Consider the following 56959-nt stretch of genomic DNA (forward strand, 5'->3'; position numbering starts at 1 on the left):
CGCTGGGCGGCGCCGACGTCAAGGTGGCGTCCGTCGCCACCGCCTTCCCCGCGGGCCGCGCCGCCCTCGGCGTGAAGCTCGCGGACACCCGGGACGCGGTCGCCGCCGGGGCCGACGAGATCGACATGGTCATCGACCGCGGCGCCTTCCTCGCCGGCCGCTACCTGAAGGTGTTCGAGGAGATCGTCGCCGTCAAGGAGGCCGCGGGCCCGGCCCGGCTGAAGGTCATCTTCGAGACCGGCGAGCTGTCCACGTACGACAACATCCGCCGCGCCTCCTGGCTCGGCATGCTCGCCGGCGCGGACTTCATCAAGACCTCGACCGGGAAGGTCGCGGTCAACGCCACCCCGGCGAACACCCTGCTGATGCTGGAGGCCGTGCGCGACTTCCGGGTGCAGACCGGCGTGCAGGTGGGGGTGAAGCCCGCGGGCGGCATCCGCACCAGCAAGGACGCGTTGAAGTTCCTCGTGCTGGTGAACGAGACCGCCGGCCCGGACTGGCTGGACCCGCACTGGTTCCGCTTCGGCGCCTCCAGCCTGCTCAACGACCTGCTGATGCAGCGCCAGAAGCTGGCGACCGGCCGCTACTCCGGCCCCGACTACGTAACGGTGGACTGAGCACGATGACGAATCCATTTGAGTACGCCCCCGCGCCCGAGTCGCGCGCGGTCGTCGACATCGCGCCCTCGTACGGCCTCTTCATCGACGGAGAGTTCACCGACGGCTCCGGCGAGGAGCGCCACAAGACCCTCGCGCCCGCGACGGAGGAGGTCCTCGCGGAGTACGTGCAGGCGACCGAGGCCGACGTGGACCGCGCGGTGCGCGCCGCCGGCAAGGCGTTCGAGAAGTGGTCGGCGCTGCCCGGCGCCGAGCGCGCCAAGTACCTGTTCCGGATCGCCCGGATCATCCAGGAGCGCAGCCGCGAGCTGGCCGTCCTGGAGACCCTGGACAACGGCAAGCCGATCCGGGAGACCCGGGACGTGGACCTGCCGCTGGTCGCCGCGCACTTCTTCTACTACGCCGGCTGGGCCGACAAGTTGGACCACGCGGGCTTCGGCCCGGACCCGAAGCCGCTGGGCGTCGCCGGGCAGGTCATCCCGTGGAACTTCCCGCTGCTGATGCTGGCGTGGAAGATCGCCCCCGCGCTCGCCACCGGCAACACCGTCGTGCTGAAGCCGGCCGAGACGACCCCGCTGTCCGCGCTGTTCTTCGCCGACATCTGCCGGCAGGCCGGGCTGCCGAAGGGCGTCGTCAACATCGTCACCGGCGACGGCCGCACCGGTGCCGCGCTGGTCGCCCACCCGGACGTGGCCAAGGTCGCCTTCACCGGCTCCACCGCCGTCGGCAAGGCGATCGCCCGCCAGGTCGCCGGCAGCACCAAGAAGCTCACCCTGGAGCTGGGCGGCAAGGGCGCGAACATCGTCTTCGACGACGCCCCGATCGACCAGGCCGTGGAAGGCATCGTCAGCGGCATCTTCTTCAACCAGGGCCAGGTCTGCTGCGCCGGCTCGCGCCTGCTGGTCCAGGAGTCGATCCAGGACGAGGTGCTGGACGCGCTCAAGCGCCGGCTCGCCACCCTTCGCCTGGGCGACCCGCTCGACAAGAACACCGACATCGGCGCCATCAACTCGGCCGAGCAGCTCGCCCGGATCACCGCGCTCGCCGAGACCGGCGAGGCGGAGGGCGCGGAGCGCTGGAGCGCCCCGTGCGAGCTGCCGTCCAACGGATACTGGTTCGCCCCCACCCTGTTCACCGGCGTCACCCAGGCGCACACCGTGGCCCGTGACGAGATCTTCGGCCCCGTGCTGTCGGTGCTCACCTTCCGCACCCCGGACGAGGCCGTCGCCAAGGCCAACAACAGCCAGTACGGACTCTCCGCCGGCATCTGGACGGAGAAGGGCTCCCGCATCCTCGCGGTCGCGAACAAGCTCCGCGCCGGCGTCGTCTGGGCCAACACCTTCAACAAGTTCGACCCGACCTCGCCCTTCGGCGGCTACAAGGAGTCGGGCTTCGGCCGCGAGGGCGGTCGCCACGGCCTGGAGGCTTACCTCGATGTCTGAGACCCGACTGAGCGTGTTCAAGACCTACAAGCTGTACGTGGGGGGCAAGTTCCCCCGCTCCGAGAGCGGCCGGGTGTACGAGGTGACCGACTCCAAGTCCGGCGCGTGGCTGGCGAACGCGCCGCTCTCCTCCCGCAAGGACGCCCGGGACGCCGTCGTCGCGGCCCGCAAGGCGTTCGGCGGCTGGTCCGGCGCGACCGCGTACAACCGTGGACAGGTCCTGTACCGCGTCGCGGAGATGCTGGAGGGCCGGCGCGAGCAGTTCGTGCGCGAGGTCGCCGCGGCGGAGGGGCTGTCGAAGTCGAAGGCGGCGGCCGTCGTGGACGCGAGCGTCGACCGCTGGGTCTGGTACGCCGGCTGGACCGACAAGATCGCGCAGGTGGTGGGCGGTGCGAACCCGGTCGCCGGCCCGTACTTCAACCTCTCCACGCCCGAGCCCACCGGGGTCGTCGCAGTCCTCGCCCCCCAGGAGTCCTCCTTCCTGGGCCTGGTGTCGGTGCTCGCCCCGGTGATCGCCACCGGCAACACCGCCGTGCTGGTCGCCAGCGAGCGGGCCCCGCTGCCGGCGCTCTCGCTCGGCGAGGTGCTGGCCACCTCCGACGTCCCGGGCGGGGTGGTGAACGTGCTCTCCGGCCGTACGGCAGAGCTCGCGCCGCCGCTCGCCGCGCACCAGGACGTGAACGCGATCGACCTGGCCGGCGCGGACGGGGCGCTGGCGAAGGAGTTGGAGATCGCGGCGGCGGACAACATGAAGCGGGTGCTGCGGCCGGCGCCGGTGGACTTCGCCGCGGACCCGGGCACCGGCCGGCTGACCGCGTTCCTGGAGACGAAGACGGTGTGGCACCCCACGGGCGCGCTGGGCGCCGCGGGTTCGTCGTACTGACGCAACGAAACGGGAGAGGGCCCTCCGGCAGGCGACCGGAGGGCCCTCTCCCGTCCCGACTTCAGCGGCCCTGCGGCGGCCCTACAGCGGCAGGGTCTGCACCACGCCGCCGACGACCGGCAGGTCCTTCAGCGCGCCGCCGTCGGACAGCGGGCCCGTCACCAGGTCCGTACCCACCGGCTTGAAGTCCGCGACCTGGGTGCCGACGCCGTTCGCCAGCGGGTCGACGCCCGTCTGCGCCAGCGGGTTGATCTGGTGTTCCTTGAGGTAGCCGAGGCCGCTCACCGAGTTCGTCAGCGCGTCGGTCACGCCGGCGCCCGGCCCCGACAGGGCGCTGCCCAGCACGTCGAGGCCGCCGAGTTCGCCCACGGGCAGGGCGACGGGGGCCGCCTGCGCCGCCGTCTGGCCCGCGCCGAGGGCGGCGGCCACCGCGGCGACGGTCAGCCCGGCGCCCAGGGCGAACCGTCGGGGGGTGGAGGGGGTCTGCGAGGTCATGGCTGCCTGCCTACCAATCTGTGCCTGAGGGTAATGGATCGGACACATAGGGTATTTGAGGCGATGATCCCGGATCCACCTCATCCCCGGTGGGTCCCCTCCACGGGGCAATGCCTCACACTGGTGTTCCGTGACTGCGATCCCCGCCCAACCCTCCCCGGCCACGCGCGTGCTGCTGCTCGCCGGCCCCTCCGGCTCCGGGAAGTCGTCGCTGGCCGCGCGCACGGGACTGCCGGTGCTGCGCCTCGACGACTTCTACAAGGAGGCCGGCGACCCGACCCTGCCGCTCGTCCCGGACAGCGCCGACATCGACTGGGACTCCCCGAAGTCGTGGGACGCGGACGCGGCCGTGGCGGCGATCGAGGAGCTGTGCCGCACCGGACGCACGCACGTCCCGGTGTACGACATCGCGACCAGCGCCCGGGTCGGCCGGGACGCGCTCGCGATCGACCGCACGCCCCTGTTCGTCGCCGAGGGGATCTTCGCCGCCGACATCGTCGTCCGCTGCCAGCAGATGGGCGTCCTCGCCGACGCGATCTGCCTGCGCGGACGCCCCGCCACCACCTTCCGCCGCCGGCTGCTGCGCGATCTGCGCGAGGGCCGCAAGTCCGTGCCGTTCCTGCTGCGCCGAGGCTGGCGCCTGATGCGCGCCGAACGCGGCATCGTCAACCGGCAGGCACTGCTCGGGGCGCACCCCTGCGGCAAGCAAGAAGCGCTGGGGCGGGTGGCCGCGGCGGCGGCGGGCCGGCATCGGCCCGCGGTGCCGGCCGCGGTCGCGCCCACGGCGCCGCCCGCGAGCGCGCCCGTTTCCGGGCGTACGGCAGAATCGGACGCATGAGCAAGCCTGAGTCGCCCGCAGAGCCCACCTACGCCGACCGCGCGTACCGGTCGACCTCGGGAATGGTGGGCGGTGCGCTGCTGCTGGCGCTGATTGCCTGGCTCGGCGGGGACGCGGTCCTCCGCGGCGACGGGCTCACCCCGCTGTACGCCATCGCCGGCGCCCTCCTCGCCGCGCCGCTGGTCATCGCGTTCACCCTGCGGCCCGCGGTGTTCGCCAACGAGGACCGGGTCCGGATCCGCAACCCGTTCCGGACGATCACCCTGCCCTGGGGCGCGGTCGGCACGATCCGGGCCGCCTACTCCACCGAGGTCGTCGCCAAGGACGGCACGAAGTTCCCGATGTGGGCGATCCCGGTCTCCCTGCGCCAGCGCAAGCGCGCCAGCCGCCAGGAGATGAAGCGCGAACGCGACCAGGGCAAGGGGCGCGAGACGGAGCTGCGGCCGGTGCAGCGGGCGCAGGCGGACGAGGCGATCGGCGAGCTGCGCGAGCTGTTCGAGCGGCACGGCGCTGAGCAGGGCGGACAGGGCGGTCAGGCCGAGGTCTCGGTCCGCTGGTCGTACGAGGTCCTCGCACCGACGCTCGCGGGCGCGCTGGTGCTGGTCGTCCTCTCCGTGGTGCGCTGACCGCGGTACGCCTCACGGGGGCCCCGGCCAGACCAGGAGCATGTGGGCGCCCAGCCAGGCCGACAGCAGCGTGGCCCCCGTCAACACCACCGCGACCGTCAGCCGACGGCGGGCCCTGGCCAGCGCCAGGGCGAGCGGCAGCAGCAGCGGGAAGCCGGGCAGCAGGAAGCGGGCCCGCGGGAAGTACACCCCCGCACTCCCCAGCACCACCAGCAACAGGACGCCCGTGAACACCAGTAGCGGCAGCGGCTGCCGCTCCGCCAGGCACAGCACGTACAGCACCACGCCCAGCACCAGGCACGCGGAGACCGCGAGCACGAACAGCTGCGGGCGCGGCTCGTAGAACAGCTGCTGACGCAGCTCCAGCACGGTCGCCCGGCCGCCGTCCCACTCGTTCTTCCACAGCCGCTGTACGGCGAAGTAGCCGTCGACGCGACCGACGCGCGCCCCCACCCACCCCACGAACCCCAGCCACCCCAGGGGCGCGAGGACGGCGGCGACGAGTGCGGCGGGGCGGGGGCCGCCGTGGCGGCGCCGACAGGACAACAGGGCCGCCAGCGTCACCGCGGCGGCCAGCGCCACACCCGTGGGGCGGGTGAGCCCGGCGAGACAGGCGAGGCCGCCCGCCGCCAGCCAGCGGCCGGTGAGGACCGCGTACAGCGACCACGCGGTCAGCGCGGTGAACAGGGACTCCGTGTACCCCATCCACTGCACGACCCCGACCGGGAACGCGCCCCACAGGATCGCCAGCAGGGTGCCCGTGCGCCGGCCGTGGAGGCGCTCCCCGACGGCGTAGACGCCCCAGGCGGCGATCAACGAGCAGACGACGGAGAGCACGAGGCCGACGGAGGCGCGGGAGCCGGGGGTGACGGCGGCGAACGCCCTCACCAGGAGGGGGTAGAGGGGGAAGAAGGCGAGGTTGTTGGTGTTGACGCGGGTGCCGAGCTCGTCGGTGTAGCCGTGCTCGGCGATGCCGAGGTACCAGGAGGAGTCCCAGGAGGTGGCGAGCTGGGGCCACACCCCGTGCCCCTTGGCGTGCGCCAGCCGGGCGAGCAGCGCGAGCCCGACCAGCCGCACCGCCAGATACCCGAGGAGCGCGGGCCCCGCGGCCCGCAGCGAACGCAGCACCCGGTGCCGGCCGCCGGGGCTGCCGCTCCGCCGGCGGAACGGCAGCCCCGCCGGCCGGCGGGACGCGGGGACGTACGCACGAACGGTCGCTGCGGGGGACAACGGCGGCTGCTCCTGGTGGCTCGGCGCGCGCGGGGGTGTGCGCTTGCGGGCCACGATCGCCCGCGGGGAGGGGGTGGTGGGGCGGGGCGTCGCCACGACGTACAGGAATCACCCGCGCGGTGCAGTGCGGGTGATTCCTGTCCGATACGTGTTCGCACCCCGTCCCGGGTCCACCCGGTGCGCGTGCACCACGCGGTGTGCCGAGGCTCGCAGCCGTGCGGGGGGCGCCTTCCAAAGGGCGGGCGCGCGTGCGGGCGCTGTGCGCCGCTGCCCGCCATGGTGGGCGCCGCCCCTCCTCGCGGCAGACTCAGCCGACCGGCGGGGCCGGCGGTGCGACCGCCTCACGCAGTTCGGCGGCGGTCTGGGCGACGAGCTCGGAGAGGGTCGCGTCCGGGTCTGCCAGCCAGCGGGACGTGGCGCGCCGGGAGACCGCTATCGCCACGTCGATGATGAAGCGTGCTTTGCCGGGTTCGACGCCGCGGTGCTCAAGCGCCCGTGTCAGCGCGTCGGCGATGTCGGCGAGCTTGATCAGATCGCGCTCGGCCAGTGCCGGGCTGGCGGCGATCACCCTGACGCGGCGCAGCAGGAACTCGCGCGGGCGGAAGATCTCGTCGGCGGTCCCCAGCGCGGTCAGCAGCGCATCGATCGGCGTGAGGCCCGGGTCGGCCGCCTCGACCTGGGCGACGAGGTGGGCCTGGAGCTCGTCACCGGCGAAGAGGACTTCCCGCTTGTCGGGGAAATAGCGGTAGAACGAGCGCTCGGTCAGGCCGGCGGTGCGTGCGATCTGTGCGACCGAGGTGCGCTCGAACCCCTGCGCTTCGAACAGCTCCAGTGCAGCGCGCTTGAGCCGGCCCTGTGCGTCTGACTCCCATCTCGGCATGCCCACCAGGGTATGACAGCAGAGGCTGTCGTCGCGGCGTTAAGGTTGATGACAACAGATGCTGTCATCAATGGAGGTCGTCATGAAGGCTCTTCAGTTCGACCGGTTCGGCTCCCCGGACGTGATCGTGCTTCGTGAGGTCCCGAAGCCGGAGCCGGGACCCGGCCAGATCCGGATCGCCGTACGGGCGTGCGGGCTGACGCCGGGTGACTGGGCGGTGGTCGACGGCCTGCTCGCCGACAGGTTGCCGCCGCTGCCGCGCGGGCTCGGCGTTGAGGTCGCGGGCACCGTCGACGCGCTCGGTGAGGGCGTCATCGGTGTCGAAGTCGGCGACCGCGTGTTCGGCCCGGCGGTCTTCGACGGCCCGACAGCCGGGGCCGCCGAGTACGCGCTGATGGCGGTCTGGGCGCGCATTCCCGTGGGCGTCACCGCCGAGCAGGCCGCCGCGCTGCCGATGGCGGCCGAGACGGCATGGCACGCGCTCGACGACCTCGGCGTCCAGCCGGGTGAGCTACTGCTCGTTCATGGCGCGGGCTCCACCGTGGGAGAGGCGGCGGTGCGCTTCGCGCTGCACCGGGGTGTCCAGGTGATCGCCACCGCCGGGCCGACGCGGGCCGCAGCCCTGGAAGAGGTCGGTGCCCGGGTGACCCGCTACGGCGACGGCATGGCCGAACGCGTCGCTGCATTGGCCGGCGGCCGAGTCGACCGCGCCCTGGACGCGGCCCCGACCGGTGGCCGGATCGACCGCGCCCACCAGGCCAGCCCGGGCGGCGGCTCGCTGCCGTCGCTGATCGAGCTGACCGGGGACCCCGACCGCGTCCTCACCGTCTCGGACTTCGCCGCCGCGGCCGAGCTGGGGACCCGGATCACTCAGATAGAGATGCGCTACGACCGGATGGGCGAGTTCGCCCGGCTGGCCGGCGAAGGCGTTCTCGTCGTTTCGGTCGCCCGCACCTACCCGCTCGATCAGATCCAGGAGGCGGCCAAGCTCAGCCAGTCCCGTCGGCCCGGCGGCAAGCTCATGCTCGTCCTGTGACCGGGTGACTGGACTGGTCACAGTCCGCGCCCCGCCGAGTCCCGTTCTCTGGCTCGGTGGGGCGCCCCCGTTGGTCCCAAACCCCGGCCGGCTACAGCCCGGCAGACGTGGCGAGGTCGGACTTGAGCGACTGGAGCAGTTCCTCCGCCCGGGCCCGGGCCGACGGCAGCGCGTCCCGGTCCGCGACCGGGACCACGACCTCCAGGTAGCACTTCAGCTTCGGCTCCGTACCGCTGGGGCGGACGATCACCCGCGCCCGGTACGCACCGTCCAGGTGATACCGCAGGCCGTCCGTCGGCGGCAGATCGCCCGCGCCCTGCGCCAGGTCCTCCGTGGAGACGACCCGCAGCCCGGCAAGCTCCGCCGGCGGCGCACCCCGCAGGCGTGCCATCGCGGCGGTGATCACGCCCAGGTCCGACACCCGCACCGAGAGCTGGTCCGTCGCGTGCAGGCCGTGCTCGACCGCGAGGTCGTCCAGCAGGTCGCAGAGCGTGCGGCCCTCCTCCTTCAGCACCGAGGCCAGCTCCGTGATCAGCAGCGCCGCCGTGATGCCGTCCTTGTCGCGGACGCCGTCGGGGTCCACGCAGTAGCCGAGGGCCTCCTCGTAGCCGTACCGCAGCCCCTCCGCGCGGGCGATCCACTTGAAGCCGGTCAGGGTCTCCTCGTACCGCAGGCCCGCGGCCTCCGCGATCCGGCCGAGGAGCGAGGAGGAGACGATCGACTCGGCGAAGGTGCCGCGCGCGCCCGAGCGGACGAGGTGCGCGGCGAGCAGCGCGCCCACCTCGTCGCCGCGCAGCATGCGCCAGTCGCCCTCGTGGGGCACGGCGACGGCGCAGCGGTCCGCGTCCGGGTCGTTCGCGATGACCAGGTCGGGGCCGACGCGGCGGGCCGTGGCGAACGCCAGGTCCATCGCGCCCGGCTCCTCCGGGTTCGGGAACGCGACCGTCGGGAACGCCGGGTCCGGGTCGGCCTGTTCGGCCACCGGCACCGGCGCGGGGAAGCCCGCCCGGGCGAAGGCCGCCTCCAGCACCGGGCCGCCCACGCCGTGCAGCGCGGTGTGGACGGTGGTGGCGGTGCGCGGCGTACCGGCGGTGAGGACCGCGTCGGTGCGCTCCAGGTACGCCGTCAGCACCTCGTCGCCCAGCACCTGCCAGCCGGACTCGGCGCGGGAGACGTCCGCGAGGCTCGCGACCGCGTCGATCTCCGCGGCGATCCCGGTGTCCGCGGGCGGCACGATCTGCGAACCGTCGCCCAGGTACACCTTGTAGCCGTTGTCGCGCGGCGGGTTGTGCGAGGCGGTGACCTCCACGCCGGCGACGGCGCCCAGGTGCCTTATGGCGAAGGCGAGCACGGGGGTCGGCAGCGGGCGCGGCAGCACCGCGGCCCGCAGCCCCGCGCCCACCATCACCGCGGCGGTGTCGCGCGCGAAGTCGGCGGACTTGTAGCGCGCGTCGTACCCGATGACGACGAGGCCGTCGCCCTGCCCCTCGGCCTTGAGGTACGCGGCGAGCCCGGCGGCGGCGCGGATCACCACCGCGCGGTTCATCCGCATGGGCCCGGCGCCCAACTCGCCGCGGAGCCCGGCGGTGCCGAACTGGAGCGTGCCGGCGAAGCGGGCGGCCAACTCGGTGGTGTCACCGCCGGCCCGCGCCGTCTCGATGAGTTCCGCCAACTCCGTACGGGTGTCGGGGTCGGGGTCCTCGGCGAGCCAGGTCCCGGCCCGCTCCATGAGGTCCTGCTGCACGTCCGTCCGCCTCTCGTCGTTCCTCGCGTACGCCTTCGAGCCCGGGTCAGATCCGGGACAGGACCCGGGTCAGCAGTTCGCCCATGCGGGCTGCGGAGTCACGGCCGGCCTGGAGGACCTCTTCGTGGTTCAGCGGCTCGCCCGACAGGCCGGCGGCGAGGTTGGTGACGAGCGAGATGCCCAGCACCTCGGCGCCGGCCTCGCGCGCCGCGATGGCCTCCAGCACGGTGGACATGCCCACCAGGTGGCCGCCGATCGTCCGGACCATGTTGATCTCGGCCGGCGTCTCGTAGTGCGGACCGGTGAACTGGACGTACACGCCCTCCTCCAGGGAGGGGTCGACCTCCTTGCACAGGGCGCGCAGCCGCGGCGAGTACAGGTCGGTGAGGTCGACGAAGTTGGCGCCGACGATGGGGGAGGTGGCGGTGAGGTTGATGTGGTCGCTGATGAGGACCGGCTGGCCGGGGCGCATGCCCTCGCGCAGACCGCCGCAGCCGTTCGTCAGGATCACCGTCTTGCAGCCGGCGGCGACCGCGGTGCGCACGCCGTGGGCGACCGCGGCGACGCCCCGGCCCTCGTAGTAGTGCGTACGGCCCAGGAAGACCAGGGCCCGCTTGTCGCCGATGCGGTACGAGCGGATCCGGCCGCCGTGGCCGGCGACCGCGGGCGGCGGGAAGCCCGGCACCTCGGTGACCGGGAACTCGGACTCGGGCGCCCCCAGCGCGTCGACGGCCGGTGCCCAGCCGGAGCCCATCACGAGGGCCACGTCGTGGGTCTCGGCGCCGGTCAGCTCCCGCAGGCTCGCGGCGGCGGCGTCGGCCGCAGCATAGGGGTCGGCAGCAGCGCCGTTGAGGTCCGGATTCACATGTGCGTTCACGCGAACGAGGGTAGCCGCAGATTCCCTACGCGCGTAGATGAAGAAGCCGCGGACGCGCGGATCGTTGCCTTGTCGTTTCCGACGAACGCGCCCGGGGGCAGGCGCACACGGGCGTCAGCAGGGGCGCTTGCGCAGTTCCATCACGTAGTCGTGCGGCGCGCCGGCGGACTCGGCGGCGTCGGCCATCTCGCCCAGGTAGCGGGCCGACGGCAGCCCGCCCTCGTAGCCGTTCAGGACGTAGGTCCAGGCCGGCTCCTCGCCGTCCAGGGTGTGGACGCGGACCCGCATCCGCCGGTAGATGTCGAGGCCGACGCCCTCCCAACGGTCCATGGAGTCCTCGTCCATCGGAGCGATGTCGTAGAGGGCGACGAAGACCTGGGAGCGCGGCGCCTCCACGATCGTGGCCAGTGCTCCCTCCCAGCCCAGCTGCTCGCCGCCGAAGGTCAGCCGCCAGCCGTTCAGCCAGCCCGTGCCGCGCAGCGGGGAGTGCGGTGCGCGGCGGGACATCAGCCGCGCGTCGAGGTTGCCGGCGTACGCGGCGTAGAGCGACATGGGATCGAGGGTACGGGAGGGGCGCGGGTGGTTGCCTTGTCCGCTGTGTTTCCCGGCGTTCCGCGGTGGTCTGCAACGTTCTGTACTGCGGGAGAACGCCGGGTCGGCCCGGGGCGGCGGGGAATGCCGGCCCGGGCGCGGGGCAGGTTGATGCGTGCGGGACAATGGGGTACGTACTCCAGTCCGGCGGGACGCACGACGGGGCCCGCACGGCAGGCACCCGCACACCCACCCGGACCGAACGAGAGCGCGAGGCGTAACCCCAGTGACCCGGATCGTGATCATCGGCGGCGGACCCGGCGGATACGAGGCGGCCCTGGTGGGCGCCCAACTCGGCGCGGAGGTGACCGTCGTCGACTGCGACGGCCTCGGCGGCGCGTCCGTGCTGACCGACTGCGTCCCCTCGAAGACCCTGATCGCCACCGCCGAGGTGATGACCACCTTCGACTCCTCCTACGAAGAGCTCGGCATCATCGTCGCGGACGACACCCCGCCGCTGGAGCAGTCGGCCCGGGTCGTCGGCGTCGACCTCGGCAAGGTGAACCGACGGGTGAAGCGGCTGGCGCTCGCCCAGTCCCACGACATCACCGCGTCCGTGACCCGGGCCGGCGCCCGGGTGGTGCGCGGACGCGGCCGGCTGGAGGGCCAGCAGGCCGCGGACGGCTCGCGCACGGTCGTGGTCACCGCGGCCGACGGCACCGAGGAGCGGCTGACCGCGGACGCCGTCCTGATCGCCACCGGCGGCCACCCGCGCGAGATCCCCGACGCGCTCCCCGACGGCGAGCGCATCTTGAACTGGACCCAGGTCTACGACCTCGACGAGCTCCCCGAAGAGCTGATCGTGGTGGGCTCCGGCGTCACCGGCGCCGAGTTCGCCGGCGCGTACCAGGCGCTGGGATCCCGGGTCACCCTGGTCTCCTCGCGCGACCGCGTGCTGCCCGGCGAGGACCCGGACGCGGCGGCCGTGCTGGAGGACGTCTTCCGCCGCCGCGGGATGAACGTCATGGCCCGCTCCCGCGCCGAGTCCGCCAAGCGGGTCGGGGACCGGGTGGAGGTCACCCTCGCCGACGGCCGGGTGATCTCCGGCTCGCACTGCCTGATGGCGGTCGGCGCCATCCCCAACTCCGCCGGGATGGGCCTGGAGGAGGCGGGCGTGCGCCTGAAGGACTCCGGCCACATCTGGACGGACAAGGTCTCGCGCACCAGCGCTCCGGGCGTGTACGCGGCCGGTGACGTCACCGGGGTGTTCGCGCTGGCGTCGGTGGCGGCGATGCAGGGCCGCATCGCGATGTACCACTTCCTCGGCGACGCCGTGCAGCCGCTGAACCTGAAGACCGTCTCGTCGAACGTCTTCACGGACCCGGAGATCGCCACCGTCGGCTACACGCAGGCGGACGTGGACTCGGGGCTGATCGACGCCCGGGTGGTCAAGCTGCCGCTGCTGCGGAACGCGCGGGCGAAGATGCAGGGCATCCGGGACGGCTTCGTCAAGATCTTCTGCCGGCCGGGCACCGGGATCGTGGTCGGCGGCTGCGTGGTGGCGCCGCGGGCGAGCGAGCTGATCCACCCCATTTCGCTCGCGGTCGACAACAACCTGACCGTGGAACAGATCGCGAACGCGTTCACCGTGTACCCGTCCCTGTCGGGGTCGATCGCGGAGGTCGCGCGCCAGCTCCAGACGCGGAAGGCGACCGGCGAGGGCTGAGAGCCCGTCCGAGCAGGGGTTCAGGCCGGCCAAGGTGGGACAAACCCGGGCGGACGATTACTTTTCGCCCGCCCGGTGATCACCTTCCGACCTCGGTACGGTCAGGTGTGGACCCCGCCATACCACTCGGCAGCACGCTCCGAGCGCAAAACTCGTTAATCGGTGCATGGAGCTGAAAAGCGTCGGCCGATCAGGTTACTGTCAGTTCCGTGTTCGCTGCAGAACGTCGCCAATTGATCCTTGAAATGGTGCGCGCCAACGGGGCGGTATCGCTCCGGGAGCTCGCCCGCGTCGTCCAGACCTCCGAGGTGACCGTACGTCGGGACGTGCGCGCCCTGGAGGCCGAAGGACTCCTCGACCGGCGCCACGGCGGCGCGGTGCTCCCGGGCGGTTTCACCCGGGAGTCCGGCTTCCCGCAGAAGTCCCTGTCGGCCACCGCGGAGAAGACGGCGATCGCCGACCTCGCCGCGGGCCTCGTCAAGGAGGGCGAGGCGATCGTGGTGGGCGCGGGCACCACCACCCAGGAGCTGGCCCGCCGGCTCGCCCGGGTGCCCGGCCTCACCGTCGTCACCAACTCCCTGCTGGTCGCCCAGGCGCTGGCGCACGCCAACCGCGTCGAGGTCGTGATGACCGGCGGCACTTTGCGGGGCTCCAACTACGCGCTGGTCGGCAGCGGTGCCGAACAGTCCCTCCAGGGCCTGCGGGTCTCCCGGGCGTTCCTGTCCGGGAGCGGGCTGACCGCCGAGCGCGGACTGTCCACGTCCAACATGCTCTCCGCGAGCGTCGACCGGGCCCTGGTGCAGGCGGCGGGGGAGGTCGTGGTCCTGGCCGACCACACCAAGCTCGGCGCGGACACCATGTTCCAGACCGTGCCGACGGACGTCATCACCCGGCTGGTCACCGACGAGCCGCCGGCGCACGAGGACCGCGCGGCGGCGGAGCTCCAGGCGCTGGCCGACCAGGGCGTCCAGATCACCGTGGCGGGGGCGACCGGGCCCGCCGCGGCGGAGCAGCCGGGCGGACGCGCCCCGCGCCGCGAGGTCCCGCTGCCGGGGCAGCGCCGCACCCGCGGTGGGGGTTCCCCCGCCCGCCTCACGGCCGCCGCGCTCGAACGCGACGGGCTGGGCGGCGGCGGAGGCGGCCTGGAACGCGGCGCCCGCGTCGCCGGCCTGCGACGCTGAGCGACGTCAGGCGCGCAGGCCGCGGAGGGTGAGGGCCAGGAGGCGGTCGGGGAGTCCGGGGTCCGCGGGCGACTGCTCGGCCGCGAGGGCGATCGCGTTGGTCAGCTGCATCAGGTCCCCGATGGACGAGTCGTCCCGTACGGACCCGGCGTCCACCGCCCTCCGCAGCAGGCGCTCGCCCGCCTCGGCCAGCGGCACGCAGCACGAGGAGAGCGCCGAATCCGCGTCGTGGGAGGCGGACATGAGCGCGCGGGAGATACCGCGGTACTCACCCGAGCAGGCGATGAGCGCCCGCAGCCACTCCGCGAGCGCGGCGAACGGGTCGGGGGCGTCGGCCAGCGCCAGTGAACGGTCCCGCAGGGCGTCCAGTGCGTCCTGGAAGACCGCGCTCATGATCGCGTGCCGGTTCGGGAAGTGCCGGTACAGCGTGCCGATGCCGACGCCCGAACGGCGGGCGATCTCCTCCAGGGACGCATCGGTGCCGCGCTCGGCGAAGACGGCGCGGGCCTCCGTGAGCAGCCGGTCGTAATTGCGGCGCGCGTCCGCCCGCTTGGGGCGCACGGGCCGGACCGGCTGCGCGGGCCGCTCGGCCGCGGCGCGTGGGTCCGGGTCGCCGCCCCCGTCCGTCGTCGTACCGCCCGTCCTCATCGTCCGTCCTTCCTGGCAGGTGCGTCGTCGTGCGTGCGTGCGTCGTCGTGCGTGTGTCGCCGTGCGTCGAGCCACGGAGGGCCCGCGCGGTCGCATCACGACCGGACGGGCCCTCCGTCGGAACTCGGGCGGTCAGTCCTTGATCTCGCAGATCGCCGCACCGGAGGAGATCGCGGCGCCGACCTCCGCGGCCAGCCCCTTGACGGTGCCGGCGCGGTGCGCGTTCAGGGGCTGCTCCATCTTCATGGCCTCCAGGACGACGACGAGATCGCCCTCCTGCACCTCCTGGCCCTCCTCGACGGCGACCTTCACGATCGTGCCCTGCATCGGGGACGCGAGGGTGTCGCCGGACGCGGCGGAGGCCGACTTGCGGGCCGCGCGCCGCTTGGGCTTCGCGCCCGCCGCCAGGCCCGTACGGGCCAGGGTCATGCCCAGGTGCGCGGGGAGGGAGACCTCAAGGCGCTTGCCGCCGACCTCGACGACGACGGTCTCGCGGCCCGCCTCGTCCTCCGCCTCCGCGTCCCCGGCCGCGGTGAACGCCGGGATCTCGTTGACGAACTCGGTCTCGATCCAGCGGGTGTGCACCCGGAACGGGTCGCTGGTGAAGGCCGGGTCGACGACCACGGCGCGGTGGAAGGGGATGGCGGTGGCCATGCCCTCCACCTGGAACTCGGCCAGCGCCCGCGCGGCGCGCTGGAGCGCCTGCTGACGGGTGGCGCCGGTGATGACCAGCTTGGCGAGCAGGGAGTCCCACGCGGGGCCGATGACGCTGCCGGACTCGACGCCCGCGTCGAGCCGGACGCCGGGGCCGGTCGGCGGGGCGAAGGAGGTCACGGTGCCGGGCGCGGGCAGGAAGTTGCGGCCCGGGTCCTCGCCGTTGATCCGGAACTCGAAGGAGTGCCCGCGCACCGGCGGGTCGTCGTAGCCCAGTTCCTCGCCGTCGGCGATGCGGAACATCTCGCGCACGAGGTCGATGCCGGTGACCTCTTCGGTGACCGGGTGCTCGACCTGGAGCCGGGTGTTGACCTCCAGGAAGGAGATCGTGCCGTCGAGGCCGACGAGGAATTCGACCGTGCCGGCGCCGACGTAGCCGGCCTCCTTCAGGATGGCCTTGGAGGCGCGGTACAGCTCCGCGTTCTGCTCGTCCGACAGGAACGGCGCCGGGGCCTCCTCGACCAGCTTCTGGTGCCGGCGCTGGAGGGAGCAGTCACGGGTGGAGACCACCACGACGTTGCCGTGCTGGTCGGCCAGGCACTGCGTCTCGACGTGCCGCGGCTTGTCCAGGTAGCGCTCGACGAAGCACTCGCCCCGCCCGAACGCGGCGACCGCCTCGCGGACGGCCGAGTCGTACAGCTCCGGCACCTCTTCCAGGGTGCGGGCGACCTTCAGGCCGCGACCGCCGCCGCCGAAGGCGGCCTTGATCGCGATCGGCAGGCCGTTCTCCCGGGCGAAGGCCACGACCTCGTCCGCGTTCGCGACCGGGTCGGGCGTGCCCGCGACCAGCGGCGCGCCGGCGCGCTGGGCGATGTGCCGGGCGGCGACCTTGTCGCCGAGGTCCCGGATCGCGGAGGGCGGCGGACCGATCCAGGTCAGCCCGGCGTCGAGCACGGCCTGGGCGAACTCGGCGTTCTCGGACAGGAAGCCGTAGCCCGGGTGGATCGCGTCCGCTCCCGAGTCCTTCGCCGCCTGGAGGACCTTGCCCATGTCGAGATAGCTGGCCGCCGGGGTGTCACCGCCCAGGGCGAACGCCTCGTCGGCCGCGCGGACGTGCAGGGCGTCCCGGTCCGGATCGGCGTATACGGCTACGCTCGCGATGCCGGCGTCACGACAGGCCCTTGCGACGCGGACCGCGATTTCGCCTCGGTTGGCGATGAGCACCTTGCGCACGTTGGCTCCCTCCTTGAAACAAGCCGAGTTTAGGGACTGCCGACACGGCCGTTCGACCCGTCCCCTATGGTGAGCTTGCCCACACGGAGCGTGATTCGAGGCTCGCTCGAAGTCGCAAAATCCCTAGTCGCACCACGGTACGACGGGTTTACCTTCCAGACAGTAGCCCGCTTGTGTGGCGCAGGTCTCTGTGCGCGGGGCCAGCCGCCCCACCACTTTCTTTGTGGAGTCCCTACGAATGGGCGAACGATTCTTCTCGGTTCGGCCGGGCGGGGCGGGTCGTGTCCGGAGCCTTGTCGTGCGATTTACCCATGAGTAGCGTTCAGGCTGTCCGAGGTACGTACTCGCGGTAACGGAGGGGGATGGGGCCGTGGTGCGCAGACCGGTGGCCTGGGTGGCGGCGGTCGTCCTGCTGGTGGAGGCCGTGGGCATCGTGGTGATCAACGGCATCCTCGCCACGTTCGTGGACGGCCAGTCCATGTCCCTGGACGGCCTGGACCCCGGTGCGATGGCGGCCGGCACCTGGGCGGCGGGCGGCGCCTTCGGGCTCTTCCTCACGGGGTGCGCGGCGGTCTGCGCCGTCGCCGCCGTACGGGACCGCTCGCCCGGGCGCTTCGGCCGCGGACTGCTGATCGCGGCGGCGGTGGTGCACGGGGTGCTGGGGACGGTGGCCGTGGGCCTGGTGGGCTGGTCGGCCTTCGCCTTCCTGATGGTGGTGCTGGGGCTGATCGTGCTGGTGCTGATGGAGTACGGCCCGCGGAGGACGGAGCGGGCGCCGGGCGAGGCCGCGCCGGCGTAGGGGCTGCGCCGGCTCGGGGCGGGTCAGGTCCAGAACTCGGTGACCGAGTGGTCCAACTCGGCCAGCAGGGTGCGCACCAGCGGCAGCGAGATGCCGATGACGTTGCCGTGGTCGCCCTCGATGCCGTCGATGAACGGCCCCGAGCGGCCGTTGAGCGTGAACGCGCCCGCGACGTGGAGGGGTTCGCCGGTCGCGACGTACGCGGCGATCTCGGCGTCCGTCGGCTCCCCGAAGTGCACCGTCGTGGACGCGGTCGCCGACGCGATCCGGCCGGTGGTCGTGTCCGTGATGCAGTGCCCGGTCCGCAGCACGCCCGAGCGGCCCCGCATCGCCTTCCACCGAGCGGTGGCCTCCTCCGTGTCCGCGGGCTTGCCCAGCGCTTCGCCGTCCAGGTCGAGCACGGAGTCGCAGCCGATCACGAGCGCGTCGGTGACGTGGGGCAGGGCGGCTACGACGGCCGCCTTCTCCTCGGCGAGCACGAGGGCGAGCTCGCCGGGGGTGGGCGCGGTCAGGGCGTCCTCGTCGACGCCGCTGACGATCACCTCGGGGTCGAAGCCCGCGGCGCGCAACTGGCGGAGGCGGGCGGGGGACGCGGAGGCGAGGACGAGGCGGAGGGTGGTCATGCGGCCATGGTAGGCGCGCTCCGGAGCACGCCCGTTGCCCGTGGGCGCCCACATCGTCAGTGCAGGCTCACCACGATCATCCCGAGCACCATGGCGAGCGCGAGCAGGATGCCGGCGCGACGCATCATGGCCTGCGTCTGGCGCAGCTCCTCGGGGGCTTCGTCTTTCGGGTCGGACCACAGCATGTCTTCGATGGTGGCGGGGGAGGGGGTGGGGGCGCCTGAGTACACGTACTCACCTTGGAACGCGAGATTCCGCGGCGCGCTCCGCCGTACCCGCGGTTTCCCTGCGGGATGCGTTTCCCCGCGGCCTGGCGGTGCGTTGCCCGCGCCCGTGACGTGCCGGCGGTTTCCCTGCGGGCGCGATGGTCTCTGCGGCTTGAGTGTGGCTGTTCGCGCAGTTCCCCGCGCCCCTAAAAACCTCGCCGTTTCCCTGCGGAAGCTGTGTTCTCTGCGGCCCGGTGGGGCTTGTTCGCACAGTTCCCCGCACCCCTGCTTTCGCTGCCCCGTCACTTGTCTGCGGGCTGGGGCGAAGGCTTTTAGGGGCGCGGGGAACTGCGCGACAAGCCACAGACGGGCCGCACCAGACCAACTTCCCCGCCCACTACCAAGCCGCAGAGGCCAACGCCCCCGCAGGGGAACCGCGGGACGTCAGATCGGCCAGTACGTGTGGGCCCACGCGCGGGGGCCCGGCATGGGGAGGGTGCCGCGGGCGATGCGGGACGGGGACGACCAGCGTTCCTGCCCCAGCGGCACGGACGCGCCGCCTTCCCCCGCGCCCGCCTCCATCGCCCGCGCCCGCACCACCGCAACCGCCGCCGCCAGCTCCTCCGGCGTCGGGTTGCCCCGCACGATCTTGATCATGGTCACGCCCTTCCTCGCCCGGCACCGGTGGTCACAGCGGAATGTTCCCGTGCTTCTTCGGCGGCAGGCTCTCCCGCTTCGTCCGCAACTGCCGCAGCCCCCGCACGACCTGCCGACGCGTGTCCGACGGCAGCACCACCGCGTCCACGTACCCCCGCTCCGCCGCCGTGTACGGGTTCAGCAGCGCGTCCTCGTACTCCTCGATCAGCCGGGCCCGGGCCTCCTCCTGCGCCGCCTCGTCGCCCGCTTCGGCGATCGCGCGCCGGTGCAGGATGTTCACCGCGCCCTGCGCGCCCATGACCGCGATCTGCGCGGTCGGCCAGGCCAGGTTGATGTCGGCGCCCAGGTGCTTGGAGCCCATGACGTCGTACGCGCCGCCGAACGCCTTGCGCGTGATCACTGTGATCAGCGGGACGGTCGCCTCCGCGTACGCGTAGATCAGCTTGGCGCCGCGCCGGATGATGCCGCCGTACTCCTGGTCCACGCCGGGCAGGAAGCCGGGCACGTCGACGAAGGTCAGCACGGGCACGTTGAACGCGTCGCAGGTGCGGACGAACCGCGCCGCCTTCTCCGACGCGTTGATGTCGAGGCAGCCGGCGTACTGCATCGGCTGGTTGGCGACGATCCCGACCGGGAAGCCCTCGACGCGGCCGAAGCCGGTGATGATGTTGGGCGCGAACAGCGCCTGCGTCTCCAGGAACTCGCCCTCGTCCACGATGTGCTCGATGACCGCGTGCATGTCGTACGGCTGGTTCGCGCTGTCCGGGATGAGCGCGTCCAGCTCGCGGTCCTCGTCGCTGACGGCGAGGTCCGCCTCCTCGGGGAAGGCCGGCGGCTCGGAGAGGTTGTTGGAGGGGAGGTACGACAGGAGGGACTTGACGTACTCGATCGCGTCCTTCTCGTCGCCCGCCATGTGGTGGGCCACGCCCGACGTGGTGTTGTGGGTGCGGGCGCCGCCCAGCGCCTCGAAGCCGACGTCCTCGCCCGTCACCGTCTTGATCACGTCGGGCCCGGTGATGAACATGTGCGAGGTCTGGTCGACCATCACCGTGAAGTCGGTGATCGCCGGCGAGTACACGGCGCCGCCCGCGCACGGGCCGACGACCAGCGAGATCTGCGGGATCACGCCGGAGGCGTGGGTGTTGCGGCGGAAGATCTCGCCGTACATGCCCAGCGCGCTGACGCCCTCCTGGATCCGCGCGCCGCCGGAGTCGTTGATGCCGACGACCGGACAGCCGGTCTTCAGGGCGAAGTCCATCACCTTGATGATCTTCTGGCCGAAGACCTCGCCGAGGGCGCCGCCGAAGACGGTGAAGTCCTGGGAGAAGACGGCTACCGGGCGGCCGTCGACGGTGCCGTAGCCGGTGACGACGCCGTCGCCGTACGGACGGGTCCGCTCCAGGCCGAAGTTGGTCGAGCGGTGCCGGGCGAGCTCGTCGAACTCGACGAAGGACCCCTCGTCCAGCAGCAGGTCGATGCGCTCGCGCGCGGTCAGCTTGCCCTTGGCGTGCTGCTTCTCCACGGCGCGCGCCGAGCCGGCGTGGGTGGCCTCCTCGATACGGCGCCGAAGGTCCGCGATCCTTCCCGCGGTGGTGTGGCTGTCGTGCTGTTCCGGCTCTGACATCGGGATGCGGCTCCCTGCCTGGTCACGGGGGGTGTAGGGGTACGTACCAGAGCCCGGCGGGCGGCGCCGTCGGCTGCTGATCGGCTACTGCCTCGTAGCGTATCGGCGCCGCTACGGGAGCGCAGTGCGGTCTTTGCCACACCTAACCTGGCTTGCATGACGTCGAACAATGCGCGTGGCAACACCGGTGACGAGGGGCGCGGCCCGGGAGCCCAGGGGGCTCCGGAGGCCGCGAGCCGCTGGGCCGATCTGGCGCGGCCACCGCTGAACGCGACGGCGCTGCGGCGCGCGCTGGTGCGCCCCGGCGGGCTGTGGACGTCGTTGGACGTCGTGTCGAGCACCGGTTCGACCAACGCCGACCTCGTCGCCCGGGTCGCGGGCGGTGCGGGGGCCGGCGACGCGGCACCGGAGGGCGCGGTGCTGGTCGCCGAGGAACAGACGGCGGGGCGCGGGCGGCTGGACCGCACCTGGACCGCACCGCCGCGGTCGGGGCTCTTCTTCTCCGTACTGCTGCGGCCCGGGCCCGCGGTGCCGGTGGAGCGCTGGGGCTGGCTGCCGCTGCTCGCCGGGGTGGCCGCCGCGACGGGCCTGAGCCGGGCCGCGGGCGTGGACACCTCGCTCAAGTGGCCCAACGACCTGCTGGTGACGGTGGACGGCGAGGAGCGCAAGACCGGCGGCATCCTCGCCGAGCGGGCGGGGAGCGACGCCGTGGTGCTCGGCATCGGCATCAACGTCACGCTCTCGGCGGCGGAGCTGCCGGTGCCCACGGCCGGTTCGCTGGCGCTCGCCCGGGCGGTGTGCACGGACCGGGACCCGCTGCTGCGGGCGGTGCTGCGCTCGCTTGAGCGGTGGTACGGGGACTGGCGCGCGGCCGGCGGGGACCCCACCGTCTCGAAGGTGCAGGAGGCATATGCTGCCGGGTGTGCCACGTTGGGCCGCACCGTACGGGCCGAACTGCCGGGCGACCGGTCGCTGACCGGCGAGGCGGTCGCGCTCGACGGGGACGGACGGCTGGTCCTCGCCCTGCCGGGCGGGGCGCGGGAGGCCGTCGGCGCGGGCGACGTGGTGCACCTGCGGGCCGCCGGTGCAGCCGGCCCGGAGTGACGGGTCGGGGCGTACCGGTCTCCTCGTGGGGACGTGAGCCAGGGCACACCTGCCGTATCGTTGAGGCGATCGAGCGACAGATCGGCAGGCAGTTGCGCAGGGAAAGGGCAGGAGGCGGCTGGTGACCGTCGACGACACCGATTCCGGCGCGGGCGCGTCCGACGGTTCCGAACGATCCTCCGGCGGGGGTTCTTCCGGTACGGGTTCCGGTACGAGCTCTTCCGGCGCGGGCACCTCGGGTGCAGGCGCATCCGGTACGGGCTCTTCCGGTACGAGCTCTTCAGGTACGGGTTCTTCCGGTACGGGCTCCTCGGGCGGGGGGCACCCCACGCCGCACCACGCCGTCGACCACACCGCCGAGCCCACCGACGATCCCCTCGCCATCCGCCTCGAACAGCTCATCCTCGGCGCCGAACGGCGCTACACCCCCTTCCAGGCGGCCCGCACCGCCGGCGTCTCGATGGACCTGGCCTCCCGCTTCTGGCGGGCCATGGGCTTCGCCGACATCGGCCAGGCCAAGGCGCTCACCGAGGCGGACGTCCTCGCGCTGCGCCGGCTCGCCGGCCTCGTCGAAGCGGGGCTGCTGAGCGAACCCATGGCGATCCAGGTCGCCCGCTCCACCGGACAGACCACCGCCCGGCTCGCCGAATGGCAGATCGACTCCTTCCTGGAGGGGCTGACCGAGCCGCCCGAGCCCGGCATGACCCGTACCGAAGTCACGTATCCGCTGATCGAACTGCTCCTTCCGGAGCTCCAGGAGTTCCTGGTCTACGTGTGGCGCCGGCAGCTCGCCGCCGCGACCGGCCGGGTCGTCCAGGCCGCGGACGACGAGGAGATGGTGGACCGCCGCCTCGCCGTGGGCTTCGCCGACCTCGTCGGCTTCACCCGGCTCACCCGCCGCCTGGAGGAGGAGGAACTGGGCGAGCTGGTCGAGGTCTTCGAGACCACCGCGGCCGACCTGGTCGCCGCGCACGGCGGCCGGCTCATCAAGACCCTCGGCGACGAGGTGCTGTACGCGGCGGACGACGCCGGCACCGCGTCCGAGATCGCCCTGCGGCTGATCGACACGATGCGGCAGGACGAGTCGATGCCCTCGCTGCGGGTCGGCATCGCCTTCGGCACGGTCACCACCAGGATGGGAGACGTCTTCGGCACCACGGTGAACCTCGCCAGCCGGCTGACGTCGATAGCACCGAAGGACACGGTCCTGGTGGACGGCGCGTTCGCGCTGGAGCTGATCAGGACCGGGGACGCGCCCAAGTCGGAGACGCAGGCGGCGGAGGAGGCCGCGGCGGCGGAGAAGGAGGGCGAGCCGCCGCCCCCGTACCGCTACGCACTCCAACCGATGTGGCAGCGCCCGGTGCGCGGGCTCGGCGTCGTGGAGCCCTGGCTCCTCTCCCGCAGATCCTAGGTCGTGTCCGCGAAGTCCAGCGTGGCGCGCCCGGTGGTGCCGCTGTCTTGGCAGGCGCGGTTTCGCCGTGCGGCGTGCTGCGGTGTGGCGTCTGCGAACAGCCCACCACCGGCCGGTGGAGACCAACGCTCCCGCAGGGAAACGGCGGCTACGTCAAGAGACGCAGGAGCGCAGGAGCGCGCGCGGGACTTCGCGGATACGACCCAGGGCCTCTCGCCCGGTGGGCGGGTGGCGCCTATGATCCGGTGAACCATCGTTAACCGGTGCGCCTGTGCGCCTGTGCGCCTGTTCAGCGGGTCACCGGTTCCACCGGGAGGTCGCCAGATGTCCGTGCCGTCTTCTTCTCCGGAGCAGTCGCAGCGCTACGGGGACTTCGTGCTCGTCCGCAGGCACGGGCACGTCGCCGAACTCGTCCTCGACCGGCCCGAGGCCATGAACGCCGTGTCCACCAAGATGGCGCTGGCCATCGCCGATGCGTGCGCGGCGCTCGCGGCGGACCGGGACGTCCGGGTCACGGTGCTGACCTCGTCGAGCGAGCGGGCGTTCTGCGTCGGCGCGGACCTCAAGGAGCGGAACTCCTTCAGCGACGCGGACCTGCTGCGGCAGCGGCCGACCTCGCGCGGTGCGTACACCGGCGTCCTTGAGCTGCCGATGCCGGCGATCGCCGCCGTCCACGGGTACGCGCTCGGCGGCGGCTTCGAGCTGGCGCTGGCCTGCGACGTGATCGTGGGCGACGCGACCGCGGTCGTCGCCCTGCCCGAGGTGGCCGTGGGCGTGATCCCCGGCGGCGGGGGCACCCAGCTGCTGCCGCGTCGGGTCGGCGCCGCGCGCGCCGCCGAGCTGGTGTTCAGCGCGCGCCGGGTGGCGGCGCAGGAGGCGCGGGAGCTGGGCCTCGTGGACGAGCTCGCGGACGACGCCCGTACCGCAGCCCTCGCCCTCGCTGGACGGATCGCGGCGAACTCCCCGGTGGGCCTGCGCGCCGCGAAGCGCGCCCTGCGGCTGGGGCAGGGGCTCGACCTGCGGGCCGGTCTGGAGGTGGAGGACGCGGCGTGGCGCACGGTCGCCTTCTCCGGGGACCGGGCGGAGGGGGTCGCCGCGTTCAACGAGAAGCGGAAGCCGCAGTGGCCCGGGGAGTGAGCACGTCATGATCACGCTGCGTCATCGAATGAGGGGTCGATAAACCCGTCAAACCCGTCAAACTCGGTGCACCTCCCTAAGCTGGGGTGATGGCAGAGGATCGGCGGTTGCGGGCCGTAGTCTCACTGGCCCAGACGATGGCTGCGGCGCAGACCCCGCGCGAGTTCTGGCGCGCGGCGGCGCTGGGCGCCTGTTCCGCGCTGAACGGTTCCTTCGCGGCGCTGTCCGTCTGGGAGCGCGAGCTGGGGCGGCTGAAGGTCCTGGTGAACGCGGGCGAGCGGGCCGGGGACGAGGAGGAGTTCCCGGAGTCGGAGACGTATCCGGTCAATCGCTTCCCCGAGATCACGGAGTTCCTGCACGAGCGGTGGGCGGGCGGCGGGGAGCCGGAGGCGTGGGTGGAGACCGCGGAGCCGGCGGAGTCGAGGGAACCGGGGGAGGTCTTCGGCGAGGGGTCGTCGTCCTGGTCCGACCCCGGCCGGGACTCGGTCGTACCGGAGTACGGGCCCCTCCCCGCGCGCGGGTACCGGCACCCGTCGCTGGCGTCCGGCGGCGCGGGCGGCCGGGCGTCCGCGCTGCGGCGGCGCCGTCGGGGGTGCTGCGTGGTCGCGCCGATCGTGCTGCACGGGCGGGCGTGGGGCGAGCTGTACGTGGCCCGTCCGCTCGGCGCACCGGTGTTCGGGCGCGACGAGGCCCACTTCGCGACGGTGCTGGCGTCCGTCGTCGCCGCGGGCATCGCACAGACGGAGCGGCTGGAGGAAGTGCGCCGGCTGGCCTTCACGGACCCGCTGACCGGCCTGGCGAACCGGCGCGCGGTGGACGCCCGGCTCGACGAGGCGCTGGAGCTGCACCGCGCCGACGGCACCGTGGTCAGCCTGGTCGTCTGCGACCTCAACGGGTTGAAGCGGGTCAACGACACCCTCGGCCACGCCGTCGGCGACCGTCTGCTGGAACGGTTCGGCTCGGTGCTGTCGCTGTGTGGGGCGATGCTGACGGACGCACTGGCGGCGCGGCTGGGCGGCGACGAGTTCTGCCTGGTGTGCGTGGGGCCGGCGGCCGACGAGGTGGTGCGGGTGGCGGACGAACTGTGCACGCGGGCGGCGGAGCTGGAGTTGGGGGAGGGCGTGGCGTGCGGGGTCGCGTCCACGGGCGACCCGATCGGCCAGGTCAGGAGCGCGCGCCGACTGTTCCGGCTGGCGGACGCGGCGCAGTACCGGGCGAAGGCGGAGGGGGCGGTGGGCGCGGTGGTGGCGGGGCGGGACGGTGCGGTGTTGAAGCTGGCGGAGGGGGAGGGGCGGGGGCGCGACCGCCGCCGCTTCCGCGGCGCGAGCTAGGGGGCCTTCCCTGCGGGGTCGTTGGTCTCTGCGGGCCGGTGGTGGGCTCCTCGCGCAGTTCCTCGCGCCCCTCAGCGCCCCGTCGGCGAACGGCGGGGGCGGTGCATCAGAGGCGCAGGGGGCGTGGCAGGCCGCAGTGCATCCCGACCGCATCTCACCCGTGACATGCGGGAATTCAGTCCGTACGCTGCTGAATATGGATATGCAAACCGTGGTGGTGTGCACCTCCGGGGCCACCCGCGCCGACGTCATCGCCGTGGCCCGCCACGGCGCCCGCGTGCAGATCTCCCCCGCCGCGCTCGACGCCCTCGCCGCTTCCCGCGCCGTCGTCGACGCCCTCGCCGCCAAGCCCGAGCCCGTCTACGGCATCTCCACCGGCTTCGGCGCGCTCGCCACCCGGCACATCGGGCACGACCTGCGCGCACAGCTCCAGCGGAACATCGTCCGGTCGCACGCCGCCGGCATGGGGGCGCGCGTGGAGCGGGAGGTGGTGCGGGCGCTGATGTTCCTGCGCCTGAAGACGTTGTGCTCGGGGCACACCGGCGTACGGCCCGAAGTCGCCCGCACCATGGCGGACGTGCTGAACGCCGGCATCGCCCCGGTCGTCCACGAGTACGGCTCCCTCGGCTGCTCCGGCGACCTCGCGCCGCTGTCCCACTGCGCCCTGACGCTGATGGGCGAGGGCGAAGCGGAGGGGCCCGACGGGCGGCTGCGGCCCGCCGCCGAGCTGCTCGCGGAGCACGGAATCGCCCCCGTCGAGCTGCGCGAGAAGGAAGGGCTCGCCCTCCTCAACGGCACCGACGGCATGCTCGGCATGCTGATCATGGCGATCGACGACCTCCAGCGCCTGCACACCAGCGCCGACATCACCGCCGCGCTCTCCCTGGAAGCGCTCCTCGGCACCGAACGGGTCCTCGCGCCCGAGCTGCACGCCATCCGGCCGCACCCCGGGCAGGCCGTGGCCGCCGCGAACATGGCCGCCGTGCTCAAGGGGTCCGGGCTCACCGGGCACTACCAGCAGGACGAGGCGCCGCGGGTCCAGGACGCGTACTCCGTACGTTGTGCGCCCCAGGTCTCGGGCGCGGGCCGGGACACCCTCGCGCACGCCCTGCTGGTCGCCGAGCGCGAGCTGGCCTCCGCCGTGGACAACCCCGTGGTCCTGCCGGAGCAGGGCCGCGTGGAGTCCAACGGCAACTTCCACGGCGCCCCCGTCGCGTACGTCCTCGACTTCCTCGCCATCGCCGCCGCCGACCTCGGCTCGATCGCCGAGCGCCGCACGGACCGCCTCCTCGACAAGAACCGCAGCCACGGCCTGCCGCCGTTCCTCGCGGACGACCCGGGCGTCGACTCCGGCCTGATGATCGCCCAGTACACCCAGGCCGCGCTGGTCAGCGAGATGAAGCGGCTCGCGGTGCCGGCGTCCGCCGACTCCATCCCGTCGTCGGCGATGCAGGAGGACCACGTCTCGATGGGCTGGTCCGCGGCCCGCAAGCTGCGCACCGCGGTGGACGCGCTCGGCCGGATCGTCGCGGTGGAGCTGTACGCGGCGACCCGGGCGGTCGAGCTCCGGCAGGGGCTCACCCCCGCGCCCGCGACCCGCGCCGCGATCGACGCCCTGCGCGCGGCGGGCGTACCGGGCCCCGGCCCGGACCGCTTCCTCGCGCCGGACCTGGCGGCGGCGGAGGCGTTCGTCCGCACCGGTGCGCTGATCACGGCGGTGGAACAGATCACCGGCCCCTTGGCCTAGCCGGCCCGGGCGCCGCTGGACGTAGCCGCCGTTTCCCTGCGGGAGCGTTGGTCTCTGCGGCCCGTCTGTGGCTTGTCGCGCAGTTCCCCGCGCCCCTGATGTGCTGCCCCCGTCATTCGCCTGCGGGCTGGAGGTAGAGGTACTTAGGGGCGCGGGGAACTGCGCGACAAGCCCACCACCGGGCCGCGGACGCCATCACCGCACAGCAGGCGCGGCGCTCCGCGCCCCCCGGGCGGGCCCCACCGCGCAAGCAGGGCGGGTCCTTGAGGCTAGGCCGCCCCGGGAGGTCCGCCGCAGGGATCGCGGGGCGCGGGAGAAGCGGAACCGGAGGAAGTTCTTCCGCGGCGGAGGGCGATGGTCACCGAAGCCACCCCCACCGCCAGGAACGCAGTCCCGCCGAGCACCGGCGGGGTGAGGTCCACGCTGCTCGGGTCGGTCAGCCGCAGCTCCTCCCGGCCGACCGTTCCGACGCCGGTCGTGCCGGGTTCCGCCGACGGCCGGCCGTCGGCCGCGTTCGTCGACGGAACGAACCACAGCGCACACAGCAAGGCCCCCGCAGCAGCGGCGGTCAGCAGCGGTCGGCGAGCGACGGGCACAGACGTGATCCCCCTTGTGGAATCGTGGACTTGGGCGGTGGGCTGATGCTAGTGAACGCGGTGGCCGTCGCGAAAGCCGGATGTTCACAGGCGCGTAACAGCGGTGTGCCGACCTCGTTCCGGCCGCTGCGGAACCACGGACAAGCACGGAACCGTCACCGTGTGTACCGTGAAACGGTATGTACGGTGAAGGGGTGCCCCGCGACAGGCCCTTAACCGTCCCGGGCGTACGGAAAGCCGTGTCGGGCGGCGCGCCGTACGGCGTACCGTGGCGGACGGGCGGGTGGCGCAGCGACCGGGTCGACGGTGGAGGACGGGGCGACCGCGGCGGCCGGGACGGCCCCCGCAGTGGCGTCCGTCACATTCCGAGAGGGATGTGGAACCGGACACCCGAAATACTCGAAATAGGTGGTGTCCCCCGTGTTCGGTCCGGGGGCTCGGCGACGATGGAGAAGCGTGTGATGACGGACAGCAAGCGGCGGCGTCGGGCCCTCGCAGCCGCCTCCGCTGTGCTCGGCGGCGTACTGGTGTTGTCGGCCTGCGGCGGGGACGGGGACAAGGGCAGCGGCGACGCCGCCAAGAAGTCGCAGGCCCAGGTCGACGAGGCAGCCGCCAAGGAGGTCTCGAAGGCCCGAATAGCCATCGAGCCGAAGAACTCCACGAGCAACGCGAGCATCAACAACGCCAAGGTCACCGTTACGGACGGCACCCTGACCAAGGTCACGATGACCAGCTCCGAGGGCGCGGAGGTCAAGGGCACCCTCGCCGCCGACGGCAAGAGCTGGAAGCCCGACGCCAGCCTGAAGCGCTCCACCACCTACAAGGTGTCCGCCAGCGCGAAGGACTCGAAGGGCCTCGTCGCCTTCGAGAACTCCTCCTTCACCACCGTCTCGCCGAGCAACAGCTTCATCGGCAACTTCACCCCCGAGGACGGCTCCACCGTCGGCGTCGGCATGCCGGTGTCCATCACCTTCAACAAGCCGATCAGCAACAAGAAGGCCGTGCAGTCCGCCATCACGGTCACCTCGACCGGCGGTCAGGAGATCGTCGGCCACTGGTTCAGCTCCCAGCGCCTGGACTTCCGCCCCGACCAGTACTGGAAGGAAGGCTCCACCGTCACGCTGAAGCTGGCCCTGGACGGCGTCGAGGGCTCGCAGGGCGTCTTCGGCGTCCAGCAGAAGACGGTCACCTTCAAGGTCGGCCGCAACCAGGTCTCCACCGTCGACGCCGCGACCAAGGTGATGACGGTCAAGCGCAACGGCAAGGTCGTCAAGGAGATCCCGATCTCTGCCGGTGCCCCCGGCACCCCGACGTACAACGGTCAGATGGTGATCTCCGAGAAGTTCAAGGAGACCCGGATGAACGGCGCCACCGTCGGCTTCACCGACTCCGACGGCAAGGGCGAGTACGACATCAAGGACGTCCCGCACGCGATGCGGCTGTCCACCTCCGGCACCTTCATCCACGGCAACTACTGGGGCGCCGACTCCATCTTCGGCAAGTCCAACACCAGCCACGGCTGCGTGGGCCTGAACGACGCGAAGGGCGCCAACGACCCGAACCAGCCCGGCGCCTGGTTCTTCAACAACTCGATGATCGGCGACGTCGTCATCGTGCAGAACTCCAAGGACAAGACCATCAAGCCCGACAACGGCCTGAACGGTTGGAACATGGACTGGGCCGCATGGAAGGCCGGTTCCGCGGCCTGACCCGCTGAACGTCCGGGTCGCCGCACGTCGGAGTGGCCGGACGACCGAAGTCGCCGAGCGGTGGCGGCATCCCACGGGGTGCCGCCACCGCTCGCGTGCGTACGGGGCTCACAGCCCCAGTCGCGTCAACTGCTCCTCGTACGTGATCGTCACGTCCTCCAGGTCGCCCTTCGGGTCCTCCCAGAGCGCCGCCAGCTCCGCCTTCACGTCCGTGGACAGCGCCTCGTACCGCGCGGTCCAGCTCTCGCCGCCCGGCGCCCAGTAGCCGACGACCTTGAAGCGGTCCGTGGGCAGGGCGAGCGTCTTGCGCAGGTGTTTGCGCACCGAGCGCAGCGCGGTCGTCTCGCCCGCCACCCAGATGTAGGTGCCGGCGAGGTCGGCGTGCGGGGGCACCGCGGTGGTGACGAGTTCGGCGAGCCGGCTCGGGCCGTGACCGTTGCCGCCGTGGGTCCAGGTGACCTTGGCCCGCGGGTGCGCGGGCAGCGGCTGCACGGAGCGGTCGTCGGGCACCTCGACGACCGCGCGGGTGGTGACGTGCTCCGGGGTGCTCTCCAGGATGCGGGCGAGCGCCGGAAGGCCCGTCAGATCGCAGACCAGGAACTGGCGGGCGAGGTCGGCAGGCGGGTCGTACAGGCCGGTCGGGGCGTTCAGGCCGAGCGGGTCGCCGGGGCGCGCCGCCGCGGCCCAGGGGCCCGCGACCCCGTCGTCGTGCAGCACGAAGTCGATGTCTATCTCGGCTGCTTCGGGCCGCGCGGCACGGATGGTGAAGGTGCGCATGGGGGCCGTGGGGCGGTCGTCGGGGGTCTCCCAACCGCCGTTCTCGGTGGACACCGGCAGGGACAGCTCCCGACGGTCGGACCCGTGCGGGAAGAACAGGCGCACGTACTCGTCGCCCACCCCCGTCGAGACGAAGGCGGGCACGTCGTCGCCGGCGAACGTGATGCGGACCATGGTGTCGGTCAGGGGCCGCACGCGGGAGACGGTGGCGCGGTAAATGGTCATGGCTCAGGGCTCCTTGGCCGTGTCGAAGGGGGCGCCGGTACGGCCCCGGGTCACCCGACGCAGCGCCTCGGCGAGCTGCGGCCGGGCGGCGGGACCGGACTCGGCGGCGGGCTCGTCGAGGACGACCAGCGACGGATCGGCGAGGAGGACCCGGGCGAGGGCCTGTCTGACGGATCTTGCTGGGCTCGCGTGCGCTGGCGCCGTTCCCCCTGGGCCTTCGGCCCGGGAGGTGCCCCCACTCCGCGTTGTCGTCGGTCGCCCATGGCCCCCTGTGCCCTGCGGGCACGGTGGTACCCCCACCGCATTGACTCCCTCCTCCGCTGGGGTCCCCCCCGTGCCCGCAGGGCACAGGGGGAAGATCCACGGCACCAGACCCCTCCCCCCGCGCCTGGAGGGCGTGGGGGGACCTCCCACCCTCATCCAGCCTGATCCGTAAGACAGGCCCTCGGGCGAGCTGCTGGACCGTGCCGTCGTCCAGCGGGGTGCGACATGAATTTAGGCTAGCCTAACCTCACCTTGGGGTGGGATGCCTCCCCAAGCCACCTGCTCTCGGCCCCCTGACGCCCAGCCACCCGGCCCGACCTCGGCCCGACCCACCGGGACCAAGTCCCGGCTCAGGTCCCAGCCCCGGCTCAGGTCCCAGTCCGGGCCCGTGCCCGTGCCCGTGCCCGTGCCCGGACCTGGACCCGCCCTGCCGTCCGCCGTGTGTTCGGCTCAGCAGCCCGCGCCCGCGCCCCGCGACAGTCGGTACGCGGAGTCCAACCGGTACTCCCCGGCCTCCTTCACCGTCAGCCGGCTGAACTCACCCGCCGGCTCCAGGCACGCCCCCTCGGCCCGCAGCCACGGCGAGTGCGCCACCCGTATCGTCACCGACCCCGGCTGCGACATCCGTATGACCAACTCGGCCGCGTCCAGGCGCACGACCTGCGCCGGGGCCTCCACCAACGGCACCGCGTCCTTGACCCGGTATATCGTCCAGTGCTCGTCCTGCCAGACCTGCTGCAAATACTCGGGGCCGCTGCGCACCAGCGCCGCCTCATCCTCGGCCGGGCCGTCAGGACGGCCGTGGTGCAGCACCACGAAGCCCACCGCCCACCGGTCCAGCCACGCCCGGTACGTCTCGGGGCTCAGTGAACCGTCATAGAACAGCCGGCCGCGCTCCACGTCCAACTGTCGGTTCCACCCGCGGGCCAGGTTCACGTGCGGAGCAAGCAGCGTCGCCTCGCGGTGGTTCCGAGCGGGGACCGCCTCCACGCGCGTGCGGTCCGCGCCCAGGCGCTGCAACTCCGCGATGACCCCGTCGGTGTGCTTCGCCCAGGCCGGGACGGTGTTCGACACGACCAGGTCGTCCTCGGTCTTGTCGATCAGCCAGTTCGTGTTCACCGCGAAGGCCACGGTCAGCACGCCCACCAACACCCACGCCCCGACCCTGCCCACAGGCCCCGTGACGGGCCCGGTCTTCGTAGCCGGCCCGGGCTCCGCGCCCGCATTCCGCGGGGACCTCGCCCGCAGCGCGCCCCACACCAGGACGCCGCTCGTGATCACCGCGGCCAGCAGCACGGGAGGGCCCGCGAGACCGGCGAGCCGCTCCACGTTCCGTCCTATGGGGGAGGGCGTGTAGTACGTCAGCACCACGCCCAGGCCGTACACCCCGGCCGCGTACCGCACCAGCCGCCACTCGCGGACCGGCGGCGCGGCCAGCACCACCACCGCGCACAGGAAGAGCGGCATCCACAGCTTCGCCGACTGCATCGGCATTTCGCCCTTGAAGGGGAACAGCAGCGTCGTGATGCCGACCACCGCCGCGGGCGGCACCAACAGCACCACCGCCTTCCACCACTGGCGATCGAGCAGCCACGCCGCACCCACGACCACCACGAACAGCCCCGCCACCGGGCTCGCCGCCGTCGACAGCGCCGCGCACAGCGCGGCGAGCGTCGCCGCGCCCGCCGTCCGGCGCTCCACCCGCGCCAGCGCCACCAGGGCGACCAGCCCTATCGCCGTGCCGAGCGCGAACGTCGTACGGCCGGAGGCGACATTGGCCCACAGCGCGAGCGCGCCGGCGAGCGCCGGCCACACGGGATGCCGCAGCCCGCTGCGCACGCACAGCAGGGCCAACGCCCAGGTGCCGCCGAGCCCGGCGGCGACGGAGACCGCCTTCACGCCCACCAGCGCCATCAACGGAGGAGCGAGCAGGCTGTAATTGGCGGTGTGCGTGCCGCCGTACCACGACAGGTTGTACGCGGCGCCGGGGTGCTGCTCGGTGAAGCCCTTCCACGCCAACTGGGCAGCGAGGTCGCCACCGCCGGTGGCCAGCCAGCCGGCCCACAGCACGTACAGCGGCACGACGACCGCGGTGGCCAGGAGCGGGACGCGCCACCACGACGGCGACGTCGACGCACCCTGGCGCCCCGATCCGCCGCCTGCGCCGTCGTCGCTGCCGCTGCTGCTGCTCTCGGCCCGGCCGGTCTTGCCGGCCCTGCCGACCCGTCCGTCCCGGGCAGCACCGATCGGACGCGCGCCTTCCGACGCGTGCCCGGTGCTCCCCGGGACGGGTGACGTCTGTGCTGTTTCGCTGATCCCCACGTACGAAACCCTAACCGTGCCCGCCGATCACGCCCCGAGCCTGTGGACATCGCCCGACCGCCGCCTGTGGAAAACCACCACCGGCCGTGGATCGCCCCAGGCCACCCCGGTCCCGGCCGGACCGGCACCGGTCATACCGGCCCCGCCGGGACACGGGGCATCACGCCGCCAGGCGCCCCGAGCGCAGCTCCAGCCGGTCGCCTCCGAAGCCGCTGCGGAACCGCCGGTCGTGGGAGACGGCGACGACCGCCCCCGCGTACGACCCGAGCGCCTCCTCCAACTCCTCCACCAGGCTCAGGGCCACGTGGTTCGTCGGCTCGTCGAGGACGAGGAGGTCGGCGGGGGCCACCAGCAGCCGCGCCAGCTCCAGCCGCCGCCGCTGCCCGACGGAGAGCGCCGCGACCGGCACGGTCAGGTCCTCCGCCCGGAACAGGCCGAGGCCGATGAGCTCGTCCACGTACTCGTCGGGATGGCCGGGCCGCCCCGCCGCGTACGCGTCCAGCAGCGGCTTCTCCGACGGCGCGGCCGGCAGGTCCTGCGGCAGATAGCCGACCGCGACGCCGTCGGGGCGGGTCACCGTGCCCCGGTCGGGGAGCAGGTCACCGGCGAGCACCCGCAGCAGGGTCGTCTTGCCGGCGCCGTTCGGGCCCGTCACCAGCAGCCGCTGCCCCGGCTCCACGCACAGGGCGTCCAGCCGCAGCCGATCCGCGACGGCGACGTCCTTCAGCTCGGCCACCGGCCCCCTACCGCGCGCCGCCCCGTCGCTCCCGGCGCTCCCGTCAATCCCACGGCTCCCATCAACCCCGCCGCTCCCACTGCTCCCGCTCCCATTTCCGCCGCTCCCGCTCCTGCTTCCGTCGGCCGTGGTCATCGGTCGGCCCGTGAACCGCAGCGGCTCCGGCGGCGCCGCCACCGGCTCCCGCCGAAGCCGCTCCAGCCGCTGCCGCGCCGCCCTGACCTGACCTGACAGCTTCGCCTCGGAGGACCTGCGGTGCTTGCCGAAGCCCTGCCGGGGGTCCTTCCCGGTGGCCGCGAGCCGCGCCCCGGCCGCCGCGACCAACTCCTCCGTCGCCGCCAACTCCGCCACGTACTCCAAGTGCTCCTGCTCCAGGCGACGCCGCGCGGCGGCCTTCGCGGCGCGGTAGCCGTCCCAGCCGTCGCCGTACCGGTGGACCGCGCGGGTGTCCCGGTCCACCTCCAGGACGGTGGTGGCCACGCGCTCCAAGAACGCCCGGTCGTGGGTGACGGCGACCACCGTGCCGCGGTGCGCCCGCAGCTGCGCCTCCAACCAGGTCACCGCGGCCAGGTCGAGGTGGTTCGTCGGCTCGTCGAGCAACAAGAGCTCGGGCGCCGACGCCAGCACGCAGGCCAGCGCCAGCCGGGACTGCTCGCCGCCCGAGAGCGTGCCTAGCGTCCGGGACCGCTCGACGCCGTGCAGCCCGAGGCCGTGGAGCGCGGCGTCCACCCGCGCGTCCGCCTCGTATCCGCCGCGCTCCTCGAACGCGGTCAGCAGCTCCCCGTACGCCACGAGGCTCGCCCCGTCCGGATCTGCGCCGAGGCGCTGCTCGGCCTCCCGCATCCGCCGTTCCAGCTCCCGCAGTTCGGCGAGCGCCGCGTCCACGGCGTCCTGCACGGTGCGGTTCGGACCGAGCCCGAAGGTCAGCTCCAGCGTCTGGGCCAGGTGTCCGGTGCCGCCGGGCGCGCTGACGGTGACGGAGCCGGTGTCGGGCGACTGCGCACCCGCGATCAGCCGCAGCAGGGTCGACTTCCCGGAGCCGTTCTCACCGATCACCCCGGCGCGCTCGCCGGGACGCACGGTGAAGCTCACCTGGTCGAGGACGGAGCGGGTGCCGTACGCCGTGGAGACGTCCTTGAAGGTCAATTGGGCGCGTTCGCGCATGGTTCTTCCCCTGGGGGTGTTCGAGCTCAATGTGATCAGGGCAGCAGAAAGCGACCACCGGCGGAGCGGTCCAACCTGGTCAGACGCTCGACGCCGCGGTGGCCGCGGTCCCGATCAGATGAAGAAGAAGAGCTTGAAAGCACCCATGCGTCCACCGTAACGGAGGCGCAGGCATCAGTTCGAACCGTTTTCCACACCCCCGGTACGGACCACTGGGCGGGGCCGGCCGGAGCTGCGCTGCCCGCTCCGACCGGCCCCCGACGGCTGCGGCTACCTCCCCAGATACGCGTCGTGGACCGTCACCGAACCGCTGTTGCCCTGCCGGTCGACGACGTGGGCACGCAGCGCGACGCCCTCGCCCGCCCGCGGGTTCACCAGCGTGATCCGCCCGCGCCGCACCGGCACCTCCCGCCACGTCGCACCGTCGTCGTACGAGACGTCCACCCGCAGCGAGGCCAGGTTCCGCCCGGCCGCCGCGCCCTGCACCGTGACCGGGAACGTCTGCCGGCGCCCGGCCGGCGCGGTGGAGTCCAGGCCGACGGACGGCGCGAAGCGCACCGTGGACAGCGGCAACGCGGTCTCCGCCGCCGCGGTGTCCGAGGTGAACGTCCACGAGGCGTCCACCCGTCCCGCGACCCGGGTCACGTCCGCGGACCGCCGTACGGACGAGGCGAGCGTGTACGTGTGCCGCCCGGCCGGCAGGGTGAACAACGGATCGTCCGGCCCCACCTTGTCCGTCAGCAGGTCGTCCTCGATCCGGGCGACCAGCTCCGCACCGCGGTGCAGCGTGGTGACCTCGCTCGTGGCCACCGAGTCTCCCGGGTGCCCGCGGCCGTCCGCGACCAGCGGCACCTGCCCGTACACCACGTCGCCCTGCCGGGCGAGCCCGTTGTCGCGGTCGAGCAGCGGCCCGTGGACCGCGGTGTTGAAGTCGATCCGATGGGTGCTGCCCGGCCGCAGCGCCCGCGGCGTCGGGAAGCCGTGCACGGACTCCAACTCGGGCCCGGTGGACCCCTCCGCCGCCAGCTGCCCGTACCGGACGTTCCACCTGACGCCATCGCCCGTGGACAGCCACAGATCGCGGTGGCCGACCGCCGGGTGGACCGAGGAGTAGCCGAGGCCGGCGCCGCTGGGCATCTCGCTGATCGGCATCAACTCGGCCCGCTTGCCCGGGACGGAGGCGCCGAGACCGGCCTTGACCCGGGCGAACTCGCCCCGCGTGTGATTCTTGGTCAGGCCCGTGGGGAACCGCCCGCGCTCGGCGCCGCGCAGCGCGTCGACCGCGACGTCGTAACGCCGCCCCACCGGACTCGACCAGGAGCCGTGCCAGGAGAACGTCGCCCGACCGTCGGGGGACGCGGGACCCAGGTGCGCGGTGCGCACGTCGACCCCCGCCTCCAGGGCGGCGTGACCGTCGTAGCTCAGCGCGTCCGCGCCCCGGTCCAGACGGTACGAGAGCAGCGACATCTCCTCCCGCGCCCGTGCGTCGGGAACGCTGACGTCGACGGGTTCGGCGGTGCGGGCGTCGACCGTGACCGTCGTCCTCCCCGAGACGTCCAACTCGGGCTGGAGGATCTTGTCGTACGTGGTACCGCCGGACCCGCCGGTGCGGTACGAGGAGGCGTCCAGGACGTAGCGGCCCTTCGGCAGTCGGAACGACGCCGAGCCGGAGGAGAGGTTCGGCCGGTGGACGAGGTCGGCGCCCTCGCCGGTGAGCGCGTACAGCACCGCGACGGCGTTCGGGTCCGGCTCGCCGTCGCGCCCGACGGCGGCGAGCGTGACGTCGTACGACTCGCCCTCGCGGTCAACGCTGACGGCGGTGCGGACCGTCTGGCCGCCGCCGGTGGCGACCACGGTCGCGTGGTACCCGCCGTCCTGCGCGCCCGCGACACCGGTGTCGGCGGTGACGTCCACGGAGACGCTGCCGCCGGCGGGCACGGTGACCTGCCGCCGCCCGACGGTGAACAACCCGGCCGGGGCGGCGGCGCCACCGGGCCCCGTGGCCCGGTCCAGCGCCAGATCCAGCGCGACCGCCGCGGCACCGGCGTTGCGGTACGTCAGCTTCCGGGTGATGGGGGCGTCGTCGTCACGCGGCCAGAGCTGCGGGCCCAGATCGAGCGAGGCGGGCGCGGCGGACACGGACTGGGCGGCGGCCCGGTCCACGGCGATGCGACCCGTGCCCTGCTCGGGGGCCGGATACGGGCCCGGCACGGCCGAGCCGACCAGGGCGGACTTCAACTCGGCCGCCTGCCAGCCGGGGTGCTGCTGCTTCAACAGCGCCGCGGCGCCCGCGACGTGCGGAGTCGCCATGGACGTGCCGGAGATGGTGACGTACCCCTCCGGCCGCTGGCCCACGGACCGCTCGATCAGGCTGCCCGCGGCGGACGCCGCGGTGACGCCGACGCCCGGGGCGGTCACGTCGGGTTTGACGGCGGAGTCCCCGAGGCGCGGTCCGCGGCTGGAGAACTCCGCGAGCCGCTCCTCGCCGTCGACCGCGCCGACGGTGAGCGCGGCGTCCGCTGCGCCGGGGGAGCCGAGGGTACGGGCGTCGGGGCCGGAGTTGCCCGCGGCGATCGCGAAGAGCACGCCGCTCTTCTCCGTCACCGCGTTGACCTGGGCTTCCACCGGGTCCACGCCGATGCTGTCCGTACCGCCGAGGCTGAGGTTGACGACGTCGGCGCCCTGTGCGACGGCCCAGTCGATGCCGGCCATGATGCCGGAGTCGGTGCCCGAGCCGAAGTCGCTGAGCACCTTGGCGTTCAGCACCTTCGCGCCGGGCGCCACGCCCTTGAAGGCGCCGCCCGACTTCGCGCCCGTGCCGGCCACGGTGGACGCGACGTGCGTGCCGTGCCCGTGCCGGTCCTCGGTACCGGGCGACAACGAGAAGTTCGCCGCGCCGACGACCTTGCCCTTCAGATCGGGGTGCGCGGCGTCGACCCCGGTGTCGAGCACGGCGACGGTGACGCCGGAGCCGTCGTACGACCGCTGCCAGACCGCCGGCGCCCCGATCTGCGCCGCGGTCGTGTCCAGGCTCGCCTTCTTGACGCCGTCCAGCCAGATGCGGGAGATCCCGGCGGAGGGCGCGGCGACGCCGTCCCGTCCGGTGCGGGTGAGCGCCCGCCACAGGGCGGTCCCGCTGTCGGGCGACGCGGTGACGGCGTCCGCGTCCACCGAGGCCAGCGTCCGGTGCACGGCGACCCCGTCCGCGCCCCGCACCCCTTCCCGCGCCTCCTTCGCCTTCGCACTGCGGTAGCTGACGATGACCTTCAGCCCGTCGGCGTACTCCCGCCTACTCTCCGGCCGGCTCAACTCGGCGACGTCGAACAGCCGCTCGTCCAGCGCACCCGCCGCGAGCAGCTGCTGTGCGTCGTACGGCACGACGTAGGTGCGTCCGCCGACGGTGTGCGAGAGCACGGGCACCCCTTCGCGTCCCTTCGCCCGCCGGAACTCGACGACCTGCCCCCGATCCCCGAGAACCACCCGGTCCCCGGTCACCAACGTGACGACGTGCCGCCCCGCCCCACCGCCACCGCCGCCCGGTGCGCGATCCCCACCAGGACCGACCATGCCGACGCTTAACGCCACCCCGAGACCGACGGCCACGCTGGTCCGCCCAACCCTCATCACCCGTCTACGCACGTCGCCTCCTGCAGCCGAAACCCGACCTCACGAACACGTCCGCCCCCGTCCGGGGAAGTATGTCCGCGCGCCCCGCCCGCTCAACGAGGTGACGACGGTGATTTTCCGAGCCTCAGGTGACGCGAGTGACGCCGTGTGCGCTGCCGCCGGGCGCCCCCTGCCGACGTCTCGACTACGTGATCCACTCGGGCCCAGGCATTGATGTGTGCAAGGGAGCGTCGGCGAACGTCATTTGCTCGACGCCGTAACCGGCCCGCGGGCGCCGAAACGCGCCTGCTCGTCGAGCCCCCCTTGCCCCTGCTCGCACCGAGGAGCAGGGGCTGTGGACGGCAGCGTCAGCCGTCGGCCCGGGCCACTCCGATCGGGCAGGAGACGCCCGTGCCTCCGATGCCGCAGTAACCCGCCGGGTTCTTGTCCAGGTACTGCTGGTGGTACCCCTCCGCCGGGTAGAACGGGCGGCCCTCGGCCGGGAGGAGTTCCGTGGTGATCGTGCCGTAGCCGGAGGCGGCGAGGACCTGCTGGTACGCGTCGCGGGACGCGGTCGCGGTTACGGCCTGGGCGGGGGTGTGGGTGTAGATCGCGGAGCGGTACTGGGTGCCGACGTCGTTGCCCTGGCGGAAGCCCTGGGTGGGGTCGTGGGACTCCCAGAAGACCTTCAGGAGCTGTTCGTACGAGACGACGGAGGGGTCGAAGACGACGCGGACCGCTTCGGTGTGGCCGGTGAGGCCGGAGCACGCCTCTTCGTACGTCGGGTTCGGGGTGTGGCCGCCCTGGTAGCCGACGAGGGTGGTCCAGACGCCGGGGACCTGCCAGAACTTGCGCTCGGCGCCCCAGAAACAGCCCAGGCCGAAGTCCGCGACCTCCAGGCCCTCGGGGTAGGGGCCCTGGAGGGGGGTGTCCAGGACGGTGTGGCGTTCGGGGACGGAGAAAGCGGGGGCGGGGCGGCCCGGGAGGGACTCCTCGGGCGTGGGGAGGACGGGCGCGCGGCGGGACAGGAACATGCGGATTCCTCCTCGGAGGTCGTTGTCCACACAACGCACGGGACGCCGCGGACATTCCGGAAGCGGTACGGGCAGGGGCCGGGCGGGTCAGCCGCGGAGCATCGCGGGGGTGCCCCCGTTCGCCTCGAAGCCGGCGACCGCGAGGTTGCGGTAGACCGTGTACTCCGCGGCCGGGTCCTCGCTGAGGGTCCACGGCAGGGCCCCGACGTGGCCGTCGATGTGGACGAGCTGGCTCATCGCCTCCGCCCAGCGCTCGGAGCGGACGAGGAACAGCACCAGCAGGTGGCGGACGTGGGCCAGCATGGGGTCGTCGGGGCGGGCCGAGTGGACCGCGTACAGCGCGCCCTCGACCGCCTTGGACACCACGGCGCTGCGGTAGAAGTCCTGCATGAGCACGATCTCGGGGGCGTGCTCGTGCACCGCGAACAGGGGGAGCGCCGCCAGCAGCGAGCCCCGGGGCGCGCGGGCCGCGGCCGTCGTGGCGAAGTGGTCGGCCTCCTCGCGGGAGCCGTGCCACTTCTCGCCGAGATAGAGCAGGGCGACCAGGTGCGCGCCCATGTGGTCGGGCGCACGGTCGATGACCTTCGCCCAGAGCTGGTCGAACTGCTCGTGGCCGTAGCCCAGGCCGCGGGCCACGGCCAGCTCGACGACGTACGGAACGGGGTCGTCCGGAGCGAGCCGCGCAGCCTCTTCGCAGACCGTGCGCGCCTCCTCAAGGATCATCCGGAAGTCGTCCTCGCCGACGGAGGACGACCGCCACGCCTGCTGCACCAGGAACTGCGCGTGCACCTGCGCGGCGCCCGGGTCCTCCGGGGCCTCGGCGCGCCAGGTGCGCAGCCAGGCACCGCCCGCGCCGGGCTTTTGGTGCAGTTCCAGCGACGCCGCGCCGGCGAACGCCTGCACCCGCTGCCAGCGGACCTCGCCGCGCGCCGGCGTGCCGGCGAGCAGCTGGGACGCGGCGCGCCAGTTCTGCGTGTGCTGGACGACCTCCAGGACGTCGAGGAGGTCCCGGTCCGGACCGGGGAGGCGGATGTCCAGCTCCTCCTGGCGCAGGAACCCGTAATCGTCCGGGTTCGCAGCGTCGGGGGAAGCGGGGTCGACCACCTGCAAGCCGCCGGAGCGGCGCCGGCGCACGAACGGTGCGACGACGGCCACCAGCAGGCCCACCGCGATCAGGAACCAGAGAATCTCCATGGCCCCATTGTCCCCAACCCGCTGCGGAACGGGCCACGCCCGGTCCCCGTTCCCCGCATCGGGGCACGGAGTTGTCCACAAGTGGGCCGCTGTCCACAGCCGAACACCGCGTCGCCGGGGCAGGACTAGTCTCGGGCCTCATGAGCCACCAGCACAGCTTCGACCACCTCGAAACCCTCGCCATCCACGCGGGCAACACGGCCGATCCGCTCACCGGTGCCGTCGTGCCGCCGATCTATCAGGTGTCCACCTACAAGCAGGACGGAGTGGGCGGACTTCGCGGCGGCTACGAATACAGCCGCAGCGCCAATCCGACCCGCACCGCCCTGGAGGAGAACCTCGCCGCGCTGGAGGGCGGGCGCCGGGGCCTGGCCTTCGCGTCCGGCCTGGCCGCCGAGGACTGCCTGCTGCGCACCCTCCTGGTCCCCGGCGACCACGTCGTGATCCCCAATGACGCGTACGGCGGCACCTTCCGCCTCTTCGCCAAGGTCGTCGCCCGCTGGGGCGTGGAGTGGTCGGTCGCCGACACCTCCGACCCGGCGTCCGTGCGCGCCGCGATCACCCCGAAGACCAAGGTCATCTGGGTCGAGACCCCGTCCAATCCGCTGCTCGGCATCACGGACGTCGCCGCGCTCGCGGAGATCGCGCACTCCGCCGACGCCCGGCTCGTCGTGGACAACACCTTCGCCAGCCCCTACCTCCAGCAGCCCGTCGCGCTGGGCGCGGACATCGTCGTCCACTCCCTCACGAAGTACATGGGCGGTCACTCCGACGTGGTCGGGGGCGCCCTGGTCGCCGCGGACGCCGCGGTCGGCGAGGAGCTGGCCTTCCACCAGAACGCGATGGGTGCGGTCGCCGGCCCCTTCGACTCCTGGTTGGTGCTCCGCGGCATCAAGACGCTGCCGGTGCGGATGGACCGGCACAGCGCGAACGCCGGCCGGGTCGCCGAGATGCTGACCAGCCACCCCAAGGTCACTCAGGTGCTGTACCCGGGGCTGCCGGACCACCCGGGACACGAGATCGCCGCGAAGCAGATGAAGTCCTTCGGCGGGATGGTGTCGTTCCGGGTCGAGGGCGGCGAGGAGGCGGCGGTCGAGGTGTGCAATCGCGCCCGGCTGTTCACCCTCGGTGAGTCCCTGGGGGGCGTGGAGTCGCTGATCGAGCACCCGGGGCGGATGACGCACGCGTCCGTCGCGGGCTCCGCGCTGGAGGTGCCGGCCGATCTGGTGCGGCTCTCGGTGGGCATCGAGGCGGTCGACGACCTGCTCGCCGACCTCCAGCAGGCGCTGGGCTGACGCCGGACGCGAAGGTGCCGCCTCCGACAGCGCAGAGGCGGCACCCGCGAAACTTCAGATCAGACTCAGACGAGCCAGCCCACGAAGTGGAGGACGCCGGCGAGCAGGTCGGTCAGAACGTTCATTGTTGCTTCTCCTGTGTCATGCGTTCACGTGCGTGGGACTACGCACGCGCCACGTGCCGAGCACGTGAGGGACGTGCACAGGACGCGGTCTGCAGCCCGTTTTCCTGCGCACCACAAGAATCGTTGGGTCACGGGCTGCTCCGCAGGCACATGTGTACTCTGCACCCGTTTCGGGGAGGGGGCGTCCTCCTGTTCGATTCACAGGCCACGCACATCGGCGACGCGGCGACCCGCCGCACCACGCGGAGCGCCCGCCTACGCCGGGACCGTCCGGCTACGCGGGGACCTTCTCGTCCACCAGCAGACCGCGGAGCTGTTCGCGGAACTCGGGGGAGTCGGTGTGGCCGTGCACGGAGACGGCGTGCGCCGTCGCGGCGCGCACCACTTCTTCCTCCTCGCCGGAGATGGTGAGAGTGCAGTTCACTTCACTGGGGAATTTGCGGCAGTCAGCGACTTTCCTGGTCATGACGACCTCCTCGGACGTACACCGCTCCTTCCAGCATAGGCAGCTTGACGGCGACGGTCACGGCTGGTGAAAGCGCAGGTCACGGCCCCTCGACCGGTGGCGTTGTGGCCCGGGGGCCGGCCTCCCATGGGGAGACCGTGGCGGCCCACACCGTGAGCACGGCGATCAGGGCGAGCACCAGGACCCAGGCCACGGCCCGGGCGGCGCGCCGGCGGCGCTGCATTCGGTCGCCCCGTTCGATCGCGCGCACCGCGATGTCGTTGGGCAGTGGCGGGTGCTGGGCGTCCAGCATCCGGCGCACGTTCTGCTGCCGGCGGGTCTCCGCGCTCATCCGCGTGCCGTCCGCGGTGCCGGCTCGGGCTCCGGATCAGCTTCCGGCTTCGGCTCCGGCTTCGGCTCAGGCCCCGGCGCAGGTGCCCGAGCCGGCTCCGGCTCCTTTGGCCGTCGAGGGCCGGCGGCGCTGGACCCGGCCGCGGCCACCGCCCGCTCGCACACCGTGTGGATCCGCTCCACCGGCAGCCCGAGCAGCGCCGCGGCCTGCTCCTCCGGGACGCCCTCGTACAGCCTGAGTACGAGGACGAGCCGTTCGCGCGGGGTGAGGCCTTGCAGCACCCCGCCCCGCGCCCGGCGGAAGCGCCAAGCGCCGCGGGCGAAGCGGACCGCGAGCTGCTGGCGGGTGCGGTTGTACGGATCCTCGCCGCGCAGCCGGCCCCACTCGGCGTAGGTGTGCGCCAGTGCGGCCGTCAGCAGGCGACGGGCGTGCGGATTGTCCTCCGTGGTCTCGGAGGTCAGCAGCGTGGCGGCATGCAGCAGCCGGCCCCCCGCCCCCGCCATGAACGCTTCGAACTGTCGGGCACGGTGGTGCTTCACCACGGACCGCTGCCGTTCGCTCACGTCCTCATCTAGGAACAGGCGCGCGCCCCGGGTCAAGACGTCGGCGGACATTGCCCGTGCGTACGGGCGTGCGCCGGCGCCGTTCGAGGGGGAAGGGGGCGCGCGGCCCCGGTCGGAGGTCCGGTGGACGTGGACCCAGGTGGTCGGCGTACCAGGGTCGGTCACGAAGGACTAGCAGGACCGGGAAGACCGGGAGGACCGGAAGGAACCGCAGGGGAAGGGGAGAAGGAGAAGGGGGTGGTCGGTCAGGTTACGGCAGGTGGCGCGTCCGCTCCGTTCTGGCGTGCGGACAGCGCCTGGTTGAAGCGGGTGAGCAGGGAGGTGAAGGACTCCCGTTCGGAGTCCGACCACCCGTCCGTGACCTGCTCCATCAAGGCTCTGCGCGAATCGCGCACCTCCTCCAGGCGGGCTTGCCCGCGCGGGGAGAGCTGGAGCACGACGGCCCGGCCGTCCTCCGGGTGGGAGGTCCGCTTGACCAGTCCGGTGTCGACGAGGGGCGCGACCTGGCGGGTGACGGTCGACGAGTCGATGCCCATCCCCGCCGCGAGCGCTTTCACGCCCATCGGCCCTTCGCGGTCGAGTCGGTTGAGTAGGAGGTACGCGGCGCGGTCCATGGAGTTGCGGACCTGGCCGATGCCGGCGAGCCGGGTTTGCTCAGCGCGCCTTGCGAACAAGGCGACTTGGTGTTGTAGGGCGTCGAGGAGGCCGGGATCGAGACGGGTCGTCATGTCCTGAGTAGTGGGCATGGCAATGGGCTCTCTTGTACGGGAGCGGTCGATTGGTGGGGGACAGAGTACGCGGCCCGCAGGCGGTCCGTACGGGCCCTGGGAAAACCGGCGGGGAAGCGGCGGGGATGCGGCGAGGAAGGGTGCAACCGCGCCGAACGCGCTTGCCGCACACGGTCGTACGCCCCCGAACGTGCTCGTCGCGCACCCGTCGTCCGCTCTCGAACGTGCTCGTCGCGCACCCGTCGTACGCCCTCGAACGCGTGCGTCGCGAAGCTGCGAGACTGGAGGTCATGAGCTTCACGACGCGCGGCACCTTCCCTCCCGTGATCATCGATGACGTCCGGGGGGCGCAGAAGATGCTGACCGGCGTCGCCCGGGTCACCGCGCTGGAGGGCAGCCGCTATCTGTCCCGGCTGGTCGCCGCGCCGGTCCACCTGAAGTGCGAGAACCTCCAGCGCACCGGGTCCTTCAAGCTGCGCGGCGCGTACGTGCGGATCTCCGGGCTGCGCCCCGAGGAGCGCGCGGCGGGCGTCGTCGCCGCCTCGGCGGGCAACCACGCGCAGGGCGTGGCCCTCGCCTCGGCGCTCCTCGGAGTCCACTCGACCGTGTTCATGCCGCAGGGCGCTCCGCTGCCGAAGGTCGCGGCGACCCGCGAGTACGGTGCCGAGGTGCGGCTGCACGGGCAGGTGATCGAGGAGACCCTGGAGGCGGCGCAGGAGTACGCGCGTACGACGGGTGCGGTCTTCATTCACCCCTTCGACCACCCGGACGTGATCGCGGGGCAGGGCACGGTGGGCCTGGAGATCCTCGAACAGTGCCCGGAAGTGCGCACGATCGTGGTGGGCGTCGGGGGCGGCGGGCTGATCGCCGGCATCGCGGTCGCGGTCAAGGCGGTCCGGCCCGACGTGCGGATCGTCGGGGTGCAGGCGGAGGGCTCGGCGGCGTATCCGCCCTCGCTCTCGGCCGGGCGGCCGGTCACGGTCGGGGCGCCGGTGACCATGGCGGACGGCATCAAGGTGGGCCGGCCCGGGGACGTGCCGTTCGCCCTCGTCCGCGACCTCGTCGACGAGGTGCGCACGGTCAGCGAGGACGAACTCGCCAGTGGGCTGCTGCTCTGTCTGGAGCGGGCGAAGCTGGTGGTGGAGCCGGCGGGGGCGAGTCCGGTGGCGGCGCTGCTGAGCGATCCGCACGCCTTCGAGGGGCCGGTGGTCGCGGTGCTGTCGGGCGGGAACGTGGATCCGCTGCTGCTCCAGCGCGTCCTGCGGCACGGGATGGCCGCCGCGGGCCGCTACCTGTCGCTGCGGCTGCGGCTCACCGATCGGCCGGGCGCGCTGGCGGGGCTGCTGTCCGCGCTGTCCGCGGTGGACGCCAACGTCCTGGACGTCAGCCACGTGCGCACCGATCCCCGGCTCGGGCTCTCCGAGGTCGAGGTGGAGTTGCGGTTGGAGACGAAGGGGCCCGAGCACTGCACCGAGGTCACGCAGGCGCTGCGGGCGGCGGGGTACGAGGTGGTCTCACAGGGCTGATCGGCTGATCGACGGATCTCCGGGGGCGTCCGAGGCTTTCCGCAGCTCTGGAGGCGGGCGCGATGTATCGCGTCCAAATAGGTTGAGAGACGCGATACATCGCGTTACGGTGGGCCCCTCGTCGCGCTCTGCCGGGTCTTGGCGACCCCGCCCGACCCCGCCGCGCTTCCATTTGCGGTGGAAAAGTCGGCCAAGTGTTGCAAACCTGGACATCTTGCGTGAGCGTGAATCACCCAACCGCCATCCTGGGAGACCCCAATGCCAGGCGCCATTTACGCCGAAGGTCTGGTGAAGTCCTTCGGCGCGGTCAAGGCTCTGGACGGCGTCGACATCGACGTCCCCGAAGGCACGGTGCTCGGACTCCTCGGCCCCAACGGCGCCGGGAAGACCACCACCGTCCGAGTGTTGACCACCCTGCTCCAGCCCGACGCCGGCCGGGCCGTCGTCGCCGGAATCGACGTTCTCAAGCACCCCAACGAAGTCCGCCGCTCCATCGGGCTCTCGGGCCAGTTCGCCGCGGTCGACGAGTACCTCACCGGCCGCGAGAACCTGCACATGGTCGGCCAGCTCTACCAAATGGGCTCGCGCGCCGCCAAGGCCCGCGCCGCCGAGCTGCTGGAGCGCTTCAACCTCGCGGAAGCCGCCGACCGGCCCGCCAAGACCTACTCCGGCGGCATGCGCCGCCGCCTCGACCTCGCCGCGGCCCTCGTCGTCGCGCCGCCCGTGATGTTCATGGATGAGCCCACCACCGGACTCGACCCGCGCAACCGCCAGCAGTTGTGGACCGTCATCGAAGAGCTGGTCAAGGGGGGTACGACGCTGCTGCTGACCACCCAGTACCTGGAAGAGGCGGACCATCTCGCCGACGCCATCGCCGTCGTCGACCACGGCAGGGTCATCGCCCGCGGCACCGCCGACGAGCTCAAGGCCCAGACGGGCGGCGAGCGCGTCGAGGTCGTCGTCCACGAACACGGGCGCATCGCCGACGCCCGCGAGGTGCTCCATGCCCTCGGCAAGGGCGAGGTGGCCGTGGCCGACCACACCCGCAAGCTCACCGTGCCGGTCACCGGCGGCGCCAAGCTGCTCGCCGAGATCATCCGCGAACTGGACGCCCGGGGCATCGAGATCGACGACATCGGACTGCGCCGCCCCACCCTCGACGACGTCTTCATATCGCTGACCGGCCACGCCGCCGTGGCGGAGGACGGCGGGGAAGAGGGCGCCGCGGAAGAGGGCGCGCCGCCGGCCGGCCGTACCGCCTCCAAGGAGGGCGTGAAGTGACCACCGCCACGAAGGTCGCCGACGTCGCGACCCCCAAGCCGCGCGGCGGCGTCGCCCAGTCGGTCTCCGACTCGCTCGTCATCGCCCGCCGCAACCTGATCCGGATGACCCGGATCCCCGAGATCGTGCTCTTCGGGCTGATCCAGCCCGTGATGTTCGTCGTGCTGTTCAGCTACGTCTTCGGCGGCTCGATCAACGTCCCCGGCGCCGGACTCAGCTCCTCCGGATACCGCGAGTTCCTGATGGCGGGCATCTTCGCCCAGACGGTGACCTTCGCCACGGCCGGCGCGGGCGCCGGCATCGCGGACGACATGCACCGCGGCCTGATCGACCGCTTCCGCTCGCTGCCGATGGCGCAGGGCGCGGTCCTCACCGGTCGCACCCTCGCGGACCTCGTGCAGACCGCGCTGACCCTCGTCGTGCTGGCCGGCGTCGCCCTCCTGGTGGGCTGGCGCATCCACGAGGGCGTCCCCAAGGCGCTCGCCGCCTTCGGGCTGCTGCTCCTGCTGGGCTACGCCTTCACCTGGATCGGCGCGCTGATCGGCCTGTCCGTGCGCACCCCCGAGGCGGCCACCTCCGGCGGACTGATCTGGCTCTTCCCGCTGACGTTCATCTCGAACGCCTTCGTGCCGTCGGAGAACATGCCGACCTTCCTCCAGACCATCGCGAACTGGAACCCCTTCAGCGCCACCGTCCAGGCCTGCCGCGAACTCTTCGGCAACCTGCCGCCGGGCTATCCGGTCCCGGACGCCTGGCCCATGCAGCACCCGGTGTGGGCGTCGCTGATCTGGTCCGTCCTGATCATCGTGGTCTTCCGCACCCTGGCGGTCCGCAAGTACCGCTCCGCGGGGAGCTGACCCCGCGCACGACGGAGAGCGCCCCCGGAGCCGGGCTCCGGGGGCGCTGTCGCGTACGCGTAGGGGTCAGCCGGTGTACGGCTTGGCGGCGAGGATCTTCACCGACGCCAGCTTGCCGTTCGGCAGCTCGTAGTCCGCGGTGTCGCCGACCTTCTTGCCGTTCACTCCCGTGCCCAGCGGGGACTGCGGGGAGTACGTCTCGATGTCGCTGCTGGCGTACTCGCGGGAGGCCATCAGGAACGTCAGGGTGTCGTCCTCGTCGCCGTCGAAGGCGATCGTCACGACCATGCCCGGCTCCACGACGCCGTCGTCCGGCGGGGTGTCGCCGACCTTCGCGTTCTCCAGGAGCTGGGTCAGCTGGCGCACGCGGAGCTCCTGCTTGCCCTGCTCCTCCTTGGCCGCGTGGTACCCGCCGTTCTCCCGCAGGTCGCCCTCCTCGCGAGCCGCCTCGATCTTCTTGGCGATCTCAGTGCGCGCGGGACCAGACAGGTACTCCAGCTCGGCCTTGAGCTGGTTGTACGCCTCCTGGGTGAGCCAGGTGACGTTCTCGCTGGTCTGGGTCACAGGTGCTCCTCGTAGGTACTGGGATACAAAGCTTCGCCCTACCCAGAAGCATGTGCTGCCACAGGAGGGCGAAACCACGACCCTAACAATTTCGTGCCGAAAGGGGGAGAACAAAAGCCATCAGATTGGCATCAACGCAGGTCAGGGATTGATCCCTGGGCAACCCGGCAGTGCTTTTTTCCGATGAACCACTGACGGCCGTCGGCCGTCGTCCGCGGGGTCAGCCGGCGGGCCGGCTCCGACGGCTCAGTCGTCGGTGCACTGCACCAGCTCGGCCGTCGTGCCCCGCGCCGTGGTCCGGATCTTGACCACCTGGTCGATCCGGGTCTCGCCCCGCTGGTCCACCCGGACGTCCAGGCGGCCGACCTCCGCACCGTCCGCCGAGCGGGAGCGCACGGTGCAGCTGCCCGTCGCGTCCGCGTTCTTGCGGATCTCCAGGTGCGCCTGCACCTCGGTGTCGGAGGTCACGTCGAACTTGATCATCTCGGCGCTGATCTTCTGCCCGGCGATGTAGTCGTAGCCGAACCAGCCGACCATCGCGAGGAAGCCCGCGCCGAGGACCGCGCCCAGGACCTTGAGGCGACGATCGGCGCGCTGGTCCGCCGAGCGCCCGTAACGGGACTCGGGAAGCTGCTCGCGCACGCCGCTCATGGTCATTCCTCTCCGCGTGGACGGGACGGACGGCCGGAATTTTCCGCCGCCCGATTCGGTCACTATAGAAGCCGTGCCGACCGACCAATCAATGAGGATCCCGCTTTGACTGAGCAGCTGCGACTGATGGCCGTGCACGCCCACCCCGACGACGAGTCGAGCAAGGGCGCGGCGACGATGGCCAAGTATGTTTCCGAGGGGGTGGACGTGCTGGTCGTGACCTGCACGGGAGGCGAGCGCGGCTCCATCCTCAACCCCAAGCTCCAGGGCGACGCGTACATCGAGGCGAACATCCACGAGGTGCGCCGCAAGGAGATGGACGAGGCCCGCCAGATCCTCGGCGTACGGCAGGAATGGCTCGGGTTCGTCGACTCCGGCCTGCCCGAGGGCGACCCGCTGCCGCCGCTGCCCGACGGGTGCTTCGCCCTGGAGGACGTGGAGAAGGCGGCCGGCCGGCTGGTGCGCTCGATCCGCTCGTTCCGCCCGCAGGTGATCACCACGTACGACGAGAACGGCGGGTACCCGCACCCCGACCACATCATGACCCACAAGATCACCATGGTGGCCTTCGAGGGCGCGGCGGACCCGGAGCGCTTCCCGGAGTCCGAGTTCGGCCCGGTGTACCAGCCGCTGAAGCTCTACTACAACCAGGGCTTCAACCGCCCGCGCACCGTCGCGCTGCACGAGGCGCTGCTCGCGCGGGGCCTGGAGTCGCCGTACGGGGAGTGGCTGGAGCGCTGGAAGGAGTTCGAGCGCGAGGAGCGCACCCTGACGACCCACGTGCCCTGCGCCGACTTCTTCGAGATCCGCGACAAGGCGCTGATCGCGCACGCCACGCAGATCGACCCCGACGGCGGCTGGTTCCGGGTCCCGCTGGAGCTCCAGAAGGAGGTCTGGCCCACCGAGGAGTACGAGCTGGCGAAGGCGCTCGTCGGTACATCCCTCCCCGAGGACGACCTCTTCGCGGGCATCCGCGACAATGCCTGACATGAGCGCTAGCGCAAACCTGGCAATGATGCACGCGACCGAGCTCGCGCAGGAGCTGGACAAGAACAAGGTGACCCCGGGCGTCCTGGGGTTCCTGATCTTCGCGGGTCTGGCGGTCGGGGTGTGGTTCCTGATGAAGTCCATGAACCGACACATGAACCGGATCTCGTTCGACGAGTCGTCCACGGTGACCTCGTCGGCGGGCGGCGGCACGGGGGCGGCGGGCACCGCGGACGACGGTGCCGCCGCGGACCGGAGCGCGACGAAGTCGGCGTAGCCCGCCGTCGCGCGCCGGTCGTGCCGGTCGTGCCGGTCGTGCCGTGAGGGGCGCTGGAGTCACCAGCGCCCCTACGAGCCGTTACGGCGTGGGCACGCCCATGACCTCGCGGGCGTGCCGGGTGGGGACCAGGCCCAGGTGCCACGCCTGCCAGCCGTCCTCCAGCCGTACGCCCCGGTCCAACATCACCACCAGCGCCTCCGCGCACTCCACCAGCTTGCCGTCGCGGCTCGGGTGCACCTCGCCCACCAGGCGGGACAGCTCCTCCTGCGCGACGACCCCGCCGACCTCCGTACCGCCGGGGGAGGCGAACGGCAGCAGGGTGCAGCGCAGGAAGCGGGCCCAGTCCGCGCCGCGGTCGTCCCGGTACGAGGCGAACAGCTCCACCGCCTCGTCGCACAGCGCGAGCGCCTGCGCCGGCCGGCCGTTCCCGGCGTCGATCAGCGCCAGTTCCAGACAGGTCCACGCCTCGCCGTGCGCGACCCCGATGCGGCGGAAGTCGGCGCGCGCGTCCACCAGGAGCTGGCGGGCGAAGCCGGAGTTGCGCAGGTTGCCGGTCTGGGCCGCGCGCAGGTCGCGGGTGACCCGGCCGGAGTGGTGGCGGGCGCACGCCAGCCCGTACACGTCCCGCATCCGGGAGAACATGGTGCGCGCCCGCTCCAACTCCCGCACCGCCTGGTCGAGGTCGCCGCGCTCCTCCAGCGCCTGCCCCAGGTAGTACAGCGTCCACGCCTCGCCGCGGGCGTCCTCGTTGTCGCGGTGGCGCGCCAGGGCCTCGCGGAGCCGGTCCACCGCGGGCCCGGAGTCCCCGTCGACCAGCCGAGCCCGCGCGAGCTGCGTCAGCGCCCACGCCTCGCCGCGGCCGTCGCGGGTCCGCCCGTACTGTTCCAGCGCGGTCGCCAGTTCCGTCTCGGCGCGCGGCACGTCGCCCATCCGCAGGCACACCTGGCCGAGCTGGAAGTGGGTCCACGCCTCGCCGTGCAGCGACTCGCCCTCCCGGTGCAGCTCCAGCGCCGTCGCCAGCAGGGTCAGCGCCTCCGCGAGGTTCGCCTGGTCGCGGCGGACGGCGGCGAGCGCGTGCAGCGACCACGCCCGGTCCTCGGACTGCTCGTCGGACGACTGGAGCGCGATCGCCTCGGTCAGCTTCACCGCCGCCTCGGTGAGGTTGCCCTGGTGGTGCAGGGTGATGCCGAGGGAGCAGAGCGCGAGGGCGGTGCCGGAGTCGTTGCGGGCGTCGCGGTACAGGCCGACGACCGACGACAGCGTGGTACGGGCCTTGTCCAGCTCGCCGAGCTGACGCGCGGCGATGCCGGTGCGCAGCTGCACCGCCCGCTCCAGCAGCCCCTTGTCGACGGCCTGGGACAGCTCGCTGATCTCGCCGAGCCGGTACAGGTCGCCGCGGAGCAGGCAGTAGTCCGCCAGCGCGCCCAGCAGGTTGAGCACCGTCTGCTGGTCGACGCCCTCCGCGTACCGCAGGGCGGAGGTGATGAAGCTGGACTCGTCGTCGAGCCAGCGCAGCGCGGACTCCAGCGACGGGAAGCCGTGCGCGTCGAACTTCCCGGCCCGGGTGGACAGCTTGCCGTCGACCATGCGGATCACGGCGCCGGCCAGGTCCGCGTAGTTCTGGATCAGCCGCTCCTGCGCGGCGGTGCGCTCGGCGGCCTCCTCCTCTTCGAGGAGCCGGGCGCGGGCGAAGGTGCGCACGGACTCGTGCAGGCGGTAGCGCGAGGAGCGCACCCGGTCGATCAGCCCGGCGTCCGCCAGCTCCCGCAGCAGCCGCAGCGACTCCGTCTCGTCGGTGGCGAGCAGCGCAGCCGCGGCGGCGGCGCCCAGCGAGGCGCGGCCGGCCAGCGCGAGCCGGCGCAGCAGCCGCCGCCCCTGCTCCGGCTGGTCCGCGTAGCGCAGCGACAGCGCCCGCTCGACCGGGTCGAGCTGCTCGTACGCGACGAGGTCGGCCGCGAGCCGGGTGGCGGTGCGGGCGCCCAGCGAGGTGCCGGCGACGCGCAGCGCCAGCGGCAGCCCGCCGCACAGCTCCCGCACCCGCTCGGTGCCCTGGGCGTCGTACGGGCCGTCCGCCGGGGCCGCGGAGACCTCCCGCAGCAGCTCCTCGGCGCCCGCGTCGTCCAGCGCGTCCACCGGCAGTTGGTGCACCCACGCCGGTATGTCGTCCGGCAGCTCCAGCTTCTCCCGCGCCGTGACCAGCACCAGGCTGTCGGAGCGCTCCGGCACCAGGGTGCGCACCTGGGCGGGGTCGTTGGCGTCGTCGAGGACGACGGTCACCGGCAGGCCCGTCAGGTGCTGGTGGTACAGCTCGGCGAGCCGGCGCACCTGCTGTTCGGCGGACGACCGCTCGCGGAAGAGCAGTTGCTCACGGGGCGCACCGAGCCGGTTGAGCAGGTGCAGCAGGGCGTCGCGGGTGGTGAGCGGACGTCCGCTGTTGCCCCGCAGGTCGACCACGCACGCGCCCCGGAACTGGTCCTTCAGATGGTGCGCGGCGCGGACGGCCAGCGTGCTGCGGCCCGAGCCCTGCCGGCCGTACAGCACGACGACCGTCGGCTTCGTCTCGGTCGACACCCGGGCCGCGTGCACCCACTGCGCGATCTGGTTCATCGCCTCCCGCCGCCCCGCGAACGGGCCCTTGGGCTCCGGCAGATGCCCGAAGGACTGCTCCAGGACGGAGCGGCGGCGGGCCGCGGCGCTGCGGTCGGTGACCCGCGGCCGGTCGGTGGCCTTCGCGGCGGAGCCGGTACGTCCGGTGCGTCCGCGTGCGCTCGCCGCGGCGAGCATCCGCTGCTGGTCCAAGAAGGGCCGGATGCCGCGGACCTCCAGCGCGGTCAGCCACTGGAGCCGCAACTGCTCGGGGCCGCCGGGCTGGCCGAGCGCGCCCGCCGTGCGGTGCGCCGCGGGCCAGTGGGCGGTGGTCGCCTTGACGACCGTGGCCGCGGCGCCGGCCACCGCGACGACCGCGCCCGCGCCGAGCGCGGTGCTGGTGGAGGTGTCCAGGGCGAGGTCGGCGCCGACGGCGGCGAGCGCGGAGACGGCGGTCACCAGCGCGGGCGTCGACAGGTTCCGCCAGGCGAACCGGTCGGCGAGCGGCGCCGTCGCCGCTTCCGCCTGCGCCGACGCGTGCTCGTACGCCGCGTACTCCTCGCCGACGACCTCGGCCATGGAATCGAGGGCGGACCGCGCGCGGGCGAGCAGGGTGCCGGTGTCCGTCTGCCCTCCGGTCCGTCGCGCCTCTTCCTCCACAGCGCGTACCAACAGCCGCTCAGCTTCGGCCCGATGGGTGTCCCGCATGGCAGCCCCCTCCCGTTGATCCGGTACGTGTGACGGCCCGGGCGGTGAGCCGCGGACGCGACCGGTGCGTAGGAGACCCGCACGTCGAACGCGGCTGGGCGCGCAGGACAGCGCTGTCCTGCGCGCCACGCCGCGCGACGGGAGGGGACCGGGAGACCACGGGGCCCGAACCTGGGCACCCGTCCTCGAAGGAGAGAGCGGGTCCCCGTACCCGCCCCTACCCGTTTACGTCATGCCCACGCCTACGCTCTCGCCGTGCGGCGGGCTGTGTTGCGGCGTCTGCGGCCCGTCTGTGGTTGTTCGCGCAGTTCCCCGCGCCCCTAAAACCCTCGGCCCGCAGGTAGCCATGACGGGGAAGCGAAACAGGGGGCGCTGGGGGTCCCCCCCCACGCCCTCTGGGCGTAGGGGGCGGAACTGCGCGAGAAACCCACCACCGGGCCGCGGAGACCAGCGCTCCCGCAGGGGAACGGCGGCAACGTCCACCCGCGAGCCGCCCGTAGGGCTACGGGCAGTGGATTACCTGGCCCGCATAGCTGAGGCCCGCGCCGAAGCCGAGGAGGAGCACCGGGTCTCCGGGCTGCAAGTCGCCCTGGGCGACGAGCCGTGACAGGGCCAGCGGCACGGAGGCGGCTGACGTGTTGCCCGCCTCCACCACGTCCCGGGCCACCGCCGCGTTCACCGCTCCCAGCCGGGACGCCAGCAGCTCCAGCAGACGGAGGTTGGCCTGGTGGGTCACCAGGCCCTTGAGGTCGGCGGGACGGCGGCCGGAGCGCGCGCAGGCTTCCTCCGCCACCGCGACGAGCTCCGTGGTCGCCCACCGGTACACCGGCTGACCCTGCATCATCACGTGGCCGTGGCGGTCCGGGATGGTGATCAGCGAAGCGCGGTTGCCGTCCCCGCCCCAGACGACCGGGTGGATCCCCGTCTCCGGTGCCGGCACGACGACCGCCGCGCCCGCGCCGTCGGCGAAGATGGGGGCCGTGTTCACGTCCGCGGGGTCCACCCAGTCCGTCATCCGCTCCGCGCCGACGACCAGCGCACAGCGGCTCGTTCCGGCCCGCACCAGGCCGTCGGCGATGCCGAGGCCGTAGCAGAACCCCGCGCACGCCGCGTTGACGTCGAACGCGGCGGTCCCCCCGATGCCGAGCAGCGCCGCCACCGACGCCGCTCCGCCCGGCATCGACGAGGGCATGGAGCACGTCGCCAGCACCACGAGGTCCACGTCGGCCGGGGTGAGACCGGCAGCGGAAAGCGCCTTGCCGGCCGCGTTGGCCGCCATCTTGGGTACGCTTTCTTCCGGGCCCGCGAAGCGACGTTCTCGAATGCCCGTGCGGCGTTCGATCCACTCTGCCGAAACGCCGAGAGACGCTGCCAGCTCCGCGTTGCGCACTATTCGATCCGGACGCGCCCCGGCGACGGCCGCTATCCGGGAACCGGCGCCGGGTATCTGGGCATTTGAGACCAAGTCAGTGTGCAAGGTGGGTCAACTCCAGGTACTGCTCGGTACCGTCACTGTTATTACACAAGTGAAGCCTTGTGGTTATCGTGGTGCTGCTGGAATGATGGCCCTTTCATCGACCGCGCGGTTGCCTAGTCTGCTATTCGGCCGATGGTGCGACTACGGGCCTTTGGGCGGTTGACCGATTCCTTCTGTTGTGCGGGAAGTCTGAGGGGGTAGGAGAGTTTGGTCAACGGGGACGAGTTTCCGATGCGCAGGGACAAAGATGTCCCAGAGGAAATGGTGAGCTCTCGCTTGGGTGCGGACCCGAAGCAGCGGTCCGCATTACAGGTGTTGACGCCGCGTGAGCGCGAGGTGCTCGCGGTCATGGCGGCCGGGGAGAGCAATCGTGCGCTATCTCGTCGTCTTGGGATTGCCGAAAGAACTGTGAAATCCCATCTGACGAGCATCACTCGGAAACTGGGATTGAAATCCCGGGTGGAGGTCGTACTCCTGTCCATTGGAATGTCGGAAGCCGGAACGACGGCGGTAGCCGGAAAGACGGTAGCCGGAAAGACGGAAGCAGCTCGCTCGGAGCACGCCGCCGGCGACAGACGGTAATGACGGCTCCCGTCCCGCCGTCGGACGCGGGACCGACCGGCCCGCACGAGGTGGCCGTGTGGCTGCTGTCGCTCCGGGACCACGCAGCGGCAGCGGCCCGGGCGGCCCACCTCCTGGACGCCGAAGAGGCGCGGCGCAGCGCGGAGTTCCGCGACGAAGCCGCGCGGGCCCGCTACGTGACGTCCCACGTGGGTCTGCGGGTGCTGCTCGCAGCGCACACGGGCACCGCTCCCGGGAACGTCGAGTTCACCCGGGAGCGGTGCGGGATGCCCGACTGCGAACTCCCGCACGGCCGCCCCGCCCTGGCCGCCCGCCCCGATGTGCACTTCTCGCTCTCGCACGCCGGGGACACGGCGCTGTTCGCGCTGGCGAGCGAGCCCGTCGGGGCCGACATCGAGTCCGAGGAGCTCGTACGGGACGGCCTCGCGCGGGCCGGTCGCCGGCTGCATCCGGACGAGCGGCGCGCCCTCGCCGAGGTGCCCGCGGCCCGGCGAGGGGCGGCCGTGCTCGGCTGTCTGGTGCGCAAGGAGGCGTACCTCAAGGGGACCGGTGCCGGTCTCGCGGCGGGGCTCGGCACTCACCATGTCGGTCTGGCCGAGGAGTTCGCGCCGACCTGGGCACCGCCGGGACCTGCGGGCTGGTCCCTCGCGGACGTACCGGCGCCCGACGGGTACCGGGCGGCCGTCGCCGTGCAGCACCGCACGGCGAGAGGCGAGAGCGCGGCCAAGGGCGCGGGAGCGGGCGCACCGACGGTGTTGCGGATCGAACAGCTCCGCCTCGGGTGAACCGCGGCCGGGACGTGCCCGGTCGTACGCAGCGGGCTCACGGCTGCCGTCCCGCGCGCCCCACCACCCGGTTCAGCCGGTCCATCCGGGTCGCCAGGCTCATCCGGCCCTCCAGACGGAACGCGGGCGGGCGCCGCCCGTCCACGTCGTCGAAGTCGTACTCGGCCGCCAGGTCGCCGGTGGCCAGCACCTGCCCGGACCGTTCCGCGGCCTTCTCGTCGGCGAGCAGATGGGCCACGGCCCGCCCCACGTACTCCGGC

The 56959-nt window shown here is 72.7% G+C and carries 51 protein-coding genes (2 of these 51 running past the window's edge); 23 read left to right on the forward strand and 28 right to left on the reverse strand.

Going from position 1 to position 56959, the window contains the following annotated elements; genetic code table 11:
• The 3 genes in view from deoC to ABZ842_RS20875 are tightly spaced (at most 5 nt apart) and all read left to right on the forward strand, a layout consistent with a single transcriptional unit that may run on beyond the window.
• Positions 1–617 carry the 3' portion of a deoxyribose-phosphate aldolase gene (deoC, locus tag ABZ842_RS20865; RefSeq protein ID WP_361538621.1) on the forward strand. 331 nt of this gene lie to the left of the window's left edge, so only the last 617 of its 948 coding nucleotides appear in the window; its start codon lies off the left edge, out of view; its stop codon occupies positions 615–617.
• 5 nt (positions 618–622) lie between these two features.
• Complete coding sequence (locus tag ABZ842_RS20870; protein WP_361538497.1) at positions 623–2059, forward strand: aldehyde dehydrogenase family protein; 1437 nt, start codon at positions 623–625, stop codon at positions 2057–2059.
• Positions 2052–2942, forward strand: a complete 891-nt coding sequence (locus tag ABZ842_RS20875) for an aldehyde dehydrogenase family protein (protein WP_361538499.1) — start codon at positions 2052–2054, stop codon at positions 2940–2942. Before ABZ842_RS20870 ends, ABZ842_RS20875 begins: the two co-directional genes overlap by 8 nt.
• An 81-nt stretch (positions 2943–3023) precedes the next feature.
• Here the strand turns inward: ABZ842_RS20875 and ABZ842_RS20880 are convergent, their stop codons facing one another.
• Complete coding sequence (locus ABZ842_RS20880) at positions 3024–3437, reverse strand: hypothetical protein (protein ID WP_361538501.1); 414 nt, start codon at positions 3435–3437, stop codon at positions 3024–3026.
• A 139-nt stretch (positions 3438–3576) separates the two neighbouring features.
• Here ABZ842_RS20880 and ABZ842_RS20885 point away from each other — a divergent pair, with 139 nt between their 5' ends.
• Entirely contained in the window at positions 3577–4275 is a 699-nt protein-coding gene (locus tag ABZ842_RS20885; RefSeq protein ID WP_361538623.1) for an ATP-binding protein, read from the forward strand.
• Positions 4272–4901 (forward strand): PH domain-containing protein, encoded by a 630-nt coding sequence (locus ABZ842_RS20890; RefSeq protein ID WP_361538503.1) that lies wholly within the window; start codon positions 4272–4274, stop codon positions 4899–4901. Before ABZ842_RS20885 ends, ABZ842_RS20890 begins: the two co-directional genes overlap by 4 nt.
• 12 nt (positions 4902–4913) lie before the next feature.
• On the opposite strand, the gene ABZ842_RS20895 is transcribed toward ABZ842_RS20890, so the two are convergent.
• Together ABZ842_RS20895 and ABZ842_RS20900 are read right to left on the reverse strand one after the other, a co-directional pair.
• Entirely contained in the window at positions 4914–6131 is a 1218-nt protein-coding gene (locus ABZ842_RS20895) for a glycosyltransferase family 39 protein (protein WP_361538625.1), read from the reverse strand.
• A 307-nt stretch (positions 6132–6438) separates the two neighbouring features.
• Complete coding sequence (locus ABZ842_RS20900; protein WP_361538505.1) at positions 6439–7011, reverse strand: helix-turn-helix domain-containing protein; 573 nt, start codon at positions 7009–7011, stop codon at positions 6439–6441.
• Between the two features lie 82 nt (positions 7012–7093).
• On the opposite strand from ABZ842_RS20900, the gene ABZ842_RS20905 reads away from it, so the two are divergent.
• Positions 7094–8047: an NADP-dependent oxidoreductase gene (locus ABZ842_RS20905; protein ID WP_361538507.1), complete on the forward strand. Its 954-nt coding sequence runs from the start codon at positions 7094–7096 to the stop codon at positions 8045–8047.
• Positions 8048–8138: 91 nt separating this feature from the next.
• Here ABZ842_RS20905 and ABZ842_RS20910 read toward each other — a convergent pair whose 3' ends face one another.
• The 3 genes from ABZ842_RS20910 to ABZ842_RS20920 all read right to left on the reverse strand — a co-directional run bounded on the left by ABZ842_RS20910 (position 8139) and on the right by ABZ842_RS20920 (position 11220).
• Positions 8139–9791 (reverse strand): phospho-sugar mutase, encoded by a 1653-nt coding sequence (locus ABZ842_RS20910; protein ID WP_361538509.1) that lies wholly within the window; start codon positions 9789–9791, stop codon positions 8139–8141.
• 46 nt (positions 9792–9837) lie between these two features.
• The gene (locus ABZ842_RS20915; RefSeq protein ID WP_361538627.1) at positions 9838–10656 is read right to left on the reverse strand and encodes a purine-nucleoside phosphorylase; all 819 of its coding nucleotides are present in this window, start codon (positions 10654–10656) and stop codon (positions 9838–9840) included.
• Positions 10657–10782: 126 nt separating this feature from the next.
• Positions 10783–11220, reverse strand: a complete 438-nt coding sequence (locus ABZ842_RS20920) for a gamma-glutamylcyclotransferase (RefSeq protein WP_361538511.1) — start codon at positions 11218–11220, stop codon at positions 10783–10785.
• 265 nt (positions 11221–11485) lie between these two features.
• Between ABZ842_RS20920 and ABZ842_RS20925 the strand changes: the two genes are divergently transcribed.
• Complete coding sequence (locus tag ABZ842_RS20925) at positions 11486–12925, forward strand: NAD(P)H-quinone dehydrogenase (RefSeq protein WP_361538512.1); 1440 nt, start codon at positions 11486–11488, stop codon at positions 12923–12925.
• A 209-nt stretch (positions 12926–13134) separates the two neighbouring features.
• Positions 13135–14106, forward strand: coding sequence for a DeoR/GlpR family DNA-binding transcription regulator (locus tag ABZ842_RS20930; protein WP_361538514.1), 972 nt, complete (start codon positions 13135–13137; stop codon positions 14104–14106).
• A 6-nt stretch (positions 14107–14112) separates the two neighbouring features.
• Here the strand turns inward: ABZ842_RS20930 and ABZ842_RS20935 are convergent, their stop codons facing one another.
• Positions 14113–14754: a helix-turn-helix domain-containing protein gene (locus ABZ842_RS20935; protein ID WP_361538516.1), complete on the reverse strand. Its 642-nt coding sequence runs from the start codon at positions 14752–14754 to the stop codon at positions 14113–14115.
• A 132-nt stretch (positions 14755–14886) separates the two neighbouring features.
• Complete coding sequence (locus tag ABZ842_RS20940) at positions 14887–16641, reverse strand: biotin carboxylase N-terminal domain-containing protein (RefSeq protein WP_361538518.1); 1755 nt, start codon at positions 16639–16641, stop codon at positions 14887–14889.
• Positions 16642–17014: 373 nt separating this feature from the next.
• Between ABZ842_RS20940 and ABZ842_RS20945 the strand changes: the two genes are divergently transcribed.
• Positions 17015–17440 (forward strand): hypothetical protein, encoded by a 426-nt coding sequence (locus tag ABZ842_RS20945; RefSeq protein ID WP_361538629.1) that lies wholly within the window; start codon positions 17015–17017, stop codon positions 17438–17440.
• A 23-nt stretch (positions 17441–17463) separates the two neighbouring features.
• Here ABZ842_RS20945 and ABZ842_RS20950 read toward each other — a convergent pair whose 3' ends face one another.
• The 4 genes from ABZ842_RS20950 to ABZ842_RS20965 all read right to left on the reverse strand — a co-directional run bounded on the left by ABZ842_RS20950 (position 17464) and on the right by ABZ842_RS20965 (position 20550).
• On the reverse strand, positions 17464–18063 hold the full coding sequence (locus tag ABZ842_RS20950) for a nucleoside triphosphate pyrophosphatase (protein ID WP_361538520.1): 600 nt from the start codon (positions 18061–18063) through the stop codon (positions 17464–17466).
• 56 nt (positions 18064–18119) lie between these two features.
• Positions 18120–18293: a hypothetical protein gene (locus ABZ842_RS20955; protein WP_361538639.1), complete on the reverse strand. Its 174-nt coding sequence runs from the start codon at positions 18291–18293 to the stop codon at positions 18120–18122.
• A 420-nt stretch (positions 18294–18713) separates the two neighbouring features.
• Positions 18714–18926, reverse strand: a complete 213-nt coding sequence (locus tag ABZ842_RS20960) for an acyl-CoA carboxylase subunit epsilon (protein WP_361538522.1) — start codon at positions 18924–18926, stop codon at positions 18714–18716.
• A 31-nt stretch (positions 18927–18957) separates the two neighbouring features.
• Entirely contained in the window at positions 18958–20550 is a 1593-nt protein-coding gene (locus ABZ842_RS20965; RefSeq protein WP_361538524.1) for an acyl-CoA carboxylase subunit beta, read from the reverse strand.
• 156 nt (positions 20551–20706) lie between these two features.
• Here ABZ842_RS20965 and ABZ842_RS20970 point away from each other — a divergent pair, with 156 nt between their 5' ends.
• The 5 genes from ABZ842_RS20970 (at position 20707) to hutH (ending at position 27280) form a co-directional block, all read left to right on the forward strand.
• On the forward strand, positions 20707–21654 hold the full coding sequence (locus ABZ842_RS20970) for a biotin--[acetyl-CoA-carboxylase] ligase (RefSeq protein WP_361538526.1): 948 nt from the start codon (positions 20707–20709) through the stop codon (positions 21652–21654).
• Between the two features lie 121 nt (positions 21655–21775).
• Positions 21776–23065 (forward strand): adenylate/guanylate cyclase domain-containing protein, encoded by a 1290-nt coding sequence (locus ABZ842_RS20975; RefSeq protein WP_361538528.1) that lies wholly within the window; start codon positions 21776–21778, stop codon positions 23063–23065.
• A gap of 324 nt (positions 23066–23389) precedes the next feature.
• The gene (locus ABZ842_RS20980; RefSeq protein WP_361538530.1) at positions 23390–24202 is read left to right on the forward strand and encodes an enoyl-CoA hydratase-related protein; all 813 of its coding nucleotides are present in this window, start codon (positions 23390–23392) and stop codon (positions 24200–24202) included.
• An 89-nt stretch (positions 24203–24291) separates the two neighbouring features.
• A complete protein-coding gene (locus ABZ842_RS20985) occupies positions 24292–25533 on the forward strand; it encodes a diguanylate cyclase (RefSeq protein ID WP_361538532.1) in 1242 nt (413 codons plus the stop codon).
• Between the two features lie 196 nt (positions 25534–25729).
• Positions 25730–27280, forward strand: a complete 1551-nt coding sequence (gene hutH, locus ABZ842_RS20990) for a histidine ammonia-lyase (protein WP_361538534.1) — start codon at positions 25730–25732, stop codon at positions 27278–27280.
• A gap of 269 nt (positions 27281–27549) precedes the next feature.
• On the opposite strand, the gene ABZ842_RS20995 is transcribed toward hutH, so the two are convergent.
• Positions 27550–27876, reverse strand: coding sequence for a hypothetical protein (locus ABZ842_RS20995; RefSeq protein WP_361538536.1), 327 nt, complete (start codon positions 27874–27876; stop codon positions 27550–27552).
• Positions 27877–28322: 446 nt separating this feature from the next.
• Here ABZ842_RS20995 and ABZ842_RS21000 point away from each other — a divergent pair, with 446 nt between their 5' ends.
• On the forward strand, positions 28323–29585 hold the full coding sequence (locus ABZ842_RS21000) for an Ig-like domain-containing protein (RefSeq protein WP_361538538.1): 1263 nt from the start codon (positions 28323–28325) through the stop codon (positions 29583–29585).
• A gap of 108 nt (positions 29586–29693) precedes the next feature.
• Here ABZ842_RS21000 and ABZ842_RS21005 read toward each other — a convergent pair whose 3' ends face one another.
• From ABZ842_RS21005 to ABZ842_RS21030, 6 genes are all read right to left on the reverse strand, one after another.
• Positions 29694–30587 carry a siderophore-interacting protein gene (locus ABZ842_RS21005; protein ID WP_361538540.1) on the reverse strand — a complete coding sequence of 298 codons (894 nt, stop codon included), beginning with the start codon at positions 30585–30587 and terminating at the stop codon, positions 29694–29696.
• A gap of 714 nt (positions 30588–31301) precedes the next feature.
• Positions 31302–32933, reverse strand: a complete 1632-nt coding sequence (locus tag ABZ842_RS21010) for a hypothetical protein (RefSeq protein ID WP_361538631.1) — start codon at positions 32931–32933, stop codon at positions 31302–31304.
• 400 nt (positions 32934–33333) lie between these two features.
• Positions 33334–35073, reverse strand: a complete 1740-nt coding sequence (locus tag ABZ842_RS21015) for an ABC-F family ATP-binding cassette domain-containing protein (RefSeq protein ID WP_361538542.1) — start codon at positions 35071–35073, stop codon at positions 33334–33336.
• A gap of 270 nt (positions 35074–35343) precedes the next feature.
• Positions 35344–38487, reverse strand: a complete 3144-nt coding sequence (locus tag ABZ842_RS21020; protein WP_361538544.1) for a S8 family serine peptidase — start codon at positions 38485–38487, stop codon at positions 35344–35346.
• Between the two features lie 560 nt (positions 38488–39047).
• Positions 39048–39713, reverse strand: coding sequence for a peptide-methionine (S)-S-oxide reductase MsrA (msrA, locus tag ABZ842_RS21025; RefSeq protein WP_361538546.1), 666 nt, complete (start codon positions 39711–39713; stop codon positions 39048–39050).
• 87 nt (positions 39714–39800) lie between these two features.
• The gene (locus tag ABZ842_RS21030) at positions 39801–40907 is read right to left on the reverse strand and encodes a hypothetical protein (protein ID WP_361538547.1); all 1107 of its coding nucleotides are present in this window, start codon (positions 40905–40907) and stop codon (positions 39801–39803) included.
• A 140-nt stretch (positions 40908–41047) separates the two neighbouring features.
• On the opposite strand from ABZ842_RS21030, the gene ABZ842_RS21035 reads away from it, so the two are divergent.
• Complete coding sequence (locus ABZ842_RS21035; RefSeq protein WP_361538549.1) at positions 41048–42202, forward strand: cystathionine gamma-synthase; 1155 nt, start codon at positions 41048–41050, stop codon at positions 42200–42202.
• Between the two features lie 399 nt (positions 42203–42601).
• Here the strand turns inward: ABZ842_RS21035 and ABZ842_RS21040 are convergent, their stop codons facing one another.
• From ABZ842_RS21040 to ABZ842_RS21055, 4 genes are all read right to left on the reverse strand, one after another.
• On the reverse strand, positions 42602–42793 hold the full coding sequence (locus tag ABZ842_RS21040; RefSeq protein WP_361538551.1) for a DUF1059 domain-containing protein: 192 nt from the start codon (positions 42791–42793) through the stop codon (positions 42602–42604).
• A 79-nt stretch (positions 42794–42872) separates the two neighbouring features.
• Positions 42873–43124: a hypothetical protein gene (locus tag ABZ842_RS21045; protein WP_361538553.1), complete on the reverse strand. Its 252-nt coding sequence runs from the start codon at positions 43122–43124 to the stop codon at positions 42873–42875.
• Complete coding sequence (locus ABZ842_RS21050) at positions 43121–43627, reverse strand: sigma factor-like helix-turn-helix DNA-binding protein (protein WP_361538633.1); 507 nt, start codon at positions 43625–43627, stop codon at positions 43121–43123. Before ABZ842_RS21050 ends, ABZ842_RS21045 begins: the two co-directional genes overlap by 4 nt.
• Positions 43628–43932: 305 nt before the next feature.
• Positions 43933–44433: a MarR family transcriptional regulator gene (locus tag ABZ842_RS21055; RefSeq protein ID WP_361538555.1), complete on the reverse strand. Its 501-nt coding sequence runs from the start codon at positions 44431–44433 to the stop codon at positions 43933–43935.
• Between the two features lie 272 nt (positions 44434–44705).
• Between ABZ842_RS21055 and ilvA the strand changes: the two genes are divergently transcribed.
• From ilvA to ABZ842_RS21070, 3 genes are all read left to right on the forward strand, one after another.
• The gene (gene ilvA, locus ABZ842_RS21060) at positions 44706–45941 is read left to right on the forward strand and encodes a threonine ammonia-lyase (RefSeq protein ID WP_361538557.1); all 1236 of its coding nucleotides are present in this window, start codon (positions 44706–44708) and stop codon (positions 45939–45941) included.
• Positions 45942–46199: 258 nt separating this feature from the next.
• Positions 46200–47222 carry an ATP-binding cassette domain-containing protein gene (locus ABZ842_RS21065; protein WP_361538559.1) on the forward strand — a complete coding sequence of 341 codons (1023 nt, stop codon included), beginning with the start codon at positions 46200–46202 and terminating at the stop codon, positions 47220–47222.
• On the forward strand, positions 47219–48079 hold the full coding sequence (locus ABZ842_RS21070) for an ABC transporter permease (protein ID WP_361538561.1): 861 nt from the start codon (positions 47219–47221) through the stop codon (positions 48077–48079). The genes ABZ842_RS21065 and ABZ842_RS21070 overlap by 4 nt, the downstream gene beginning before the upstream one ends.
• Positions 48080–48145: 66 nt before the next feature.
• On the opposite strand, the gene greA is transcribed toward ABZ842_RS21070, so the two are convergent.
• Entirely contained in the window at positions 48146–48643 is a 498-nt protein-coding gene (gene greA, locus ABZ842_RS21075) for a transcription elongation factor GreA (RefSeq protein WP_361538563.1), read from the reverse strand.
• Positions 48644–48889: 246 nt separating this feature from the next.
• Positions 48890–49294, reverse strand: coding sequence for a DUF4307 domain-containing protein (locus ABZ842_RS21080; RefSeq protein WP_361538565.1), 405 nt, complete (start codon positions 49292–49294; stop codon positions 48890–48892).
• Positions 49295–49399: 105 nt separating this feature from the next.
• Between ABZ842_RS21080 and mca the strand changes: the two genes are divergently transcribed.
• Together mca and ABZ842_RS21090 are read left to right on the forward strand one after the other, a co-directional pair.
• On the forward strand, positions 49400–50281 hold the full coding sequence (gene mca, locus ABZ842_RS21085) for a mycothiol conjugate amidase Mca (protein ID WP_361538567.1): 882 nt from the start codon (positions 49400–49402) through the stop codon (positions 50279–50281).
• Positions 50274–50558: a hypothetical protein gene (locus ABZ842_RS21090; RefSeq protein ID WP_361538569.1), complete on the forward strand. Its 285-nt coding sequence runs from the start codon at positions 50274–50276 to the stop codon at positions 50556–50558. The genes mca and ABZ842_RS21090 overlap by 8 nt, the downstream gene beginning before the upstream one ends.
• Before the next feature lie 81 nt (positions 50559–50639).
• Here the strand turns inward: ABZ842_RS21090 and ABZ842_RS21095 are convergent, their stop codons facing one another.
• Positions 50640–53855, reverse strand: coding sequence for a tetratricopeptide repeat protein (locus ABZ842_RS21095; protein ID WP_361538571.1), 3216 nt, complete (start codon positions 53853–53855; stop codon positions 50640–50642).
• 502 nt (positions 53856–54357) lie between these two features.
• Positions 54358–55302 carry a beta-ketoacyl-ACP synthase III gene (locus tag ABZ842_RS21100; RefSeq protein WP_361538635.1) on the reverse strand — a complete coding sequence of 315 codons (945 nt, stop codon included), beginning with the start codon at positions 55300–55302 and terminating at the stop codon, positions 54358–54360.
• A gap of 291 nt (positions 55303–55593) precedes the next feature.
• Here ABZ842_RS21100 and ABZ842_RS21105 point away from each other — a divergent pair, with 291 nt between their 5' ends.
• Entirely contained in the window at positions 55594–55914 is a 321-nt protein-coding gene (locus ABZ842_RS21105) for a helix-turn-helix transcriptional regulator (protein ID WP_361538637.1), read from the forward strand.
• Positions 55914–56699: a 4'-phosphopantetheinyl transferase superfamily protein gene (locus ABZ842_RS21110; RefSeq protein ID WP_361538573.1), complete on the forward strand. Its 786-nt coding sequence runs from the start codon at positions 55914–55916 to the stop codon at positions 56697–56699. The genes ABZ842_RS21105 and ABZ842_RS21110 overlap by 1 nt, the downstream gene beginning before the upstream one ends.
• Before the next feature lie 37 nt (positions 56700–56736).
• On the opposite strand, the gene ABZ842_RS21115 is transcribed toward ABZ842_RS21110, so the two are convergent.
• Positions 56737–56959, reverse strand: the 3' end of a protein-coding gene (locus ABZ842_RS21115; protein ID WP_361538575.1) for an SDR family NAD(P)-dependent oxidoreductase. It continues 695 nt past the right edge of the window; 223 of the gene's 918 nt are visible here — the last part of the coding sequence; its start codon lies beyond the right edge, outside the window — the gene reads right to left on this strand; it ends in the stop codon at positions 56737–56739.

Source organism: Streptomyces sp. NPDC047315, assembly GCF_040643215.1.
In the GTDB taxonomy this organism is placed as follows: Bacteria; Actinomycetota; Actinomycetes; order Streptomycetales; family Streptomycetaceae; genus Streptomyces.

Bases quoted from the DNA above. Each gene is read 5' to 3' on its own strand.
- ABZ842_RS20965 (WP_361538524.1), bottom strand. From the start codon at position 20,550: ATGTCAGAGCCGGAACAGCACGACAGCCACACCACCGCGGGAAGGATC.
- ABZ842_RS21055 (WP_361538555.1), bottom strand. From the start codon at position 44,433: ATGCCCACTACTCAGGACATGACGACCCGTCTCGATCCCGGCCTCCTC.
- ABZ842_RS21080 (WP_361538565.1), bottom strand. From the start codon at position 49,294: ATGAGCGGCGTGCGCGAGCAGCTTCCCGAGTCCCGTTACGGGCGCTCG.
- ABZ842_RS21015 (WP_361538542.1), bottom strand. From the start codon at position 35,073: ATGCGCGAACGCGCCCAATTGACCTTCAAGGACGTCTCCACGGCGTAC.
- ABZ842_RS21095 (WP_361538571.1), bottom strand. From the start codon at position 53,855: ATGCGGGACACCCATCGGGCCGAAGCTGAGCGGCTGTTGGTACGCGCT.
- ABZ842_RS21105 (WP_361538637.1), top strand. From the start codon at position 55,594: ATGGTGAGCTCTCGCTTGGGTGCGGACCCGAAGCAGCGGTCCGCATTA.
- ABZ842_RS21005 (WP_361538540.1), bottom strand. From the start codon at position 30,587: ATGACCATTTACCGCGCCACCGTCTCCCGCGTGCGGCCCCTGACCGAC.
- msrA (WP_361538546.1), bottom strand. From the start codon at position 39,713: ATGTTCCTGTCCCGCCGCGCGCCCGTCCTCCCCACGCCCGAGGAGTCC.
- ABZ842_RS20870 (WP_361538497.1), top strand. From the start codon at position 623: ATGACGAATCCATTTGAGTACGCCCCCGCGCCCGAGTCGCGCGCGGTC.
- ilvA (WP_361538557.1), top strand. From the start codon at position 44,706: ATGAGCTTCACGACGCGCGGCACCTTCCCTCCCGTGATCATCGATGAC.
- ABZ842_RS21000 (WP_361538538.1), top strand. From the start codon at position 28,323: ATGGAGAAGCGTGTGATGACGGACAGCAAGCGGCGGCGTCGGGCCCTC.
- ABZ842_RS20935 (WP_361538516.1), bottom strand. From the start codon at position 14,754: ATGAGGACGGGCGGTACGACGACGGACGGGGGCGGCGACCCGGACCCA.
- ABZ842_RS21040 (WP_361538551.1), bottom strand. From the start codon at position 42,793: ATGACCAGGAAAGTCGCTGACTGCCGCAAATTCCCCAGTGAAGTGAAC.
- ABZ842_RS21045 (WP_361538553.1), bottom strand. From the start codon at position 43,124: ATGAGCGCGGAGACCCGCCGGCAGCAGAACGTGCGCCGGATGCTGGAC.
- ABZ842_RS21035 (WP_361538549.1), top strand. From the start codon at position 41,048: ATGAGCCACCAGCACAGCTTCGACCACCTCGAAACCCTCGCCATCCAC.
- ABZ842_RS20900 (WP_361538505.1), bottom strand. From the start codon at position 7,011: ATGCCGAGATGGGAGTCAGACGCACAGGGCCGGCTCAAGCGCGCTGCA.
- ABZ842_RS20985 (WP_361538532.1), top strand. From the start codon at position 24,292: ATGGCAGAGGATCGGCGGTTGCGGGCCGTAGTCTCACTGGCCCAGACG.
- ABZ842_RS20980 (WP_361538530.1), top strand. From the start codon at position 23,390: ATGTCCGTGCCGTCTTCTTCTCCGGAGCAGTCGCAGCGCTACGGGGAC.
- ABZ842_RS21110 (WP_361538573.1), top strand. From the start codon at position 55,914: ATGACGGCTCCCGTCCCGCCGTCGGACGCGGGACCGACCGGCCCGCAC.
- hutH (WP_361538534.1), top strand. From the start codon at position 25,730: ATGGATATGCAAACCGTGGTGGTGTGCACCTCCGGGGCCACCCGCGCC.
- ABZ842_RS21065 (WP_361538559.1), top strand. From the start codon at position 46,200: ATGCCAGGCGCCATTTACGCCGAAGGTCTGGTGAAGTCCTTCGGCGCG.
- ABZ842_RS20950 (WP_361538520.1), bottom strand. From the start codon at position 18,063: ATGACCACCCTCCGCCTCGTCCTCGCCTCCGCGTCCCCCGCCCGCCTC.
- ABZ842_RS20920 (WP_361538511.1), bottom strand. From the start codon at position 11,220: ATGTCGCTCTACGCCGCGTACGCCGGCAACCTCGACGCGCGGCTGATG.
- ABZ842_RS20970 (WP_361538526.1), top strand. From the start codon at position 20,707: ATGACGTCGAACAATGCGCGTGGCAACACCGGTGACGAGGGGCGCGGC.
- ABZ842_RS21050 (WP_361538633.1), bottom strand. From the start codon at position 43,627: ATGGCGGGGGCGGGGGGCCGGCTGCTGCATGCCGCCACGCTGCTGACC.
- ABZ842_RS21090 (WP_361538569.1), top strand. From the start codon at position 50,274: ATGCCTGACATGAGCGCTAGCGCAAACCTGGCAATGATGCACGCGACC.
- ABZ842_RS20960 (WP_361538522.1), bottom strand. From the start codon at position 18,926: ATGATCAAGATCGTGCGGGGCAACCCGACGCCGGAGGAGCTGGCGGCG.
- ABZ842_RS20890 (WP_361538503.1), top strand. From the start codon at position 4,272: ATGAGCAAGCCTGAGTCGCCCGCAGAGCCCACCTACGCCGACCGCGCG.
- ABZ842_RS20905 (WP_361538507.1), top strand. From the start codon at position 7,094: ATGAAGGCTCTTCAGTTCGACCGGTTCGGCTCCCCGGACGTGATCGTG.
- ABZ842_RS21030 (WP_361538547.1), bottom strand. From the start codon at position 40,907: ATGGAGATTCTCTGGTTCCTGATCGCGGTGGGCCTGCTGGTGGCCGTC.
- ABZ842_RS20880 (WP_361538501.1), bottom strand. From the start codon at position 3,437: ATGACCTCGCAGACCCCCTCCACCCCCCGACGGTTCGCCCTGGGCGCC.
- ABZ842_RS20875 (WP_361538499.1), top strand. From the start codon at position 2,052: ATGTCTGAGACCCGACTGAGCGTGTTCAAGACCTACAAGCTGTACGTG.